At 51.1% G+C, this 57,671-nt stretch carries 56 protein-coding genes (1 of these 56 running past the window's edge); 46 read left to right on the top strand and 10 right to left on the bottom strand.

Going from position 1 to position 57,671, the window contains the following annotated elements; genetic code table 11:
* From CFI03_RS06665 to CFI03_RS06655, 3 genes are all read left to right on the top strand, one after another.
* On the top strand, positions 1-412 hold the 3' portion of the coding sequence (locus CFI03_RS06665) for a GAF domain-containing sensor histidine kinase (protein ID WP_248756884.1). Its footprint begins 1,379 nt before the window's first position; 412 of the gene's 1,791 nt are visible here — the last part of the coding sequence; its start codon lies off the left edge, out of view; it ends in the stop codon at positions 410-412.
* A gap of 26 nt (positions 413-438) precedes the next feature.
* Entirely contained in the window at positions 439-2,106 is a 1,668-nt protein-coding gene (locus CFI03_RS06660) for a thiamine pyrophosphate-binding protein (RefSeq protein ID WP_248756883.1), read from the top strand.
* 169 nt (positions 2,107-2,275) lie between these two features.
* The gene (locus CFI03_RS06655) at positions 2,276-3,211 is read left to right on the top strand and encodes a glycerophosphodiester phosphodiesterase (protein WP_248756882.1); all 936 of its coding nucleotides are present in this window, start codon (positions 2,276-2,278) and stop codon (positions 3,209-3,211) included.
* Positions 3,212-3,225: 14 nt separating this feature from the next.
* Here CFI03_RS06655 and CFI03_RS06650 read toward each other — a convergent pair whose 3' ends face one another.
* Positions 3,226-3,426, bottom strand: coding sequence for a hypothetical protein (locus CFI03_RS06650; protein ID WP_127496672.1), 201 nt, complete (start codon positions 3,424-3,426; stop codon positions 3,226-3,228).
* A 146-nt stretch (positions 3,427-3,572) separates the two neighbouring features.
* Here CFI03_RS06650 and CFI03_RS06645 point away from each other — a divergent pair, with 146 nt between their 5' ends.
* Positions 3,573-4,796 carry an MFS transporter gene (locus tag CFI03_RS06645; protein ID WP_248756881.1) on the top strand — a complete coding sequence of 408 codons (1,224 nt, stop codon included), beginning with the start codon at positions 3,573-3,575 and terminating at the stop codon, positions 4,794-4,796.
* 182 nt (positions 4,797-4,978) lie between these two features.
* On the opposite strand, the gene CFI03_RS06640 is transcribed toward CFI03_RS06645, so the two are convergent.
* On the bottom strand, positions 4,979-6,013 hold the full coding sequence (locus CFI03_RS06640; protein ID WP_248756880.1) for a ParB/RepB/Spo0J family partition protein: 1,035 nt from the start codon (positions 6,011-6,013) through the stop codon (positions 4,979-4,981).
* A 122-nt stretch (positions 6,014-6,135) separates the two neighbouring features.
* On the opposite strand from CFI03_RS06640, the gene CFI03_RS06635 reads away from it, so the two are divergent.
* A complete protein-coding gene (locus tag CFI03_RS06635) occupies positions 6,136-7,149 on the top strand; it encodes an SDR family oxidoreductase (protein ID WP_248756879.1) in 1,014 nt (337 codons plus the stop codon).
* Positions 7,150-7,205: 56 nt separating this feature from the next.
* On the opposite strand, the gene CFI03_RS06630 is transcribed toward CFI03_RS06635, so the two are convergent.
* Entirely contained in the window at positions 7,206-8,039 is an 834-nt protein-coding gene (locus tag CFI03_RS06630) for a sugar phosphate isomerase/epimerase family protein (RefSeq protein WP_248756878.1), read from the bottom strand.
* Between the two features lie 167 nt (positions 8,040-8,206).
* Between CFI03_RS06630 and CFI03_RS06625 the strand changes: the two genes are divergently transcribed.
* The 4 genes from CFI03_RS06625 (at position 8,207) to CFI03_RS06610 (ending at position 12,376) form a co-directional block, all read left to right on the top strand.
* Entirely contained in the window at positions 8,207-9,775 is a 1,569-nt protein-coding gene (locus CFI03_RS06625; RefSeq protein WP_248756877.1) for an MDR family MFS transporter, read from the top strand.
* Between the two features lie 5 nt (positions 9,776-9,780).
* Complete coding sequence (locus CFI03_RS06620) at positions 9,781-10,398, top strand: PadR family transcriptional regulator (protein WP_248756876.1); 618 nt, start codon at positions 9,781-9,783, stop codon at positions 10,396-10,398.
* A gap of 299 nt (positions 10,399-10,697) precedes the next feature.
* Positions 10,698-11,771: a glucosaminidase domain-containing protein gene (locus tag CFI03_RS06615; protein ID WP_248756875.1), complete on the top strand. Its 1,074-nt coding sequence runs from the start codon at positions 10,698-10,700 to the stop codon at positions 11,769-11,771.
* Between the two features lie 83 nt (positions 11,772-11,854).
* Positions 11,855-12,376 carry a LysM peptidoglycan-binding domain-containing protein gene (locus tag CFI03_RS06610; protein WP_248756874.1) on the top strand — a complete coding sequence of 174 codons (522 nt, stop codon included), beginning with the start codon at positions 11,855-11,857 and terminating at the stop codon, positions 12,374-12,376.
* A 58-nt stretch (positions 12,377-12,434) separates the two neighbouring features.
* On the opposite strand, the gene CFI03_RS06605 is transcribed toward CFI03_RS06610, so the two are convergent.
* Entirely contained in the window at positions 12,435-13,544 is a 1,110-nt protein-coding gene (locus CFI03_RS06605; RefSeq protein ID WP_248756873.1) for a hypothetical protein, read from the bottom strand.
* A 148-nt stretch (positions 13,545-13,692) separates the two neighbouring features.
* On the opposite strand from CFI03_RS06605, the gene CFI03_RS06600 reads away from it, so the two are divergent.
* Complete coding sequence (locus CFI03_RS06600) at positions 13,693-14,673, top strand: VanW family protein (protein WP_248756872.1); 981 nt, start codon at positions 13,693-13,695, stop codon at positions 14,671-14,673.
* Positions 14,670-15,920 carry a TolB family protein gene (locus CFI03_RS06595; RefSeq protein ID WP_248756871.1) on the top strand — a complete coding sequence of 417 codons (1,251 nt, stop codon included), beginning with the start codon at positions 14,670-14,672 and terminating at the stop codon, positions 15,918-15,920. Before CFI03_RS06600 ends, CFI03_RS06595 begins: the two co-directional genes overlap by 4 nt.
* Positions 15,921-15,980: 60 nt before the next feature.
* Here the strand turns inward: CFI03_RS06595 and CFI03_RS06590 are convergent, their stop codons facing one another.
* The gene (locus CFI03_RS06590) at positions 15,981-16,127 is read right to left on the bottom strand and encodes a hypothetical protein (RefSeq protein ID WP_165930719.1); all 147 of its coding nucleotides are present in this window, start codon (positions 16,125-16,127) and stop codon (positions 15,981-15,983) included.
* 213 nt (positions 16,128-16,340) lie between these two features.
* Here CFI03_RS06590 and CFI03_RS06585 point away from each other — a divergent pair, with 213 nt between their 5' ends.
* Positions 16,341-16,667: an L-rhamnose mutarotase gene (locus tag CFI03_RS06585; protein WP_248756870.1), complete on the top strand. Its 327-nt coding sequence runs from the start codon at positions 16,341-16,343 to the stop codon at positions 16,665-16,667.
* Between the two features lie 165 nt (positions 16,668-16,832).
* Positions 16,833-17,138, top strand: a complete 306-nt coding sequence (locus tag CFI03_RS06580) for a DivIVA domain-containing protein (RefSeq protein ID WP_127496688.1) — start codon at positions 16,833-16,835, stop codon at positions 17,136-17,138.
* 75 nt (positions 17,139-17,213) lie between these two features.
* On the opposite strand, the gene CFI03_RS06575 is transcribed toward CFI03_RS06580, so the two are convergent.
* On the bottom strand, positions 17,214-18,647 hold the full coding sequence (locus tag CFI03_RS06575) for a DEAD/DEAH box helicase (protein ID WP_248756869.1): 1,434 nt from the start codon (positions 18,645-18,647) through the stop codon (positions 17,214-17,216).
* Positions 18,648-18,771: 124 nt separating this feature from the next.
* Between CFI03_RS06575 and CFI03_RS06570 the strand changes: the two genes are divergently transcribed.
* The 6 genes from CFI03_RS06570 to CFI03_RS06545 all read left to right on the top strand — a co-directional run bounded on the left by CFI03_RS06570 (position 18,772) and on the right by CFI03_RS06545 (position 25,528).
* On the top strand, positions 18,772-20,343 hold the full coding sequence (locus CFI03_RS06570; RefSeq protein ID WP_248756868.1) for an ABC-F family ATP-binding cassette domain-containing protein: 1,572 nt from the start codon (positions 18,772-18,774) through the stop codon (positions 20,341-20,343).
* Positions 20,344-20,545: 202 nt separating this feature from the next.
* Positions 20,546-21,700, top strand: coding sequence for a serine hydrolase domain-containing protein (locus tag CFI03_RS06565; protein ID WP_248756867.1), 1,155 nt, complete (start codon positions 20,546-20,548; stop codon positions 21,698-21,700).
* A 30-nt stretch (positions 21,701-21,730) separates the two neighbouring features.
* Entirely contained in the window at positions 21,731-22,918 is a 1,188-nt protein-coding gene (locus tag CFI03_RS06560) for a serine hydrolase domain-containing protein (RefSeq protein ID WP_248756866.1), read from the top strand.
* The gene (locus tag CFI03_RS06555) at positions 22,915-23,724 is read left to right on the top strand and encodes an ABC transporter permease (protein ID WP_248756865.1); all 810 of its coding nucleotides are present in this window, start codon (positions 22,915-22,917) and stop codon (positions 23,722-23,724) included. The genes CFI03_RS06560 and CFI03_RS06555 overlap by 4 nt, the downstream gene beginning before the upstream one ends.
* Positions 23,721-24,497, top strand: coding sequence for an ABC transporter permease (locus CFI03_RS06550; protein ID WP_248756864.1), 777 nt, complete (start codon positions 23,721-23,723; stop codon positions 24,495-24,497). The genes CFI03_RS06555 and CFI03_RS06550 overlap by 4 nt, the downstream gene beginning before the upstream one ends.
* Before the next feature lie 29 nt (positions 24,498-24,526).
* Entirely contained in the window at positions 24,527-25,528 is a 1,002-nt protein-coding gene (locus tag CFI03_RS06545) for an ABC transporter ATP-binding protein (RefSeq protein ID WP_248756863.1), read from the top strand.
* 39 nt (positions 25,529-25,567) lie between these two features.
* On the opposite strand, the gene CFI03_RS06540 is transcribed toward CFI03_RS06545, so the two are convergent.
* Positions 25,568-25,705 (bottom strand): hypothetical protein, encoded by a 138-nt coding sequence (locus tag CFI03_RS06540; protein WP_015844360.1) that lies wholly within the window; start codon positions 25,703-25,705, stop codon positions 25,568-25,570.
* A gap of 154 nt (positions 25,706-25,859) precedes the next feature.
* On the opposite strand from CFI03_RS06540, the gene CFI03_RS06535 reads away from it, so the two are divergent.
* From CFI03_RS06535 to CFI03_RS06460, 16 genes are all read left to right on the top strand, one after another.
* Entirely contained in the window at positions 25,860-26,627 is a 768-nt protein-coding gene (locus CFI03_RS06535; RefSeq protein ID WP_248756862.1) for a MerR family transcriptional regulator, read from the top strand.
* Positions 26,628-26,826: 199 nt separating this feature from the next.
* Positions 26,827-27,924, top strand: coding sequence for an acyl-CoA dehydrogenase family protein (locus tag CFI03_RS06530; protein ID WP_248756861.1), 1,098 nt, complete (start codon positions 26,827-26,829; stop codon positions 27,922-27,924).
* Positions 27,925-27,937: 13 nt separating this feature from the next.
* Positions 27,938-29,116: an acetyl-CoA C-acetyltransferase gene (locus CFI03_RS06525; protein ID WP_248756860.1), complete on the top strand. Its 1,179-nt coding sequence runs from the start codon at positions 27,938-27,940 to the stop codon at positions 29,114-29,116.
* Positions 29,117-29,149: 33 nt separating this feature from the next.
* Complete coding sequence (locus CFI03_RS06520) at positions 29,150-30,013, top strand: 3-hydroxyacyl-CoA dehydrogenase family protein (RefSeq protein WP_248756859.1); 864 nt, start codon at positions 29,150-29,152, stop codon at positions 30,011-30,013.
* 27 nt (positions 30,014-30,040) lie between these two features.
* Entirely contained in the window at positions 30,041-31,165 is a 1,125-nt protein-coding gene (locus CFI03_RS06515; RefSeq protein WP_248756858.1) for an acyl-CoA dehydrogenase family protein, read from the top strand.
* A gap of 11 nt (positions 31,166-31,176) precedes the next feature.
* Positions 31,177-32,085 (top strand): methylisocitrate lyase, encoded by a 909-nt coding sequence (gene prpB / locus CFI03_RS06510; RefSeq protein WP_248756857.1) that lies wholly within the window; start codon positions 31,177-31,179, stop codon positions 32,083-32,085.
* A complete protein-coding gene (locus CFI03_RS06505) occupies positions 32,086-33,204 on the top strand; it encodes a citrate synthase/methylcitrate synthase (protein ID WP_248756856.1) in 1,119 nt (372 codons plus the stop codon).
* A gap of 35 nt (positions 33,205-33,239) precedes the next feature.
* On the top strand, positions 33,240-34,682 hold the full coding sequence (locus tag CFI03_RS06500) for a bifunctional 2-methylcitrate dehydratase/aconitate hydratase (RefSeq protein WP_248756855.1): 1,443 nt from the start codon (positions 33,240-33,242) through the stop codon (positions 34,680-34,682).
* A 120-nt stretch (positions 34,683-34,802) separates the two neighbouring features.
* Positions 34,803-36,359: an ABC-F family ATP-binding cassette domain-containing protein gene (locus CFI03_RS06495; RefSeq protein WP_127496704.1), complete on the top strand. Its 1,557-nt coding sequence runs from the start codon at positions 34,803-34,805 to the stop codon at positions 36,357-36,359.
* Between the two features lie 183 nt (positions 36,360-36,542).
* Positions 36,543-38,774 (top strand): heavy metal translocating P-type ATPase, encoded by a 2,232-nt coding sequence (locus tag CFI03_RS06490; protein WP_248756854.1) that lies wholly within the window; start codon positions 36,543-36,545, stop codon positions 38,772-38,774.
* Between the two features lie 99 nt (positions 38,775-38,873).
* Entirely contained in the window at positions 38,874-39,590 is a 717-nt protein-coding gene (locus CFI03_RS06485; protein ID WP_248756853.1) for a YebC/PmpR family DNA-binding transcriptional regulator, read from the top strand.
* Between the two features lie 254 nt (positions 39,591-39,844).
* Positions 39,845-40,783 (top strand): aldo/keto reductase family protein, encoded by a 939-nt coding sequence (locus tag CFI03_RS06480; RefSeq protein ID WP_127496707.1) that lies wholly within the window; start codon positions 39,845-39,847, stop codon positions 40,781-40,783.
* Between the two features lie 18 nt (positions 40,784-40,801).
* Complete coding sequence (locus tag CFI03_RS06475) at positions 40,802-41,650, top strand: NAD-dependent epimerase/dehydratase family protein (RefSeq protein ID WP_248756852.1); 849 nt, start codon at positions 40,802-40,804, stop codon at positions 41,648-41,650.
* A 166-nt stretch (positions 41,651-41,816) separates the two neighbouring features.
* The gene (locus CFI03_RS06470) at positions 41,817-42,731 is read left to right on the top strand and encodes a DMT family transporter (RefSeq protein ID WP_349292461.1); all 915 of its coding nucleotides are present in this window, start codon (positions 41,817-41,819) and stop codon (positions 42,729-42,731) included.
* An 18-nt stretch (positions 42,732-42,749) separates the two neighbouring features.
* Positions 42,750-42,947, top strand: a complete 198-nt coding sequence (locus CFI03_RS06465) for a helix-hairpin-helix domain-containing protein (RefSeq protein ID WP_248756850.1) — start codon at positions 42,750-42,752, stop codon at positions 42,945-42,947.
* Between the two features lie 59 nt (positions 42,948-43,006).
* Positions 43,007-43,459, top strand: coding sequence for a VanZ family protein (locus CFI03_RS06460; protein WP_248756849.1), 453 nt, complete (start codon positions 43,007-43,009; stop codon positions 43,457-43,459).
* A gap of 63 nt (positions 43,460-43,522) precedes the next feature.
* Here the strand turns inward: CFI03_RS06460 and CFI03_RS06455 are convergent, their stop codons facing one another.
* A complete protein-coding gene (locus CFI03_RS06455; RefSeq protein ID WP_248756848.1) occupies positions 43,523-44,104 on the bottom strand; it encodes a TetR/AcrR family transcriptional regulator in 582 nt (193 codons plus the stop codon).
* Between the two features lie 253 nt (positions 44,105-44,357).
* Here CFI03_RS06455 and CFI03_RS06450 point away from each other — a divergent pair, with 253 nt between their 5' ends.
* The 6 genes from CFI03_RS06450 to CFI03_RS06425 all read left to right on the top strand — a co-directional run bounded on the left by CFI03_RS06450 (position 44,358) and on the right by CFI03_RS06425 (position 50,362).
* Entirely contained in the window at positions 44,358-45,833 is a 1,476-nt protein-coding gene (locus tag CFI03_RS06450) for an MDR family MFS transporter (protein WP_248756847.1), read from the top strand.
* 151 nt (positions 45,834-45,984) lie between these two features.
* Positions 45,985-46,281, top strand: coding sequence for a chorismate mutase (locus CFI03_RS06445; RefSeq protein WP_201008082.1), 297 nt, complete (start codon positions 45,985-45,987; stop codon positions 46,279-46,281).
* 110 nt (positions 46,282-46,391) lie between these two features.
* Positions 46,392-46,658: a hypothetical protein gene (locus CFI03_RS06440; protein WP_248756846.1), complete on the top strand. Its 267-nt coding sequence runs from the start codon at positions 46,392-46,394 to the stop codon at positions 46,656-46,658.
* Positions 46,639-47,733, top strand: coding sequence for a GerAB/ArcD/ProY family transporter (locus tag CFI03_RS06435; protein WP_248756845.1), 1,095 nt, complete (start codon positions 46,639-46,641; stop codon positions 47,731-47,733). The genes CFI03_RS06440 and CFI03_RS06435 overlap by 20 nt, the downstream gene beginning before the upstream one ends.
* Complete coding sequence (locus tag CFI03_RS06430; protein ID WP_248756844.1) at positions 47,730-49,139, top strand: spore germination protein; 1,410 nt, start codon at positions 47,730-47,732, stop codon at positions 49,137-49,139. Before CFI03_RS06435 ends, CFI03_RS06430 begins: the two co-directional genes overlap by 4 nt.
* A complete protein-coding gene (locus CFI03_RS06425; RefSeq protein WP_248756843.1) occupies positions 49,136-50,362 on the top strand; it encodes a Ger(x)C family spore germination protein in 1,227 nt (408 codons plus the stop codon). The genes CFI03_RS06430 and CFI03_RS06425 overlap by 4 nt, the downstream gene beginning before the upstream one ends.
* Positions 50,363-50,401: 39 nt before the next feature.
* On the opposite strand, the gene CFI03_RS06420 is transcribed toward CFI03_RS06425, so the two are convergent.
* Positions 50,402-51,007 carry a LysE/ArgO family amino acid transporter gene (locus CFI03_RS06420; protein ID WP_248756842.1) on the bottom strand — a complete coding sequence of 202 codons (606 nt, stop codon included), beginning with the start codon at positions 51,005-51,007 and terminating at the stop codon, positions 50,402-50,404.
* A 124-nt stretch (positions 51,008-51,131) separates the two neighbouring features.
* Here CFI03_RS06420 and pdxR point away from each other — a divergent pair, with 124 nt between their 5' ends.
* The 5 genes from pdxR to CFI03_RS06395 all read left to right on the top strand — a co-directional run bounded on the left by pdxR (position 51,132) and on the right by CFI03_RS06395 (position 57,070).
* Complete coding sequence (gene pdxR, locus CFI03_RS06415; protein WP_248756841.1) at positions 51,132-52,571, top strand: MocR-like pyridoxine biosynthesis transcription factor PdxR; 1,440 nt, start codon at positions 51,132-51,134, stop codon at positions 52,569-52,571.
* 120 nt (positions 52,572-52,691) lie between these two features.
* Positions 52,692-54,737, top strand: a complete 2,046-nt coding sequence (locus CFI03_RS06410; RefSeq protein ID WP_248756840.1) for an acyltransferase family protein — start codon at positions 52,692-52,694, stop codon at positions 54,735-54,737.
* Between the two features lie 27 nt (positions 54,738-54,764).
* Positions 54,765-55,271 carry an RNA polymerase sigma factor gene (locus tag CFI03_RS06405; RefSeq protein ID WP_248756839.1) on the top strand — a complete coding sequence of 169 codons (507 nt, stop codon included), beginning with the start codon at positions 54,765-54,767 and terminating at the stop codon, positions 55,269-55,271.
* On the top strand, positions 55,268-56,161 hold the full coding sequence (gene rsiV, locus CFI03_RS06400; RefSeq protein WP_248756838.1) for an anti-sigma-V factor RsiV: 894 nt from the start codon (positions 55,268-55,270) through the stop codon (positions 56,159-56,161). The genes CFI03_RS06405 and rsiV overlap by 4 nt, the downstream gene beginning before the upstream one ends.
* 126 nt (positions 56,162-56,287) lie before the next feature.
* Entirely contained in the window at positions 56,288-57,070 is a 783-nt protein-coding gene (locus tag CFI03_RS06395; RefSeq protein ID WP_248756837.1) for an SDR family oxidoreductase, read from the top strand.
* A 95-nt stretch (positions 57,071-57,165) separates the two neighbouring features.
* Here the strand turns inward: CFI03_RS06395 and yjcZ are convergent, their stop codons facing one another.
* Positions 57,166-57,285: a sporulation protein YjcZ gene (gene yjcZ / locus CFI03_RS06390; RefSeq protein WP_127496725.1), complete on the bottom strand. Its 120-nt coding sequence runs from the start codon at positions 57,283-57,285 to the stop codon at positions 57,166-57,168.
* Between the last annotated feature and the right edge of the window lie 386 nt (positions 57,286-57,671).

Here is a 57,671-nt window from a genome sequence, read left to right as displayed (position 1 = left end):
AGCCACCCATATCGTAGATTCTCTGATCAATAAGAAGAAGCTGGAGCTTGACGTTGAAATTCACGCGGGCGCGAACAGAACGATGCGGGCGGACCGCGAGCGGATTTTGCAAATTTTGCTGAATCTCTTATCCAATTCGATCAAGTTTACCCCGCAGAGAGGCAAAATTACGATTAAGGCATACATGGAAGACAATGAGATGACGATCGAAGTAATTGATTCCGGCATTGGAATTCCTGTGGAAAAGCAAAAAAATATTTTCACGAAGTTTTATCAGGTGAACAATCAAATTAACGGTACCGGCCTTGGCCTTGCCATATCGAGACAGCTGATTGAAATGCACGGGGGCAAAATTTCGTTTGAATCGACCGAAGGGGAAGGCTCCGTATTCAAATTTACCGTTAAGAAATAAGAGAAAGAGAATAGAAGGAGAATAAGATGAGAGCAATCGAAGCTGGATTAAGATTTTTGGTTAGTCAAGGGGTCAAGTACATTTTCGGAGTCCCGGCGGGCTCTATCAATGCATTGTATGATTGCTTGCATGAACTTCCAGAATTAACATCCATAGTAGCCAAGCATGAGTCAAGTTCAGGTTATATGGCAGCAGCCTATACACGAATTACAGGTATTCCAAGCGTTTGCGTCGGTTCGAGCGGTCCCGGGGCAACCAATCTGGTCACGCCTGCAGCCAATGCATGGCGCGAGAAGCTTCCGGTTATTTTCCTGACTGGGGCAATCCCTACTACGAAATTCGGAAAAGGCGGCGGTCAGGAACTAAACGCTGATCCGATCTTCTCTTCCGTCACCAAGCTGAGCAAGACCGTTACCAATCCCGAGGATCTGCCGCGTGTTTTGGCCGAAGCTTACAATACCGCGATTAGCGGAATTCCCGGACCGGTACATATTACGATTCCGATCAACATGCAAATGACGGAGATTGGCGAGCCGGAAATGTTGACGGCGGTTCAGACACAACCCGTCCAGCCGAGCGCGGATGAGATCGAAGCCGCTGCAGCAGCCATCAAAAAAGCGGGGCGCCGCGGCGCGTTAATGCTCGGACACGGCTCCAAGGAATTTAAAGATACGATTCGTCGATTCGCCGAGCTGACCGGTTGGCATGTTGCGACAACGCCGCGCGGCAAAGGCGCCTTCCCGGAAAATCATCCTCTTGCCTTAGGCGTATACGGATTGGCGAGCAATGATTCGGCGGTGGACTATCTTCGCGGTGATAACCATGATCTGTTAATGATTGTTGGTTCCGCATTAGGCGAATCGGCAACAAGCAGCTGGGATGAGCGGCTGGTGAACGGCAAACAGATCATTCACATCGATCATGATAAACGGGAATTGGGCAAAAACTTCGATACCGATTACCCGGTACACGGAGATATCGAGCTAGCGGTATGGCAGTTGATTGACCGCTTGTCCGCAGGCGTGCAAGAAGAACAGCTTGAGGAAATCTCAAGCGCCTACAAGGAAGCGGCTGCCGCATTGGAAGCAGCTGGTCCGGGTACAGAGGAATGGAATACAAGATCCGCCATCCGGCAGCTTAATCTTCTTGCGCCTGACAATGCCCGGTATTATGTAGATATCGGCGAATTTATGACCTACTCGATTAAAAATATCGTGATCCGCGAGAAGCAAGAGTTCGATATTAACATTAACTTCGGCGGAATGGGATCGGGAATAAGCGGTGCTCTCGGCGCTCAGCTTGCGGAGCCGGCTCGCCCGGTCATCAGTATTACCGGTGACGGCTGCTTCTTTATGCATGGCATGGAAGTGCTGACGGCTAAGGAATACAATCTCCCGATCGTATTTGTCGTCATTAACAATGCCCGACTTGGCATGGTTTATCATGGACACATGATGCAGTACAGACGCTGCCTGGACGACTTCTCCCAACAGCGTACAAGCATCGCGGATGTTGCGAAAGCGCTTGGCGTCCGGTACGCGCAGGCTGAATCTTTGGACGAGCTACGCCCAGAGCTTGCGACAGACTGGTTCGATCAATCGAAGGGACCTATCGTCATCGAGATTAATGTCGAGGGGAACGAAATCCCGCCGATGGGTGAGCGCGTGAAGTTTTTGCAGGGCGCAACTTATTAATTAAAACCGAAAAGCTGCCTTCCGTTTACATGCGGAGGCGGCTTTTTTCAATTCAACGCGCCTCCCCACCCAAGGACGGCGAAGCCGTTTCACCTTGGTCTGGGCGAAAATCGCATAAAAAGGGAAAAGCCGTGACACGTTAAGGGCAACGGAAGGGAGGCGTTCAGCAATGCGAAGGAAAGAAATTCCGTCCTTTTATTTCTATATGCTGCATGGCTTGCTTGTTGCTGTAGTTCTTGTCCTTGTCTTGTCTTTAGCGGAGCATCCCGCTGTGTCGGCCGGTCAACGGTTCGCGAAGAACGCAGCTATTATTGCCCATCGCGGTGCATCCGGTTATGCTCCCGAGCATACCCTTGCGGCTTTTCGAAGCGCTATTGAAGCAGGGGCGGATTACATTGAAATTGATCTTCAGCTTACGAAGGACGGCCAGATCGTTGCGATGCATGACAATACGGTTAACCGTACCACGAACGCGAAAGGCAAGGTGGGAGCTATGACCTTGGATGCCATTAAGCAGCTGGATGCCGGCTCCTGGTTTAATCAGCATCATCCCATGTACGCCAGAGAAGAGTATGCAAGGCAGCAAGTACCTTCTCTATCCGATATATTCACCGCTTTTGGCCGGGAAACGCATTATATTCTGGAGATTAAAGACTCGCCTTACAATCCGGGAATTGAAGAAAGGCTGCTGGAGACCATCTACCAATACCGGCTTGAGGATTACGTGATCATCCAGTCCTTTGACGCAAAGAGCTTAAAGAAAATCCACATGATGAACGACAGAATCGAATTGCTGCAGTTGATGTGGTACAACACGCCAGCGCGGATCAGCAGCCTTTCATTAAATAAGATCAAAAAATACGCAACGGGAATCAGCCCTAATTTTCCGAAAATCAATGCGGCTTACGTTCATAAGGTTCAAAAATCAGGTCTTCGCATTTACCCGTATACCGTTAATTATCAATTAAACATGGACCGGGCATTAAGCTGGGGGGTTGACGGGATATACACGGATTATCCGGACCGGTTCCGCGAAGTGCTGCGGCAGAATAGCAGTTATGTTTACTTGCTTCGCCATACACTCGCACAGTGGCTGAATAACTGACCGAATCCCGCGAGCTATCTGCCGCTGCGGAGCTTTAACGTACGCCGGATCAGCATGGGCAAGGTCATGCTTCCGGCCGTTGCTGCTATAAACGAATGAAAGGGAATGATTAGGGCGTAGTATGCGGCCGTACTGATAACGATATCGATAAGAATGAATTTTCTCACCTCCGCTATTGGAATTACCACGATAACAATCGATTGTTTATTTCCCATTTCGGCTTCCTCCAGCTCCGATAGTCTCTATTTCCCATCCTATTGCAGAGCATATTTGTCCCATTCGGGTTACCTGTTACATAATGGCAATCGTTCCAGGGCACATTGTAAATAACAAGGAAGCTAAGAATGGAGGTTTTGTGCAGATGAGTGAAGCTGCAGCGTTACTGCGTACGTCCAAAAACCGCAAATTGCTGTTCAGCGCCGGATTCAGCTGGTTATTTGACGCCATGGATGTGGGGCTTGTCTCGTTTATCGCAGCGGCTTTAAGCGTCGATTGGAGCCTCAATGCCCAGCAGATTGGCCTGCTTGCCGCGATAAACTCTACCGGAATGGCGTTTGGAGCAGCGGTATCCGGATCGCTGGCCGATCGCTACGGCCGAAAAGCCGTTCTGCTATGGACTTTGCTGCTGTTTTCCGTAGCTAGCGGATTATCTGCCCTGGCGCCCAATTTAATGGTTCTGGCAATGCTGCGTTTTGTTGCGGGATTTGGTTTAGGCGGGGAACTTCCGGTTGCATCCACGTTAGTATCCGAATCGGTGCCCGTTGAAGTAAGAGGCAGAGCGATTGTCCTGCTTGAAAGCTTCTGGGCAGGCGGCTGGATTCTTGCTGCTCTCATCTCCTATTTCTTTATTCCGCATTTCGGATGGAGAATGGCACTCGTTATCGGCGCTATTCCCGCGGTGTATGCGTTGTTCCTTAGACGGGCAATCGAGGATTCCCCGCGTTATAAAGAGCAGGCCGACAGAAGAAGGCTTCGCTTTGGCGAGCGTGTGGCTTCCTTATGGTCAGGTCCCTATCAACGGGCTACCGTAACGTTGTGGATTCTTTGGTTCACGGTCGTCTTTTCTTATTACGGGATGTTCCTGTGGCTGCCAACCGTTATGGTATTGAAAGGCTTTACGCTCGTCAAGAGCTTTCAATACGTGCTTATTATTACATTAGCCCAATTACCGGGATATTTTACGGCTGCCTATTTAATTGAAAGGGTCGGCAGAAAAGCGGTGCTCGGTGTTTATCTGCTTATGACGGCCATATGTGCCATTTGGTTCGGTAACGCCAGTACAGCCGGTATGCTTCTCGCCGCGGGCATTTTCCTGTCCTTCTTCAATTTGGGGGCATGGGGTGCCATGTATGCTTATACGCCGGAGCTGTATCCTACAAGCGTTCGCTCAACAGGAGTAGGCTTTGCTGCAGCCTTCGGGAGGATTGGCGGAATTATCGGACCGTATCTGGTAGGCTTGCTGATTGACAACGGCACAACGATTAATGCTGTATTCGTTGTTTTCTTTGTTGCGATCGTTATTGGTGCGTTAACGGTGATGCTGTTTGGCCGGGAAACAAAAGGTATGGATCCTGACCGCGCGTAATACGGTCCGTAACAGGAGGCATGATCCTGTCAGGCAATAGGCAAGAAACGCAATAAAAGGGCTAAATACGGTTGTCTTATTTTTAAGACCTTCCGCATTTGGCCCTTTTATGCGATGATCTTTGGGATCATCTGTCCGATCCTGATCTGGATAGCGGTGCAAATCAAGCAGAGCGTATCGAATTAATTGGCTGCCGCGATTTTTTTCAGCTTGTCCCATTCCTCGGTATGGCTGCGCAATTGCTCTAACAAGGCTTCCATCCTTCTGATAAGCTGCGTTCTCTCCTCGGCATTCAGCTCCTGCAAAGTTAAAGCCGCTTCTTCGGGCAACGGGGTGAAGGAGGGCAGAGCAGCAAGCAGCTGATTGAGCTTCTTATCCATTGCCTCGTAAGGGCTGACCGTATAAGGCATAACCTCGGCTGCAGCTGTTGTTCCTGTCTCGGATACCTCGGCAGATTTAATCTTTTCCGCTTTTGGTGCTTTCGGTTCGGCCGGCTTCGCTTTCTCCGCTTTATTATGCTGCTGCACCGACCAGGTTTCCAGCAATCCGGGACCCGATTTGTACAGGAGCTTGTCCTTAGTAGCGGCAGAGATATCCTTGTCCTTGAACAGCTTGGCGATTTTCTTCACGTCCGAAGGCGGCATCTCGTCTCTTGCCATAATGAGGGCCAACGGATCCCGATGCTCCATCGGCAGGTCCTTCAGCGGCAGCAGCTGGTCCTCCGTGAGACGGTCCTTGCGAATTTCCGTGCCGCCAATGATAAGCTTCCGAACCGAATTGCCGAATTTAAGCAGCTCGCATTTGTTCTTTATGTACGATTCCGGTTTGCCGAACTTGCTGGCCAGGAATTTAACCGATCGGCTAAATTTCGGGTCGGTCATCAGCTTGTTGAAAGCCTCCGCTTCTTCAATCGGGGAGAAGCCTTGACGCGTCAGGTTCTCGGCGATTTGCTCCAAGTAGATTTCCTGCTCATCCGTCATGTTCGTCACGATACAAGGTATCGTGGCTAGTCCAAGCCGCTTGCAAGCCTTGTAACGGCGGTTGCCGTAAATAATCTTATATCTTCCTCCATCGATCGTTCTTACTTTAATGGGGGAGAGAAGCCCGATTTCCTCAATATTACGCATCAGCTCGACCAAAGCTTCTTCGTCGAACTGATAACGGGGCTGGTCCGTATCTTCGTCGATTTGGGTTAATGGGAGTTGTACAATATCCATCACTTATCTCCTATTCTATTGTTCTATCCTTCTATTATACCTTAAACATTGCTCCGGTTGCTTTTAAGCTTTACACTATTACTGAGGTAAGCCATTAATGTTGGTTGGAGGAGCGATAAGACATGAATGTATTGTTTATCGGCGGTACCGGCTTGATCAGCCAGGCTGTATCCAAGCTAGCTGTACAGAAAGGAATCAACCTCTATTTGTTCAACCGGGGGAACCGGGACGGATTTGTGCCCGAAGGCGCGAAGATCATTACCGGGGATATTCGAGATCCCAAGTCCGCCGCGGCAGCGCTGGAAGACTATCAATTCGATGTCGTGGTAGATTGGATCGCTTTTACGCCGGAGCATGTTCAGACCGACATTGATTTGTTCCGGGGACGTACGAAGCAATATATCTTTATCAGCTCGGCATCGGCTTATCAGAAGCCGCTGCAGCATTATATCATAACGGAGCATGCAACGCCGCTTGAAAATCCTTATTGGCAATATTCGAGAGATAAAATCGCCTGCGAACAGCTTCTTCTGAAGGAACATGCCGCAACCGGCTTCCCGGTTACGATTGTCCGTCCTTCCTTTACCTACGGGGATACGATGATCCCGGCATCGCTGAACAGCTGGCCTCACCCTTATTCGCTTGTTGCCCGTATGCGCAAGGGCAAGCCGATTATTGTTCACGGCGACGGAACATCCCTATGGACGATGACACATAATTCGGACTTTGCGAAAGGTTTTGTGGGGTTGCTTGGCGAGCAGAATGCGATTGGGGAAGCGTACCATATTACATCGGACGAAGTATTGTCCTGGAATCAGATTTACGAGGCGATTGGCGCAGCTGCCGGAGTTAAACCGAACCTGGTACATATATCCTCTGACTTCCTGATCACCTATGATCCGGATTTGGAAGGCGGCCTGCTAGGCGATAAGGCGGTAAGCGCGGTATTTGACAACAGCAAGATCAAAAAGCTTGTACCGGATTTTGCGGCCACTGTGCCATTTGCGGAAGGGATTAAACGGACCGTTAAATGGTTCGAAGCCCATCCGGAGAAATGTTCGGAGGACGAAGCCTGGAACGAGCAGATGGACCGCATTATTGCGGCGCATTCATCCGGAATCAACGTTGATAGGTAGTATTATTGCACAAAAAAAAAGCGATGCAGGGTTGAACTGCATCGCTTTTTTGCCGTCTAGGAAGCGAGATAAGAGGAGACGATCTTTTTCACGCGTTCCATGCCTTCCCACATATCGCCGGGACCGTCGTAGATCAATACGTAAGCGCCATTGAATCCGGCGGAAGCAACGGTGTCCAGACAGCGGCGAAGCTCGGCTTCATCCGGAATTCCGTCGGCATCGTATTGAGGTTTGACATGGACGGATACGCTAAGCGGAGTCGTAAGAGCAATCTCTTCATATTTCAATTGGCCTTTAAAGTTGCCGAAATCCGTAATCGTCGCAGCATGTTCTCCCCATTGATCGAGCAGCTTCATGGAGCTTGCGCCAGTGGAGGTGAGTGCTTTGAAGTTTTCCGTGATTACTTTTACGCCAAGCGTGCGGCCATATTCCGAGAGCTCGGCCAATCTGGCTGCGGACAGCGAAATAGCCTCGTTATCCGTAGGAGGAGCTTCGCCCGCCACAACCCGGATCTGCTTCGCGCCGCTTAAGGAAGCAGCTTCAATCCATTGGCGGATATAGGCCATATCCGCTTCTGCGCGGGCTGGGTCGGAGGAAGTGATATCGCCGTAATCAAGGAGCAAGGTATCAAAGGACATTCCTGCTGACGCAAAGGCTTGCTTCACCTGTGCGAGATAGTCTGGTTCGGTGGACGGGAAATGGAAATGGCAGACCTCTACGGCTTGATAACCGCGGTTAGCAGCTTCGGCAGGAAGCTCAAGAAGAGAATGCAGTAACGGCTGTTCCTGAACGGCCGTATCGTGATTGCCGGTTTCTTCATTCCATACGGTCCAGCGGAGCGGTCCGAGATTACGGTGCAGGCTCCAAGTACTTAACGACAAATATGACATATGTACAAATCCCACCTTATCGATTGTTTTCTCTCTGCCATTATACAACAGATCCCTTAACAATTAATTTATTCATTTAGGGATTGAATATCACTCAAATTTGAGTATAATAAGCTAGGGGTATTCAAATTTGAGTACGGATATATGACTACAGAAGGGAAGTTCTTATGGACGCGAAAAAAAGTAGTGTCAAATTAGTAATAGCAGGCCTCCTGCTTGGCCTGTTTATGTCGGCGCTCGATCAGACGATCGTATCGACGGCGATGGCAAAGATCATTGAGAAGCTGGGCGGCATGGATAAATTCGTATGGGTTTATTCCGCTTACATGATCGCAATGGTGGTCGCTACGCCGATCTTCGGCAAGCTGTCCGATATGTACGGCAGGAAGCGGTTCTTTATTTCAGGCCTGATCTTTTTCCTGATCGGTTCCATTCTGTGCGGTACGGCAACTGACATGAATCAGTTGATTATCTACCGTGCTATTCAAGGCGTCGGCGGCGGCGCGATCATGCCGATTGTCTTCACTATCATCTTCGACTTGTTCCCGCCGGAGAAGCGCGGCAAAATGATGGGTCTGTTTGGCGCCGTGTTCGGTATCTCCAGCGTATTTGGCCCGATTATGGGCGGTGCCATTACCGACAATATCAGCTGGCGCTGGATTTTCTACATTAACGTTCCGATTGGCATCTTGTCTTTGATCTTTATCATGAGAGGCTATCAGGAATCGAAGAACCACCGGAAGCAAGTAATCGACTGGGCCGGTGCGGTTATTTTGATGGCGGCTGTCCTGCTCCTGATGTTTGGACTCGAGCTTGGCGGTACCGACGGCTGGGCATGGGATTCGTTCAAAACCATCTCGCTACTAGCCGGTGCGGGCATTCTGGCTGTCGTCTTCCTGTTTGTTGAGAAAATGGCGAAAGATCCGATTATTCCGCTGACTTTGTTCAAGAAGCAGCTGTTCACCAGCAGCATGATGATCAGCCTTCTGTACGGCGGCATTATGATTGCTGTCGCTACTTATATTCCGTTGTTCATGCAAGGCGTATTCCATCTGTCGGCGACCAGCACAAGTACGGTTCTGACTCCGATGATGCTCGGGGTCGTCGTCAGCGCGCAGATCGGCGGCCGGATTGCGAACAAAGTCCGTTTCCGCGACGTCATGATCGTATCTTCGATCGTATTGATGGTCGGAACGTATTTGCTCGGCTATGTGATGGATACCTCCTCGAGCCGTGCTCTGATCACCGTATTTATGGTTATCATTGGCCTCGGTATTGGCGTATCCTTCTCCTTGCTGAATATCTCGACTCTGAACTCCGTTCCTCCGCAATACAAGGGTTCGGCGTCATCCTTGATCACGTTCTTCCGCACAATTGGTTCCGCGCTTGGCATTACCGTGTTCGGCGCAATGCAAAAAACGCATTTCCAAAACTCGCTGCAGGACGTGCAAGGCATCAAGCCGGAAATGGCGGCACAGATCAAAGGCGGACAGGCGCTGCTTGATCCGGCGGTTCAAGCTAAAATGGGGCTGCCTGCAGATTTCGTAACGCTTCTGCTTGGCAAGCTGTCCGATTCCATTCTGTTTATTTTCCAATGGAATGTCATCCTGCCGGTATTGGCGTTTGTCTTCGCAATTCTGATGGGCCGCGCTCGTCTTGAGCTTCCTCCAAAATCGAATCAAGCTCCAGCCAAAGATGATGCAGGCAAGCCGGAGCCATCGTTCTCGGGGAGATAAGGAATATGTCAATGAAGCTGTTAATATTGGGGCTTCTTATGGAAAGAGACAGACATCCTTACGATATAAGACAAACGATTAAGCAGCGGAACTGGAATGAGTCGTTTAGGCTTCGAGACGGTTCTTTGTATTACGCGGTAGACCAGCTTCGGGATCACGGGCTAATTGAAACGGCGGAGATTGTGGCGGTTCCGGGCGATAACCGGCCGGACAAGACGATTTACCGGATAACGGAAACAGGCAAGGAAGCATTCCACAAACTGCTGTACGAGCAGCTAAGCCAGGTTTCTTATCCGCAGCATCCCGCATTCCTTGCGCTGCCTTTCATTCGTCACGGAGATCAGAGCCGGATCGAGCAACTGCTGCAGAAGCAGCTGGCCGCATGCGAAGAGCGTATTAAACGCATGGAGGCTGTGTTGGAGATAAAAGGAACTTTTCTTCCGACCGGCTCCCAAATGATGATTAACGGAATCAAAAAATTCGGAGAGGCGGAGAAGGAGTGGCTGCTGGAGCTGCTGGAGCTGGCAAGGAGCGGCAGCCTTCTTCAAGGGCCAAGCTGGACGCTTGAGCAGATCGAGCAGTATCTGAGGTCCCATCCCGGACCTCAAATGCCGGAAGAATAGTACAAATAAAGCTAGAGAACCGCACATGGGTGCGGTTCTTTTGTTTTTATTTTACTAATTTTCGCGGATCAAGTCAGATGGAGGCAACTTTTTCGTGCGTTTTTTGGTCAAAGCGATTCGAAATTACGGCATCTGTTCAAAATCCGCTTTTTCAGCCAAAGTTTGGCATGAAGCTCCGACAAAGAAACAAGTGAGCCGCGCAGGATATTTGACACGTTTTTCAAATCCTCCTATGTACAATCTAACCTATACCACAGCAGGTATGTCTGATTTACAAAAACGAGGGAAGAGGTGTAACGATGCATACAAAAATCAATTCAAAAGTGCTCGTATATGTACTTTGTATAGCTTTGTTCATGACCTTGAGCACGCGTTTTTTACCTTCAAATAAAGTGTCTGCTGAAGTAACTCATGACTTATCGATCGCTCATTTATCCATCGCTGACGGCAGTATCGTGGTAAGCGACGCCTTACAGCTGTTTACGCCGCAATTGCCGGAAGCCGCTGAAATAAAGCCCGTAGAGAGGCAAGAAGCTGCGCTGCCGGAACCTGAGCTCAGTATAATCCCCGAAATACATAGCGCAGCCGCGCAACCCTCGGTGCAAGAACCGCCTATTCTTACATACGCTGTGACCGCGTTTTACCTCAACGTCCGCGAGAAGCCGGATGCAGACTCCGATATTATTAAAGTGCTAAAGCAAGGGGACATCATCCAGGTGGATCATGCGACAGATAACGGATGGTTGGCTCTAAAGGATCAAGGCTTCGTTCATGGACGTTATGCCAAGCAGATTGAAGAAAAAGCGGCTCCGGTTGCCGAAAAGGCACTTGAGGTCAAAATTCTGGCGAAAGCGAATACAAAAGCGGAGGCGGCAACGCCTTTTAACGATACGTTAGAGATTAAACCCGCAAAAGCAATACCGCTGCCCTCCGACCCTGAGAGGCCAACATCGGTAGTGGAATCGGACTCGGGATTGACGGAAGAACATATTGCGAAGCTGTTTGAGAAAACGGCTCTTGCGGATCACGGCTTAGAGCAAGCCATTCTGGAAGTCGAAGAGGAATACGGCATTAACGCATACTTTACGATTGCCGTCATGAAGCTGGAAAGCGGCAACGGCAAGAGTACGCTGGCCAAGAAGAAAAACAATTTGTTTGGCCTTAATGCATTAGACAGCGACAAATATAATAAAGCATTTGCCTTCGAGACGAAGGGAGACAGCGTCCGCAAGTTCGGCCAGCTGCTGGCAAAGAATTATATCGATAAAGGGTACACAACGATTGATAAAGTAGCTAGTAAGTATTGTCCGGCCAATCCGAAATGGTCAAGTCTGGTCATGAATATTATGAAACGCGACTATAAGAAGCTTTAAATTACTTAACGGGGAACTGGAACCTTTTTGCCCAGGATTCAATAAGTTATATAGTCAAATGACTATATGACGGAGGTATCAAGATGGATAATCGTGGTTTTGTTCCTTTTGGCGGCGGCGGCTTTGGAGGCGGATTCCGTCCACCATTCCGGCCTTTCCCGCACCCTTTCTTCCCAGGTCGTTTCCTGTTCCCGTTTTTCTTCTTCTCGCCTTTCTTCTTCCCGTTCTTCCGGGAGGATGACCGCAACTATTATTACGCTCATCACCAAGCGCAGGCGGGAGATACGATGGAGCAAATCGCCCATGCGTACAACATTCCAAACACGCTGCTGGAGGAAGCCAACCTGCATATCGCGAATCCAAAATCCCTCAAGCATGGCGAAACGGTTGTTATCCCGCGAATCTCCAATATGTATTGCCATAAAACATACATGGATCTTCCGGCAACGCAATCGCTTCAACAAAGTAATACCCAGCCAAACGTACAGCCAAACATGGTGAGCCCAAGCATGACTAGTCCAAACATGGCAAACCCAAACAATATGGTAGGCCCTAATATGGCAAATCCTCATATCCACGGGACATCCGTTAATGGCCCATATTAAGCTGGAAATAATAACGTCCGCTCCTTCCCCATAAGAAGGAAGCGGACGTTATTCGTTTTTAAGAAACGATTAATTCTTTCATCTCCCACGGACTGATCGGACTCATTCGCACGAACATGGAATGGAATCGCATCAGTCTTTTGCCCCGGGTTGCGTGCAAGGTCTCCGCTTCCATCCGTACCTCGGACAACCAGGATTCCTCTTGGGGGAGTTCACGTCCGTCCTTCCGCCGGATAGAACGCCAATCCTGCTGCTGCGAAAGCAGCGCCTCCGACTGCTCTTTTGGAATTCCCTCCGTTAGCAGGCGGATCATCTCGGGCTCTTCGTGGTGAATGGCTTCAATTAAGCCTTGACCAAGCAGGAAAGGAGAAGAGTCCGCAAAATAATTCCGCAGCTTTCCCGCAGCCTTGTGAACCATTAGCTGATGAGGCAAATCCGGGTTTTCGGATTTATGGGTAGAGCTGTTCAGGAAATGTACGCAAAAATGCCCCGAAAAGCCATTCTCCGGTATTCCGTCTCCGCCGTGAGGCATTCCGTTCATGGAAGCCGCAATTTGCCGGCCATCCTTTTCCGCGATAATCGCTTTTCTGTCCCAGGTCCAGCCCTTGTTGTAGATCTGTTTCATGATTTCGGTATCTGCCTTCGTTACGGGTTGAACATCCGCATGATCATGTCCGGCTCTTCGTTGTACGCGGAACGATAACCCGGTCTCCATATCCTTGATGACAAAGTAAGCTTTTCTGGAAAATAGCTTTTCCGCTTCCTGCCAATCCAGCAATTGTCCGTAATGCTTCGCCCGCAAAGCCTCGGCGGACTGCTGCAGCTTTGCCGCGGCTTTGCCCGGCAGAACAAGCATTTTCGACTGCGTCTCATCCCATATGCGTCCGCTGACATCTACGCGAAAGGACGGAGCAGAGACTCCTTCCCGGGAAATATAAAGATCGGAAAATCGCGGGACTTCATCGGATGCTTGCCAATTCAGTGAATGAACGGCGTTTACGATATCCGGATCTTTAATCATGTCATGGTCTTCGAAGATGGCGGTAGGGCTTGATTTGACCATTAACTGCAGACCGGAATGACCGTTCATTTCTTCATTCGTCACGGCAGACCTTGCATGGAGATTATTTTCCGGCAGCCAGGCAAGGGCGAGTGCAAGCACGATCATTATGCAAGCCTTCATACGCTTAAATCGATGAAAAAGCATATTTTCCTCCTGTTACTAAATAATTGAAGCTTCGGCGAACCATACTATCCCTTGTCCATTATTATTCTCGGCTGAATTAGTGCTTATGTGACGATAGGAGAAGTGAAGAATGGGATTTAACGGAATCTGGATAGCCGGACTTGCTATCCTGCTGCAGCAGCCTGTACAGCCCGTACAGCCCGAGCGGCCTTATATTGTACCTGAACACCTGACCATTGAGTTCCGCGGACAACCGATTGCCCAGATCAAGCGGGACGATTACGATCTTCCGGGAACGTCCTTTTTGGATATCGGGAAGTTCGATAAGCTGCAGTCCAAGCTGGAGAAAAAGATCAATGTGCCCCCCGTTAACGCTTATATCGGCGATAGGGGGACGATCGTTCCGGAACAGTCTGGTTATCAACTGGATCGCGATCAATTTGCCACGCGATTTTACAGCTATTTCTTTAATAACAAGCCCTGGGCCATTGAGGTGCCTTTAACTCATGTGCACGCGAGGGTGGACAGCGAATTGCTTGCCAGCATTAAGGAAAAAGCGATCGGCAACTATGTTACTTATTACAACAGCAACAATAAGAACCGCTCCCATAACATTTCCTTAGCTGCAAAAGCGATTTCCAATACGGTTGTTTTCCCCGGCGAGACGTTTTCGTTTAACCGTACCGTGGGGCCAAGAACGCCGGAGAAAGGATATTTGAGTGCTCCGATAATCGTCCGCGGGGAGCTCTCGGAGGGAGTGGGAGGCGGCATTTGCCAAGTATCCTCCACTTTGTTTAATGCCATTGACAGCGCGGGACTCACAATTATCCAGCGATACTCGCATAGCCGGCATGTGCCTTACGTGATGCCCGGACGGGATGCTACGGTAAGCTGGGACGGACCGGATTTCGTATTCAAAAATCAATACAATCAACCGGTTCTGATCCGTGCTTTCGCCGGAAGCGGGCGCGTATTTGTGTCCGTATACTCCTCAGAGCTGATTGAATACAAACACCGCCATATCCCAAGCATGTCGAAAAAGCTGCCAGAGGAAGTTGCTTTCAAAGCCCAACATCATGATCTTAATGAAGGGAAGGAGTTGCTTCCGTGATTAAAAAATTAACTGCTTTGATAATGGCCGTTGTTGTCGGCTCCTCATTGCTGGCTCTTACAAGCGCAGCTGCGGAAGGGGAACGGGAAGCGCTGCAGGCTGCTTTTATCCGGACCAATAACTTATGGCTGGCGGTTGACGAGGTACAGAAGCCGCTGACGAAGGAGGAATATATTCGAAGCCCTCAATGGTCAAAAGACGGGAAATGGATGACCTTCCTTCGGGGTGAGAACAGGCCGGAAGTGTGGACCTATGAAGCTGCAACCGGCGGCATGAGAAGGCTGGGGGAAGGCAGCAATGCCAAATGGGCTCCCAATGACAACCGGTTAGCCATCTTGTCCGGAAGAGAGCTTAGCGTCATGTCGGCTGACAGGTCAAGCGACCATTCGCATGACCGTATTATGGACAATGCAGGGGAGTTCTCGTGGCTTCCGGACGGAAGCGGACTGCTTGCATCTACTGCGGCTGAGCTGCTGCCGGAAGGCGGCTGGGCTCCGATTGAGCTGTATGTACTTAAGCCTGACGGTGCGGGTGGGGCCTGGTCAAAGCAGCTGTTTTACCGGCTGCCTGCCCAATCGGATGATTTTTTCGCGATTCAGACAAGCCCGTTTAAATGGTCCCCGGACGGAAAATGGATTGCGTTTATTGCCAAGCCAACCGCTTCCTTATCTTCCGATGCCAACACGTTAATCCTGTTGTCTTCGGATGGCCGGAGCTTTGTGAAAGCCGGTCAGATGCTAGGCTATGCCAATTGGTTTCAATGGGCGCCGTCGAGCGGCCAGCTTGCCTTTATTGAAGGTACGGGCAGAGAAGCCACATCAAACAAGAAGCTGACTGTTCTCGAGGACATTCTCTCGGTTAAGAAGCGCGTTCTGACGCCTCGAGGTTATGCCGACAACGACTTTACTTGGGACCGCGATGAAGCGATTATCGTGTCCCGGAGGAAAGAGGCGGCATGGTCGGGCGATGAAGAAGACAGAACATTGCCTTTGCTTGCCAAGGTTAATCTTCGAACAGGGCAGAGCAAAAATGTGACGAGAGGCATCGAAGGCTATGGCGATTATGCGCCAACAATGATGAAGAACGGGATGATTGCCTTTGTGCAGTCCGGTCAAGGCTCCGCGGAGGTCAAGCTGATCAAACCGGGTGCAAGACGGTCCTTATCCTGGATTACGAAGCTGACCATTGCCGAAGATTATTACGGCAGAGCGAATTGGAGCGACATGATTGGTTATTTGAACAAGTGAACGAAGGAGCTCCAATGACGGAGCTCCTTCATTCATTGCTTCATTGGTCTAACGGAACATCTAGCCTGTCGAAGGGCTGTTCGGAACATGGCCTTTTTGGTTGCGGTTCCGGTCCGTTGACCCCGCCACATTATTTTCAGCTTCTAGCGAGTTGAACTGCAGTGCATGCATTTTACCTTGGAAAGAGCGTCGTTTATTATGCGACATGTTTGTTATTCCTCCCTGCGATAGAATGGCGCCTACAACCTGTGGCGACATTAGATTGCCCGCAGGCCGCTTCGAATATCGCGCGAAAAATCTTCTCTTTACACCATGACATGGATAGCCTATATTGATCCTGACAGCATTTTTGTAAACGTCTTCATAAGGAAGGGCATGATTGACGTTCGGCAATGAAGGAAAGAGAAGGAGAGGTAGCAAATGGAGAACAGCAATAAATTCGCTTGGACCTGGAAAATCAAAAAAGAAATGCTTGAGGAATACGTAGCCATGCATCTGGCCCCTTGGCCTGAAATTATGGAAGAGCATTCGCGCGCAGGGATCCGGAATTATTCGATCTTTCAAAACGGCAACCAGTTTTTCTACTGCTTCGAATGCGATGATGTAGAGAAGGCGTTCGGCATAATCGCCGAGAGCGAGCCGTGCAACCGCTGGAACGCCATCACGTCGCAAATGGTGGAGGGTTCATTCGATTTCCGCGAAGCCGAGCCGATTCGTCCGTTAAGAGAAGTCTTTTACCTGAAATAAGCCGTAATAACAAGTTGAATTTATCCAGGGCTGCCTGACGCGAATTGGCGTTAAGCAGTCCTTTTTTGTTAACTGGAAGAGAGCGGCTTTGCAGAAAGTCGAAAATCGTCGTATTATAGAGACTAGGTGTCATTTTTATCGAGTTTTGAGAGGAGCATTTATACCATGAGCGAGTTAAGTCAATACGGTATTCAATTAACAGCACAAATCATACATGCTAAGCAATTCGAGAAAAAGATGAGAGGCTACAGCCAAGAGCAGGTGGATGAGTTCCTCGACGAGATTATCAAGGACTACAGCCGCATGCAGGAGCTGATCGTGAAGTTTGAAGCTGACCTGGCGAACATACATATGGAACTGATGAAGGACAAGGAAGCCTTCGATTACTTCATGATCAAACGCCGTCTGGAAGACCTGGAGCAGCGCGTATTCGGGGAAAAGAGAGAAACGCTTCGCCCGCGCGTATTCTAATCGTTGCATGTTAAAAAGCCGCTTGGCTCTATGTCGGATAGAGCGGAAGCGGCTTTTCGTTTTTAGCAGAAAAATTTATTTGTTTCCTCGGCGTACCTTTAATTGCTTGCCTTTTATCGTCGTATTTTTCATCAGCTCAAGAACGAGCGAACCTTTGCCGTTAAGAATCTCGACATCGGTCACATGGTCGAGAATCGTTATGATCCCGATATCGTCAGCCGTTACCCCTTCAAGCTTCGCAATGGTCCCGACGAAGTCTACCGCCCTGAATTTCTTTTTCTTCCCGCCATTGAAGTTAAGCTTCATGATTTGCTTGTTTAATTGCTCGCGGCGGTCCTTTTTCAGCTCAACCCCAACGTTAATTTTGCGCTGGAAATCTTCGAGGCGTCGGTTAACCTCTTCTTCAGAAGGAGCCGGCACTCTCGGAATCGCGAAGCCAATGTAATCTTCAATCTCCGCCAGCCGTCTGCCGTCGTTAGGGGCGAGGAAGGTAATCGCTTTTCCGTTTTTGCCGGCGCGTCCGGTACGTCCCGTACGGTGTACGTAGCTTTCTTTCTCTAACGGGATATCGTAGTTAATGACATGGGTGATGTTCGTAATGTCGATCCCCCTTGCCGCAACATCCGTAGCAATCAGATAGCGGAATTGGCCTCTTCTGAACGCATTCATCACTTCGAAGCGTTCTTCCTGCTCCAGACCGCCGTGGATGCGATCGCATGGATAGTCGAGCTCGGCCATCGACCGGAACAGCTTGTCGACATTCTCCTGGGTCCGGCAGAAAATAATGCAGCTGTCCGGATTCTCCGCAACTAGAACGTTCTGCAGCAAGGCCAGCTTGTCCGCTTCCTTCACTTCAATAAGGGAATGTTCAATGGTTGCGGTTGTTAGTCCGCTTGCCTGAATCTCAATTTGCGCGGGATTGTCCATATATCGTCGAGACAGCTTTGCAACATCCTCGGGGAAGGTGGCGGAAAACAGCATCGTTACCCGATCGCCGGGCAAGGCTTGAATAATCGATTGGACTTGTTCGATAAATCCCATATTCAGCATTTCGTCGGCTTCGTCAATGACCAGATAAGCGAGCTTGTCGAGCGCAAGCGTACCTCGGTCAATATGGTCGAGCACGCGTCCCGGCGTTCCGACTGCCATATGCGTCCTTTGCTTCAGCTCGGCCTTTTGAATATGAAAAGGAGATTTCCCGTATAGGGCCGTTGCTTTGATTCGTTTAAACCGGCCGATATTGGTAATGTCCTCCGTGACTTGAACCGCAAGCTCGCGGGTTGGCGTCAAGATTAAAGCTTGCGGCTTATTCTCGTTCCATTCCACAAGCTCGCAGAGGGGTATTCCGTAAGCGGCTGTTTTTCCGCTGCCGGTTTGCGATTTGACGACCAGATCCCTTTTCTCAAGCGCAATGGGGATCACTTTCGCTTGCACCTCCGTAGGGGTGTCAAAGCCCAAGCTGCTCAGAGCTGTCGTAATTTCCTTGCTTAATCCTTTAAATACCGTCATCTTAAACCTCTTCTGCATGATATTCGCCGTACTAGGCCGTACATATTAGCTTATACTTGTTCATTATACCCGGAATCGCGATTGATAGTGTTATAATCGTTAGAAGAATGAAAGGATGATAGCGATGAGCGTAATTAGACTTGAGAACGTAACGAAAAAATATGAAGACGCTATGATCTTTCGCGATATTTATTTTCGCCTGAGTCAAGGGGAACGCGTTGGACTGATTGGCCGTAATGGCGCGGGAAAGTCTACGGTATTCAGGCTCATTATGGGCAAGGAAGAGCCTACGTCCGGGAAGGTCGAGATCGATCCGCAAGCGAAGATCGGCTACTTCTCGCAGTTCTCGGAACTTAGCGGCAGCTTATCCGTGCAGCAGGAGCTGGAGATGTGCTTTGAGCAAGTGGCTCTCATCGAACGAGAGCTTCAGGAAGTTGCGGAGAAGCTGGGATCGGTGACGGATGACGGCGAGATGGACAAGCTGCTGTCGAGGCAAGCGGAATTGTTCGAGCAGATGGAGCATCTGGACGGCTGGAATGTGTCCGTCGAGATTAACACCGTGCTTACGAAGCTGGGATTCAACGATCATTCGCGTCATCAGCCGGTCGGCGAGTTGTCCGGAGGCTGGAGAAACCGCGCGGCACTAGCCAAGATGCTCATCCAAACGCCGGATGTTGTCCTGCTCGACGAGCCTACGAACTATTTGGATATGGAAGGGATTGCTTGGCTGGAGCAGTGGCTGTTCCGGTTCAAGGGGGCCATGATTCTGGTGTCCCATGACAGGGAATTCATCGATAAAGTCGTTACGAGAACGATCGAGATCGAGAACTATCATTTTCAGGAATACGACGGCAATTACACCGATTACGTCCGCAAGAAGAAGATGCGCAAGAAGGAGCTGGACCGCCAGTTCGAATGGGAAGAGGAGCTTCTCCTGATGGAAGCTGAAGCCATAGACAGCCGAAGCATCAAAAAGACGTCGAAAGACCGTCTTTCCCGTAAACTAGCGGATAACAAGAAACGGATTGAGCCTCATCCCGTTAATGTGCTGATTACCGATATTTACGAGAAGCTGCGTTTTCCGGACAAATTATGCGAAGTGAAGCAAATCAGCCAAACGTATGACGGCAGACGGATTTTCGAGAATATCAGCTTTGATATTCAAAAGGAAGACCGTCTTGTGATCGTTGGCCCTAACGGGAGCGGAAAATCCACTCTCATAAAAGTGTTGACGGGGCAGGAGAAGCCGGAGTCCGGCGAAGTCGTCTGGGAGAGAGGGGTAAGCTACGCTTATTTCAACCGGATGTGGGAGGAGCTTGATCCGAAGGACACGGTCAGCCACGCGGTGAATACGTATGGGCTTGGCCTGGATGCGCCGCGGAAAAAGGTCAATAAGTTCCTCTCCATGCTGCAATTCTCGGAAGCGGATTTAAGCAAATTTATCGGTAACCTGTCGGGCGGGCAGAAAGCCCGGGTTGCGCTTGCCAAATGCCTGCTATCCGGTGCCGCCGTTATTATTTTGGACGAACCGACGAATCATCTTGATTTAACGAGTATTCAAGTGATGGAGCAGGCGCTGATTCATTTCCCGGGAGCGGTTATCACTGTCAGTCATGATCGATTCTTTATCGATAAAGTCGGAACAAAAATGCTGACCTTCGATCCGGATACCGGGGTAAGCGAACAGAGCTTGTAGAGAAACGCAAAGGCAGGACAAAGCGCGTATGTGCTTATGTCCTGCTTTTTTTATTACGGAAAAAGTGCAAAGGTTTAAACAAATAGCAAAATATATTTTGTTTTTACTCGAAAAAGGCATAGACATGCGAACATTCGTACCCTTAGAATAGGGATGTATTGTGATTTCCATGATTCTCCAATTCAGGGAGGGGTCAACTCAAATGCAGGACATGATTCACATTCATGAGGGCTGGACCAATGCCAGTCCGGAGGAAGTCGGTTTCGATAGAGAGCATCTCCGGCGTCTCGACGATCATTATGCTTCCATTATCGGAAACGGTACGATTCAAGCCGCAAGCTACATCATCGCAAGGAAGGGAAAGGTATTCGCACAACGCTCGCTAGGGAGTTTGCGCCATGAAGACGGCAGCGCGGATCTTCTTCCCGATTCCATTCGGAAAATCTATTCGATCACGAAAGTGTTTACGGCAGTTGCTATCCATCAGCTGATAGATCGCGGGAAAATCTTTCTGACGGAATCCGTCTGCCGGATCCTGCCCGAATTCGACAACGATAAGCACCGCGACATTACGATTTTCCAGCTGCTCACCCATACCTCCGGTCTTCAGGGAGATCCCGGTTTTTACCTGGAGCCTTACGGACTTCCGTGGTACGAATGGATGGCGCACGAAGCGAAGAAAGCTTATCCGCATATCAATTGGTTGCAGGTTGTCATCTCTGGACCCATGCAGCGCATGCCGGGAAAGGAATGGATCTATTGCTCAAGCGGATATGCCATACTTGGCGAGATTATTGCCAAGGTATCCGGCAAGTCCTACGAACAGTACATACACGATGAGATTCTGAGTCCGCTCGGCTTAACGAACACCTTCTTCAAGGTACCCGAGGATCAACGGGACGCGGTCTGCTGCACGAATGATTGGGAGAAAAGAGAAATCTACGATCCGCGCGAGCGGACGGCGGACATGCCAAACGTGGCGGGCAACGGTCTTTATTCGACGCTTGAGGACTTGTGGAAATTCGGGCAGATGATGCTGGACGGCGGAACCGGCAACGGCAGCCGCGTATTGTCCAAACGTTCCGTCGAGCTGCAAACGGTGAATCATCTGCATGGCTTAACGAGCAGAGGCTGGGGCAATCTTCACGCGGATTTCAAATACGGGTTAGGCTGGTCGGTGGATCATTTTGACTTGGCCAGCAAAGGAACCTTCTCGCATGAAGGCTACGGCCATTGCGGCTTGTATGTGGATCCTGTCGAGGAATTGGTATTTGCGTTCCTGGTTCCTAGCCAAAAAGGCTTCACGAATGAATCGGTGCTTACCCCGCGGGCTATCGTCTGGTCGGGATTGGAATAATAAACAACCTTTTATAATGGAGGGATGCCCATGTCAACATCGGGTGTAAATACGGCAATACAACCGCAGGAGACCGGATTCGATCCGGATGCGCGGCTTCGGCTGGAGGAGCATTTCAAGTCGCTTATCGAACGGAAACAAATTCAAAGCGCGTCTTATCTTCTTTCCGCAAATGGCAAGGTTTTTGCAAAAGCCGCCTTTGGACAGCTCAAGTACACGGATCCCGATTCGGTCTATAAGGACGATACGATCCGCAAAATCGCGTCGGTAACCAAGCTGTTCACTGCGACGGCGATCTTCCAGCTGGTCGAGCAGGGCAAGCTGTTTCTCCGGCAGTCGGTCTCGGAATGGATCGGGGAATTCAAAAACGCCACGTACGAAAAGATTCAAATCTGGCATCTGCTGACCCATACTTCGGGCCTTCAGGCGGATCCCGGCTACTTCCAGGAGCCTTATCCGAGAGGATGGTGGGATATGCTCTTCGCCTTCGAGCCTGAGACGGAAGGACCGGATGCCGTCACGGATCCGGAAGAGCTGGAAAAGCAGCGCCGCAGCACATGGATTCGTTCTCTCTTGTCCGGTCAGCCTTTATCGGCGCCAGGGGTAGAATGGAGCTATTCGTCAGCCGGATTTAATGTCCTGGGCGAGATTGTATCCCGAGTAAGCGGAATTCCGTTTGAGCAGTACGTGATGGAGAAGATCGTAAAGCCGCTTGGCATGAACCGCACGTTCTTCGATATTCCGGAGGAACTGCATGACGAGGTGTGCTGGATTAACGAGCATGAGAAGAATCGGGATACGAAGAAGCATGACCGCAGATATAGTCCCCAAAGAGCCGGAGGCGGCATGAATTCCACCTTGGATGACTTGTACCGCTTTGGCCAGATGCTGCTTAACAACGGTACGCTTGACGGTGTCAAAATCTTATCACGCAAGTCGGTAGAGAAGATGACCACGAATGTGCTGAACAGCGGAATTGAAGGCTTTTGCTGGGGTGGGCGAATCAAGAACTTTACTTACGGGCTTGGAGCTAGCCTGACCGGGCATGACGACTGGCTGCCCGTGGGCTCTTTCGGCCATGAAGGGGCGGGACGCTGCAAGCTGCTTGTTGATCCGCAGCATCAATCGGTAGTCGTATTTTTTGTGCCTTCCAATCTGGACTGGTGTCCGGAGTCGATTAACGGTACGCAAAATATTATCGGCTCCGGCTGGCTGTGAAGCGGCTGACCGCCGTCATTTCCGCGATCGGCTTCGCTACCTACAAGGAGTGGGCAGCGTTCCGGTCTCATATGGCGGCTTCGCTGCTTGTTGGGCCCGTCATGTTCTTGGTTCAAGTGTTTATCTGGAAGGCCGTATACCAAGGGCATGACACGTTAAACGGTCTGACCTATCAACAGATGCTTACCTATTATGGCGTAGCCAGCCTTATCCATTACATCTCGTTTGATTTCGCGGACTGGAACCTGCAGATGCTGGTGCGTAGCGGGAAGTTTGTCACCTTTGCCCTAAGGCCGCTGCCGCATTGGCTGTTCGCGCTTGCCCAGAAGATCGGACACCGCTCGCTCGCGCTTTGGGTTGAAGTGCTGCCTGTTCTTCTTCTGTTTATCTTTGTCTTTGGCGTAAATCTGCAGCCCGCGGCTCCGGGCTGGGCTGTCTTGTCCATTACCTTCAGCTTCCTGATGAACTTTATGGTCAATTATTGCGTTGGATTAACCGCCTTCTGGCTGATCCGGGCAGAAGGAATCCGGCGGGTGTTCCTGCTCCTGAAGGATATTTGCGCAGGGGTGTTTATCCCCCTGTCCTTCTTCCCGGATGCAATGCAAAAAGTATTGTTTTTCCTTCCTTTTCAGTTCATTACCTATTTGCCGACTAGAGTGTACGGAGGAGAATATGAGCTTGCCGGCATTCATCTGTCGCTTGCACAGGCGGTAGGCCTGCAAGCCGTTGCCGTTACGGTTACTGCGCTCACCATGACCCTTCTATACAACGCTGCCATGCGCAGATTTACGGGGGTGGGTGTATGAGAGAGACCTTATTCGGTGCGGTTCTGCGAACCAAATTTGCGGAGCAAATGGCGTATCGCAGCCATTTCTTTATTAGCGTTGTTATGCTCGTTATCGGGGATCTGGTCGTTCCGCTCGTTACTTTGCTTGTGTACAAATCCGGCGCTTCTTTTCCCGGTTGGACGATGCACGAGGCGCTGCTTATTCAAGCGGTGTTTGCGTTGTCCAAGGGAATCGCTTTTCCGTTCTTCTTCGGCATGGTAGGGACGACGCTAGGCCATGTCCGCGAAGGAACGTTTGACCTGCTGCTGCTCCGGCCTAGACCCGTTATGCTGATGGCGATGATCACGGGCTTCGATCCGGATGATTTCGGCAGATTGTTCAGCGGTACCGTTCTGTTCGTTTACGCCTTAAAAGGGATGGAGCTGCCCGGCGGTTGGGCGTGGCTGCAGTTCGGGCTGCTGTTCCTGGCGTCAGTCACGATGTTATGCGCGGTATCCCTGCTCTTGTCCGGCATGTTGTTCCGCTGGGTCGGAAGCAGCCGGGTCTTTGATATTTTTGACGCGTTTACAAGCTTTGGCATGTATCCGGGAACCATCTTCTCGAAATCGCTGCAAAACGTATTAACGTATGTTCTTCCCGTAGGTCTGATCGCTTTTGTTCCTGCTGAAGCGCTGCTTGGCCGAACCAGCTGGGGAGGATTATGGGCGCTGCTGCCGGCTGCCGGTTTCCTGCTGCTCGGGATGTTGTATTGGAACCGGATGCTGAAAGGTTATACAAGTGCCGGCGGTTAGAGGCGTAGACGAAGGGGAGAAGGGTTAGCATGATCGAAGTGAGAAATCTGACGAAGACGTATACGACCCATGAACGCGGCCATACGCTACGCGAAGTGACGCGTAATTTGATCAAACGGCCGATGAAGGAAATCAAAGCCGTTCATGAGTTGTCTTTTACCGTCCCGCAAGGGGAAATGCTGGCGTTTCTTGGCCCTAACGGCGCGGGGAAGTCAACGACGCTAAAGATTCTGACGGGTGTCCTTCACCCCACAACGGGCGAAGTTAAGGCGCTGGGGCTTGTTCCGTGGAAGCAGAGAAGACAGTATGTCGGCCGCATTGGCGCCGTCTTTGGGCAGAAGTCGCAGTTGCTCTGGGATATTCCTCCCGTCGATGCCTTTTATATGAACAAAGCGATATACGGCGTTCCGGAGCGTCAGTATCAATCAACTTTGAATGAGCTAACAGAACTGCTTGGCGTTGGCGACATCATCCGAAAGCCTACCCGCCAGCTGTCGTTAGGCGAACGGATGAAATGCGAGTTTATCATGGCGATGCTGCACCGTCCGGAAATCGTGTTTCTCGACGAGCCCACGATTGGACTGGATATGATTGCGAAGGAGAATATCCGCCATTTCATCCGAAGCATGAACGGACAGGGAGTCACCTTTATACTAACGACGCATGACCTGGAGGATGTCGAGCTGCTTGCGGAGCGGGTGATCGTCATCAATCACGGCGAGATTGTGGTGGATGATTCGCTTGCCATGTTAAGAAGCAGGTTGGGAGACAAGAAGTCGGTTCGTCTGACGACGGAAACCGTTGTTCCGGATAACCGTATCCAGGGTATTACGGTTACGGAGCGGAAAGGGCCTCTAGAGCTTGCGCTGGAGATTGATACGAGCGTATTGCCTTTGAAACGTTTTATCCGGGAGTTTAACGAGGTTTATGGCATTGTGGATATGGCGATTGACGCCATTCCGATCGAATCGATTATGAAAGAGCTGTATATGGCGGAAGCGGCCGAAGAGTCGGCTGCGGCTAAGTCATAAGCAGGAAGGACTGCCTTTGCCGGCAGTCCTTTTTTTGAGTTATTTGCAGGTATTGTTGCTGCTGTTCTTCTTCGGAACCGATCCGGAATTGTCGGCAAGCTTATCGCCGAATTGGTCAAGGCGCGAAGGGCTTGCAGCCGGTCCGTCATTGTCGGGCTTGTTGTTGCGTCCTGTCATGTTTTTCACCTCCAACCTTTCTAGATTGAGCGGGCTTTGGTTAATTCATGCATTGTATAATGAAGGAAATAAAAAGCTAAGAAAAATGGAAATCTGCCGTTGACTTTGACGTTGCGTCAAAGTGTAGAGTAAGGTTGTCGGGAGGTGAGCAGATATGGAATATACCGTACAGAAGCTGGGACAGCTCGCGGGCGTAAGCACGAGAACCTTGCGGTATTACGATGAACTTGGACTGTTAAAGCCGGCAAGAGTCCGTTCATCCGGATACCGGATTTACGGGCAGGCGGAGGTGGATCTGCTGCAGCAGATTTTATTTTACCGCGAGCTTGGCTTGGGGCTTGAGCAAATCAGGCAAATCATTCAAGATCCCGCTTTTGATAAGAGGGCCGCGCTGAAGGAGCACCGCGAGCAGCTTCTCGACAGAAGGCGGCAGCTGGATGTCCTTATCCGGAATGTCGAGCAATCCATTGAGCATGCGGAAGGGAGAATAAACATGTCCGACAAACAAAAATTCGAAGGCTTCAAACAGAAGCTGATTGATGAGAACGAGAACAAATACGGCAAGGAAATCCGGGAGAAATACGGCGACGATGCCGTTAATGCGTCCAACGCGAAGCTGAGCCATATGACGCAGGAGCAGTACGATGAAGTAACGAAGCTTGGGGAAGAGATCAAATCAGCCTTGGCGGAAGCCATCAAAACCGGTGATCCCGCGGGCGAGCTGGCGCAGAAAACGGCAGAGCTGCACAAACGTTGGCTGATGTTTTATTGGAAGGAGTATTCGAAGGAGGCACATGCCGGATTGTCCCAAATGTATGTGGATGACGAAAGGTTCACTGTCTACTACGATGCCGGCCAGCCCGGAGCAGCCGCTTTCTTGAGGGATGCCATTCATATTTATACGGGCGTGAAGCAGCCGTAGCGTCGAACACTCGTACTCTGTCCCACCGCAGCCTTATAGGCAACGGTCAAAACGTCGAATACTCACTTTGTCCACCGCAGCCTTATAGGCTGCGGTTTTTTATTGCGTGCGGCATGTTAGCGTTAGGCTCCTTCATATATTGATATTGGCTCGGAATCCGTCGAATAGGTTGTCCTTTTGCGGAAAGGGGGAGGGGGAGATGCGGTTTCAGCTGGACGAGGAATACGAGCTGACGCGTGCGGCTGTAAGGGATTTTGCGGAAAGCGAGCTTGCCCCGGGGGCGGTTGAGAGAGATGAGCTTGAGCGATTTGACCGCAGCTTGTTCGACAATATGGCGACGATGGGCTTAACGGGGATTCCGATTGCCGAGAAGTGGGGCGGAGCGGGCAGCGATCTACTCGTCTACTCGATTGTCCTGGAGGAGCTTGCCCGCGTATGTGCTTCAACCTCGGTTATGCTGGGGGTGCATACGACAGCGGCATGGGTGCTCGCCAAGCATGGAAGCGATAGCTTGCTCGAGACAAATTTAATGGCATTAACTACAGGGAGAAAGCTTGGAACCATTGCTTATTCCCATCCGACGTTAAGAGGAAAAAGGATGGGTCAAGACATCTATAAGCTTGACGGATCTCTTCCGTCCGTCGAACTGGCTGGCGTAGCGGATCATTACGTAGGGTTAATCAAGCATCGGGCCGGAGGATTCTCGCTCGGCATGATCTCGGGTGACAGTCCCGGTCTCACCTGCGCGCCTTCGGAAAGCAAGCTTGGTTTGCGGGCGATGCCAAGAGCAGAACTGCGGTTTCAATCGGTAAATTTTTCTTTATTTAACGTGATTAAAGAAAATTCGGAATCAGGCACGGGACATATATTTAATGGCATTAACGTCATTCGGGATATTGGTGCGGCTGCTCAAGCTACGGGAATTGCCCAGGGAGCATTGGATGCCGCGTTAGCCTACGCGAAGGAACGGACGCAATTCGGCAAAGCGATCGGACGCCAGCAAGGCATAGCGTTTAAGCTGGCGGATATGGCGGCGAATGTAGAGGCGTCAAGGTGGCTTGTCTACGATGCGGCCTGGTCCACGGACAGAGGATTGTCAAGCAGCGCGAAAGCGGCTATGGCAAAGCTTTACGCGATCAAACACGCCGTAGCGACGGCTATTGAGGCCGTACAGATTTTTGGCGGATACGGCTATATGCGCGAATACCCCGTTGAACGTTATTTGCGGGATGCCAAAAGTCTGGAAGCATCTTCGGAGCATTCGAATTCGGCTATTTTAAGCCTGGAGGCGGAATAGGGGGAGCTGACGGATGTCTAATCGTCAGTCGGTCATCGTAGCAGGAGCAAGAACAGCGTTTGGCAAATATGGAGGCCAGTTTAAAACCGTGCCGGCCGTTCAGCTGGGAGCTGCCGCGATTACGGGAGCCATGCAAAGATCAGGCATTTCGCCCGGTCAGGTGGATGGCGTCATTATGGGCATGGTGCTTCAGGCGGGAGCCGGCCAGATTCCGTCCAGGCAAGCCGCGAGGCTGGCGGGTCTAAGCTGGGAAGTGCCGTCGGAGACGATAAACAAGGTTTGCGCATCAGGCATGAGGGCTATCACGATGGCCGATCAGATGGTCCGTTCCGGCGATGCCGAGATCGTTGTGGCAGGCGGAATGGAGAGCATGAGCCGCACTCCTTACGCCGTTCCGACGGCGAGATGGGGCGCTAGAATGGGCAATGCGGCGCTTGTGGATCTGATGAATCATGACGGCTTGTTTTGCGCGTTCCACCAGGTGCCGATGGGCTCGCTTGGCAACCGGGTGGCAGACGAGTTCAATGTCGGGCGTAAAGAGCAGGACGATTGGGCGCTCCGCAGTCACATCCGCGCGGTAGCTGCACAGCAGAGCGGGCGCTTTGCCGAGGAGATCGTTCCCGTAATCTTGGATGACGGTACGGAGCTTAGCGTCGACGAGTGTCCGCGTCCGGATACGGATGCGGCAAAGCTGGCCAAATTAAAGCCCGCCTTCGATCGGACCGGGACGATTACGGCCGGCAATGCTCCAGGAGTGAATGATGGCGCCGCCGCGGTGACGGTCATGTCTTCGGAGGAAGCCGCCCGTCTTGGCGCTAAGCCCCTTGCAACCATACTCGGGCATGCTTCGGCAGGCGCGGAAGCGGCGTATCTGGCAACCGTCCCGGCGCTTGCGATCCGCAAACTTCTGAAGATGACGGGAGTTCCGCTGGAGAAGATTGACCTATTCGAAGTGAACGAAGCTTTCGCTTCGGTTGTGCTGATCAGCGAACAGATGATAGGCTGGGATCCCGAAAAAGTAAACGTCAACGGCGGAGCCATCGCGCTTGGGCATCCGATTGGAGCAAGCGGCGCCCGCATTGTTTTGACGCTGATTCATGAGCTTAAGCGGCGGGGCGGCGGACTAGGCATCGCCGCGATTTGCAGCGGCGGAGCGCAAGGCGACGCGGTTCTGCTTCAGGTTGATGCGTGAACGGATGGTTGAACGAGAACCGAGGTGAAGGGGATGGACCAGGTACAGGAGATCCGCCAGGTAACCGTGCTGGGTGCCGGGCAGATGGGAAGCGGCATTGCCCAGACTTTGGCGCAGTACGGATACGAGACCGCGCTTTACGATATTACCGAAGCCGCGGTTGAGCACGGGATGTACGCGATTGGGAGCTCGCTTGACCGATTTGTCAAGAAGGGAAAGCTGGCGAAGGAGCAGCAGGAAGCCGCCATGCGGAAGCTGACACCGGTTATTACATTGGAAGCCTGCCGGGTATCCGACTTTGTTATTGAGGCTATCCCCGAACAGCTGGAGCTTAAGCGGAGGCTGTTCAAGGAATTGGACCGGATCTGTCCGCCGCATGCCATTCTGGCGACAAACACTTCTTCGCTTTCTATAACAGCTATCGCCGGAGTGACAAAGCGCCCCTCGCAGGTGATTGGCATGCATTTTATGAATCCGGTTCCGGTTATGACGCTTGTGGAAGTCATTCGGGGTCTGGCTACTTCGGCCGATACGCTGAGAACGACGGTTGCCCTTGCCGAATCGCTTGGGAAAACGGCCGTTCGCGTTGAGGATTATCCGGGCTTTGTCTCGAACCGGATTCTCATGCCCATGATTAACGAGGCGGTGTATGCCGTCTATGAAGGCGTGGCTTCGCCCGAAGCGGTGGACCAGATTATGAAGCTAGGCATGAATCATCCGATGGGCCCGCTTACTCTCGCGGATTTCATCGGGCTGGATACTTGCTTGTACATTATGGAGACGCTGCATGAAGGACTAGGCGATTCGAAATACCGGCCGTGCCCGCTGCTGCGCAACTATGTATCGGCCGGCTGGTTAGGGAAGAAAACCGGGAAGGGCTTTTACAGCTACGAATAGAATCGCACCCGAAAGGAGCGATTGTCCATGGAACTCCGGTTTACGAAGGAGCAGCAAGCCATTAGGGAGGCTATAAGACGGTTCGCCAATGAGGAAATAGCGTCAGCCGTGCCACGGATGGAATCCGAGGAGCGCTTTCCTGCGGAAATCATCCGAAAGATGGCGGAGCGGGAGTGGATGGGAATCCCGATACCCAAGCAGTGGGGCGGGGCGGGATTGGATTTTATTTCCTATATAATCGCGATTAACGAAGTGTCGAGGGTTAACGCGGCTGTTGGCGTTATTTTATCCGTGCACACCTCCGTATGCACGCTTCCCATTCTGAATTACGGAACGGAGGAGCAGCGCCGGCATTTCGTCGGAAAGCTGGCTTCCGGCGAATGGATCGGTGCCTTTGCGTTAACGGAACCGCATGCCGGTTCGGATGCTGCCGCTATACGGACAGCAGCCGAGCTGAAAGGCGATTATTATGAGCTAAACGGCTCCAAGCTGTTTATTACCAATGCAGGAGCGGCCGGGGTATATGTCGTGTTTGCCGTTACGGACGGGACGAAGCGTGCCGGCGGCATTTCCGCATTTATTGTGCCGGGAGGCACGAAGGGGCTTCATATCGGCAAGCCCGAGCGGAAAATGGGTCTTCACGGCTCGAATACCTGCGAGCTTCATCTCGAACAGCTGCGTATTCCCGAGGAATACCGGCTGGGACGGGAAGGCGAAGGCTTCGCGATTGCAAAAGGCTCGCTTGACGGCGGGCGGATCGGCATTGCCGCGCAAGCGCTAGGAATAGCCGAAGCCTCGATTGAGCTTCTGCGTGAGCGTTTTGGCTCGTCAAAGGGCGCTCCATATACGTCCCGTGACACCGAGCTGGCGGAGCTTCTGGCAAGAACGGCGGCCGCCAGGCTGCTTGTTTACCGTGCCGCTTCGTTTCGGCAGGAGGGAAGGCCATGCACGAAGGAAGCGTCAATGGCCAAGATGTTTGCTTCCGATACCGCGGTTGCGGTGTCCGGAGCTGCAGTCCGGCTGTTGGGCGAAGAGGGGGTATCCAAGGAGCATCCCGCCGAACGGCTGTTCAGAGACGCGAAAGTAACGCAAATCTACGAAGGTACCAATGAAATCCATCGCCTTGTAATCAGCGGAAGAATGATGAAATGAAGGTGACTTTTATGAGAAGTAGCCCCGGACTTAAGCTTCGGGACGCGATCCAGGAGGAGCAGCCCCTTCAGGTGGCGGGGGCGATTAACGCGTATGCCGCCATGATGGCGGAGCAGGTTGGCTTCCGCGCGCTCTATTTATCCGGTGCGGGAGTCGCCAATGCTTCCTTTGGCTTCCCTGACCTGGGAATTACCACGCTTCAGGATGTGCTGGAGGATATCCGCCGGATCACGAACGTAACCGAACTGCCGCTGCTAGTCGATATCGATACGGGCTTTGGCGGTGCCTTTCAGATCGCCAGAACGATTAAGGAAATGCAGAGAGCCGGCGTTGCGGCTGTCCATATCGAGGATCAGGTGGCGGAGAAAAGATGCGGGCACCGCCCGAATAAAGCAATGGTGCGAACCGATGAGATGGTCGACCGGATCAAAGCCGCGGTAGACGCAAAGACCGACAGCAGCTTTGTCATTATGGCCAGAACGGATGCCTTGGCTTCGGAAGGGCTTGAGGCCGCGGTTGAACGCGCCAGCCGGTATGTCGAAGCGGGGGCGGATATGCTTTTTCCCGAAGCGGTCGGCAGTCTGGACGAATATAAAAGGTTTGCCGATGCCGTGCAGGTACCTATTCTGGCGAATATAACGGAGTTCGGGAAAACGCCGCTGTTCACCGTAGAGCAACTCCGGGATGCGGGAGTCAGCCTTGCCCTGTACCCTTTATCGGCGTTTCGGGCCATGAACGCGGCGGCGCTGCGCGTGTACCGCACGATCCGCGAAGAGGGCTCGCAGCAGGAGGTGGTAGATCTGATGCAGACGCGGGCGGAGCTGTACGATTTTCTTCACTATTATGATTACGAACATAAACTTGATGCGTTGTTTGGAATGGAGCAGAAGGAGCTGAAGGAGGAGAAGGGAGAGGGGTAAATGCCGGAACCAAAGCAAGGCGGCCTTGCGGCTGTTATTGCCGGCCAGACTCGAATCTCGACGGTCGGCAAGGAAGGGAAGGGATTATCGTACCGCGGTTATTCCATCTACGATTTGGCCCGATTCGCAGCCTTTGAGGAGACTGCCTATTTACTCTTGTACGGATGGCTTCCGGATGCTTTGCAGCTTGACCAATTCCGCAAGCAGCTTGCTGCCAGCCGGGTGCTGCCGCCGGCCTTAACCGGCATACTCGAGCTGCTGCCGGGCAGCACCCATCCGATGGATGTGCTCCGGACCGGCTATTCCGCGCTTGCTTCGTTCGAGCCGGAGGAGGAAGGGCGTTCCGCCTTGGATATCGCAGTCCGGTTGATTGGCTGCACGTCATCGATTCTGCTGTATTGGTATCATTACCACAATAGCGGCAAGCGAATTGATACCGAAGGCAGCGGCGGCGACACGGCTTCCCATTTTCTGGGGCTGCTGCATCAGAGAGAGCCGGAGGAGCAGCATGCCAAAGCGCTGGATGTTTCCCTTACGCTTTATGCGGAGCATGAATTCAATGCCTCTACGTTTGCGGCAAGGGTTACGGCTTCCACGTTATCCGATTATTATTCGGCGATCACGACCGGAGTGGGCACGCTGCGCGGACCGCTGCACGGCGGCGCCAACGAAGCGGCGATGGCACTCATCGAACAATACGACAATCCGGATGACGCGGAGGCGGGTATTCTGGAGGCTCTCCGGCAAAAGCAGCTGATCATGGGATTTGGCCACCGCGTTTACTCGGTCTCTGACCCTCGTTCCGATGTGATTAAGGAATGGGCGCTTGCCCTGTCCGAACAGGCAGGAGACAGGAAGCTGTACGAGATTTCCGAGAGAATCGAACAGGTCATGCGCCGAGAAAAAAGGCTGTTTCCCAATCTGGATTTCTACAGCGCTTCGGCCTATTTCCACTTGGGAATTCCCACTCCGTTATTTACTCCCGTCTTTGTGTTGTCCCGCCTCACGGGTTGGTCGGCGCATGTCATGGAGCAGCGGGCAGGGAACCGGATAATCCGTCCAAGCGCCGATTATATCGGGCCTGAGCCGCAAGAGTGGCTGCCGCTCGATCAGCGCTAATGAAAGATTGACCGTCAGGGAGGTGCACAACTTAAATGTCCGTAACCTTTAGTGCGAATCGACCGGATCCCGATCCACTGCTGGTCGATATTGCGGATTATATTCTTCATAAAGAGCTGGCCAGCGAGGAAGCTTACAACACGGCTAGGTTATGCCTGATGGATACGCTTGGCTGCGGACTCTTGGCGCTCCGTTATCCGGAATGCGCCAAGCTTCTTAGTCCTCTTGTGCCGGGAACCGTTGTGCCAAACGGCGCGCGGGTCCCGGGCACTTCAACTGCGACGGACCCGGTTACGGCCGCTTTCCAGATCGGCTGCATGATCCGTTGGCTTGACTACAACGACACCTGGCTGGCCGCCGAATGGGGCCATCCCTCCGATAATCTTGGCGGGATTCTGGCTGCCGCCGATTATATCAGCCGCAAGAATAGAGCCGAGGGCAAAGCCCCGCTCGCCATGCGCGAGGTGCTGACGGCGATGATCAAAGCGCATGAAATTCAGGGAATCCTTGCGCTGGAGAACAGCTTTAACCGGGTAGGGCTCGACCATGTGCTGCTTGTCAAAATCGCCTCGACGGCCGTAGTGGCGCAGCTTCTTGGAGGCAGCAAGGACGAAATCGTCAATGCCGTCTCGCATGCCTGGCTTGACGGGCATGCTCTTCGGACGTACCGCCACGCGCCGAATACGGGCTCGAGAAAATCATGGGCTGCGGGAGACGCGACAAGCCGCGCCGTATGGCTTGCCATGATGGCGCTTCGCGGCGAGATGGGCTATCCATCCGTGCTGAGCGCCCCGGGCTGGGGATTCCAGGATGTCCTGTTTAAAGGGAAGCCTCTCGTTCAGGCGAGGCCGTTTGATTCGTACGTCATGGAGCATATCTTGTTCAAAATCTCGTTTCCGGCGGAATTTCACGGACAGACGGCCGTTGAAGCGGCCATTCGGCTGCATCCGCTCGTGAAAGACCGGATTGATGATATTGCCGCGATCGAGCTTACTACCCATGAGTCGGCGATCCGCATTATCGACAAGCGGGGACCGCTCCATAATCCGGCGGACCGCGATCACTGCCTGCAATATATGGTTGCGATTGGCCTGCTGCACGGCGGACTTACGGCGGATCATTATGAGGATGCGGCGGCTTCCGACCCCCGGATCGATAAGCTGCGGGATAAAATGCGGACGAATGAGGATCCGAGGTATTCAAAAGAGTACTTGGATGCCGACAAACGCTCGATCGCTAATGCCATTCAAGTGTTTTTCGGGGACGGTTCTTCAACCGGTAAAGTGGAGGTGGAGTATCCGATTGGCCACCGGAGAAGGAGAGAGGAAGGCATTCCTTTATTGGTGAGCAAGTTCGAGGAGAATCTGCGGACGCGTTTCCCGGCGAAGCAAGCAGGTCAAATCGCCGCTCTTTGCCTGGATCAGGAGGCATTGGAGCGCAAAGAAGTGGATCATTTTGTCGATTTATTCGTCATTTGACGGCGCGGCCTTTCAAAAGGCCGCTTTTTTCATCTTTTCTTGACATCCTTCATTGAGTTATGAGCCCTCTAACGCTTATAATATAACGAGGAAAAAAGATTAAAAAGAAAAGGTGCATTCATGAGTATATTAAACGTTGAAAGATTAAGCCATGGATTTGGCGACCGCGCGATTTTTAATGACGTATCGTTCCGTCTGCTCAAAGGGGAGCATATCGGTCTGATCGGCGCAAACGGCGAAGGCAAATCCACGTTCATGAACATTATTACCGGCAAGCTTCAGCCGGATGACGGCAAAGTTGAATGGTCGAAGAAGGTTCGCGTCGGTTACCTCGACCAGCATGCGGTACTGAGCAAAGGAATGACCATGCGCGACGTGCTTAAGAGCGCATTCCAATATTTGTTTGACATGGAACAAGAGATGAACGACATGTACGGCCGCATGGGCGAAGTATCGCCGGAAGAGCTCGAGAAGCTTCTGGAGGATGTCGGCACGATTCAGGATACGCTGACAAGCCAGGATTTCTACCTGATCGATGCGAAGATCGACGAAACGGCGCGCGGCCTTGGCCTCACCGACATCGGTCTCGATAAAGACGTGCATGATTTGAGCGGCGGTCAACGCACGAAGGTTCTGCTCGCGAAGCTTCTTCTCGAGAAGCCGGATATCCTGCTCCTCGACGAGCCTACCAACTATTTGGACGAGCAGCATATCGAGTGGCTGAAGCGTTACCTGCAGGAGTACGAGAACGCGTTTATTCTGATCTCCCATGATATTCCGTTCCTGAACAGCGTTATCAATCTGATCTATCATATGGAGAATCAGGAACTGAACCGTTACGTCGGCGACTACGATCATTTCCTGGAAGTTCACGAAATGAAAAAACAGCAGCTGGAGTCGGCGTTCAAGCGCCAGCAGCAGGAAATTGCCGAGCTGAAGGACTTCGTTGCCCGGAACAAAGCATCCGTCGCAACCCGGAACATGGCGATGTCGAGACAGAAGAAGCTGGACAAGATGGATGTTATCGAGCTGGCGAAGGAAAAGCCGAAGCCGCAGTTTAACTTTATCGATGCTCGGGCTTCAAGCAAGCTGATCTTCGAAACGAACAACCTGGTAATCGGTTATGATTCGCCGTTGTCGAGACCGCTGACCCTCCGTATGGAGCGCGGCCAGAAGATCGCTCTTGTCGGAGCGAACGGTATCGGCAAAACAACGCTGCTCCGCAGTATCCTGGGCGAAATCCCTGCGCTGGAAGGCTCCGTTCAGCTTGGCGATATCCTGAGCATCGGTTACTTCCAGCAGGAAATAAAAGAAGCAAACAACAATACTTGCATCGATGAGATTTGGAACGAATTCCCGTCGCTTAACCAGTTCGAGGTTCGCGCGGCGCTTGCGAAATGCGGCCTGACCACGAAGCATATCGAGAGCAAGATCGCGGTGCTCAGCGGCGGCGAGAAGGCGAAGGTACGCCTCTGCAAGCTGATCAATCGCGAGACGAACTTGCTTGTGCTTGACGAGCCTACGAACCACTTGGACGTAGACGCGAAGGAAGAGCTGGCCCGCGCACTCAAAGCGTACAAAGGCAGCATTATCCTGATCTCCCACGAACCTGAATTTTATCAGCAGGTCGTTACGGAAACGTGGAACTGCGAGTCCTGGACAACGAAAGTATTCTAAACGTTTGGTGCATAATAGATAAAACTGATCCTGCCTGATAGCTTGTTGTCGGGCAGGATTTTTTTGTGCGGAAGCGACTAACGCTCGACATACCCCCTATAGGTATTTTTAATAATTGACATATATACGGGTGGGGGGTATACTGAAGCCACTCAAACTTAATAAGAAATGGATGTGTTGCGTATGGCTCCCGTGGAATCAAACGATCATGACCAGACTACATTTGATATAACCGGAATGACTTGTGCCGCATGTGCGAACCGCATAGAGAAAGGGCTGAACAAACTTCCCGGCGTTGCTTCCGCAACGGTAAACTTCGCGATGGAAACAGCCCGCGTTCAGTATGCGCCGAGTGAAGTTTCCGCCCAGGATATAGAGCGCAAGGTCGAGCAGCTAGGTTATGCTGCCGCTCAGCGCGTGGAAAGTGCCGTTGTAAAGAAGAATTCCGAAAGACAAGGACAAATCGGAAAGCTCGTGATCTCTGCCTTATTATCGCTCCCGCTTATTTGGAGCATGGTCGGACATTTCTCGTTTACTTCCTGGTTGTATGTACCGGAGCTGTTTATGAACCCGTGGTTCCAGCTTATTCTGGCAACGCCCGTACAGTTCTACATTGGCCGTTCCTTCTATGTCAGCGCGTATAAAGCTCTCCGCAACGGCGGCGCTAATATGGATGTGCTTATCGCGCTTGGAACGTCGGCCGCTTATTTTTACAGCCTTTATGCAACATTCAAATGGGAAGCGGAAGGCTCCTCGATGCATCATGCGCCGGAGCTGTATTTCGAGACCAGCGCGATTCTGATCACCTTGGTATTGCTTGGTAAACTGTTCGAAACTTTAGCCAAAGGGCGCACCTCGGAAGCGATTAAATCGCTTATGGGCCTGAGAGCGAAGACGGCTACAGTCGTAAGAGACGGTCAAGAAATGATTATTCCCGTTGAACAAGTGATCAAAGGGGATGTCGTCATGGTTCGGCCGGGCGAGAAGATTCCGGTTGACGGTCTGGTGCTCGAAGGCGCTTCGGCTGTTGATGAAGCCATGCTGACGGGTGAGAGCCTGCCGGTAGAGAAAAGCGCAGGCGATACTGTTATCGGAGCAACCATTAACGGTAACGGCGTATTGAAAGTCCAAGCAACAAAGGTAGGAGCGGACACGGCTCTTGCCCAGATTATCCGGGTAGTGGAGGAAGCGCAGGGCTCCAAAGCGCAGATTCAACGGGTTGCAGACGTTATTTCCGGTATTTTCGTACCGATCGTAACGGGAATAGCGGTTGTTGCATTCCTGGTGTGGTTGATCTTTATCAAGCCGGGAGATTTAACCTCGGCACTTGAGACCGCAATTGCGATCCTGGTTATTGCCTGTCCTTGCGCGCTTGGTCTTGCGACTCCTACCTCGATTATGGCGGGTTCCGGCCGCGCGGCGGAGTTAGGCATTTTGTTCAAAGGCGGCGAGCATCTTGAACAGACCCACAAGGTGGATGCGATTATTCTCGATAAAACAGGAACGGTAACAAACGGCAAGCCGACGTTAACGGATATCCTTGTTGCGGATGACAAGGATGAAGCGGGATTTTTGCGACTGGTTGGAGGAGCGGAGCAGCTCTCCGAGCACCCGCTCGCCGTGGCGATAGCTGACGGTATACAGGAGAGGGGTATATCTTTTGCTTCCGCCGAGTCGTTTGAAGCTTTGCCAGGCTTTGGAATCCGGGCCGTCGTGGAAGGCAAATCGGTATTAATCGGAACCCGCAGGCTGCTCGAGGAAAACGGTGTTCATGCGGAGGACGTTTATCCGGTCATGAACAGACTCGAGGAAGCGGGCAAGACCGCAATGCTGGTTGCCATTAATGAGAAATACGCCGGAATAATCGCGGCTGCGGATACGATTAAGGAGAGCTCTGTATCCGCGGTCGGGCGGCTCAAAGAGCTTGGAATCAAGGTCATTATGGTTACCGGGGACAATGAACGCACCGCGTTAGCGATCGCCGCGCAAGCCGGAATCGATCATGTGCTGGCTGAAGTTCTGCCGGAAGGCAAAGCGGAGGAAGTGAAAAAGCTTCAGCGGCAAGGCCATATCGTTGCCATGGTTGGCGACGGCATTAACGACGCTCCTGCGCTGGCGACAGCCAATATCGGCATGGCGATCGGCACGGGGACCGATGTGGCGATGGAAGCCGCGGATGTCACGCTGATGCGCGGCGATCTCGAAAGCATTCCGGATGCGATCTACATCAGCCGGATGACGATGCGGAATATTGAACAGAATCTGTTCTGGGCGCTTGGCTACAACACGCTAGGCATTCCGATTGCGGCAATCGGCCTGCTTGCGCCTTGGGTAGCCGGAGCAGCAATGGCTTTAAGCTCGGTATCCGTCGTCCTGAATGCGCTAAGACTACAAAAGCTCCAAGTAAGACGTTAAGGAACTTGCCTTTCTGCACCGCAATCGGATTAGGAGTTGTCCAATACAAGGAAAAGCCGTTATAATAGGCATATAGAAAAATGAAGAAAGTGGTGCAGCATGGGTCGTAAGTGGAATAACATTAAAGAGAAAAAAGCTTCGAAAGACGCTAACACAAGCCGCATTTATGCGAAATTTGGTCTTGAAATTTATGTAGCGGCGAAGAAAGGCGAGCCTAACCCGGAATCCAACGGCGCATTGAAGTTCGTTCTTGAGCGCGCGAAAACGTATAACGTACCGAAGGCGATTATCGATCGCGCGATCGATAAAGCAAAAGGCGGCTCGGACGAACAATATTTCGAGCTCCGTTACGAAGGATTTGGTCCCGCGGGCTCCATGATCATTGTAGATGCCCTGACGAACAACGTAAACCGCACGGCTCCGGAAGTGCGTTCGGCTTTCAATAAAGCCGGCGGCAACATGGGCGTAAGCGGATCGGTATCTTATATGTTCGACCAAACCGCAGTAATCGGCGTGGAAGGCAAATCGCTGGATGACGTGATGGAAATTATGCTGGAAGCGGACGTTGACGTCAACGATATCGTGGAAGAAGACGAGACGATCATGGTCTATGCTGCTCCGGATCAATTTAATGCGGTGCAAGAAGCATTCAAGAATGCCGGCATTTCGGAGTTTGCGGTGGCAGAAGTAACGATGCTTGCGCAAAACTTCGTCACGCTTCCGCAAGACGCGGTTGCTTCCTTCGAGAAGCTGATTGACGCGCTTGAAGATTTGGAAGACGTTCAGCAAGTATATCACAACGTTGAATTTGAATAATCTTGATGGTAAACGGTCGCCTAAGGGCGGCCGTTTTTTTATATAAATCTAAGCGGAGATAGCCGTTTCACCTTGTTTTACGGGATGAATATCGAGGTATATCCAAGTATAGTAGGTAACCTCGAACCAATCTAATGAAAAACATTTCAGTTCTTTTCAGCCCGGAGGATGTCCTTTAGAATAAGGTTTGCTGGAGAACAGCCGTTTGTGTCTGCAATAAAAAATTTTCGGTAAACGAATGGAGGAGCATTACGATGAAATATCGGAAACTTGGCGGTACAGGTCTGAAGGTTAGCGAAATCAGCTTAGGCAGCTGGCTTACATATGGCGGTTACGTGGAACGCGAGAATGCGGTTAACGCGATTCGCACGGCTTACGATTTGGGAATTAACTTTTTCGATACGGCTAATGTGTACGAGCGCGGCGGCGCGGAGGAATTGGTTGGCGAAGCGCTGAAAGCGTATCCGCGCGAATCCTATGTTCTCGCGACAAAAGTATTCTGGCCGATGGGCGACGGTCCTAACGACCGCGGCTTGTCCCGCAAGCATGTGATCGAGCAGGCGAATGCGAGCTTGAAGCGTCTTGGCCATGATTACATCGATATTTACTACTGCCACCGTCATGATGCGGAAACTCCGCTCTATGAAACGCTTCGCGCGATCGATGATCTGGTTCGTTCCGGCAAAGTGCTGTATGTCGGCGTTAGCGAATGGCAGGCGTCGCAAATTGCAGAAGCGCTTGGCGTAGCGGATCGATATCTGCTGGACCGTATTGTGGTTAACCAACCGATCTATAATATGTTTGAGCGTTACATCGAGAAGGAGATCATTCCGCTTAGCGAACGCTCCGGCATCGGCCAAGTTGTCTTCTCTCCGCTGGCGCAAGGCTTGCTTACCGGCAAATACACGTCCGCAACCGATTTCCCTGCGGACAGCCGCGCGGCTAAAATCGATTGGATGGGCAAAGGCATTACGGAAGAGAAAATCAACAAGGTCCGCCAGCTGGAAGCTATTGCGTCGGAGCTCGGCATCAGCGTAGGCAATCTCGCGCTTGCCTGGATTCTCCGTCAACCGAACGTAGCCAGCGCGCTTGTTGGCGCAAGCCGTCCGGATCAAGTAACGGAAAATGCGAAAGCTTCGGGTATTGCTTTGAGCGAAGACGTATTGGAACAAATCGAGACTATTCTGAAGTAAAAGAAGGAGACATCCTAGATGGCTAAAGTTGTAGTTACCGGCGGGAGCGGGATGCTTGGACGTTGGATCGTCAAGCATTTCGTGGAACAAGGGTATGAAGTGCTTAACGTAGATACGCGCCAACCGGAAGAATCGATTTGCCCGACCCTGATCGTGAATCTGGAGGATCTGGGTCAGACTTACGGAGCGCTGGCAGGCGCAGATGCTGTCATTCATATGGCGGCCATTCCGAGAGCGGGCATGGTGCCTCCCGAGGTCACCTTCCGCAACAATGTGATGTCTACCTACAATGTGCTGGAAGCAGCAGCTGGCCTTGGCATTAAAAAAGTAGTTATTGCGTCCAGCGAATCCTCTTATGGCATCTGCTTCGCGGAGCATCCGTTTGGGCCGCAATATGTACCGATGGATGAAGCTCATCCGCAGCTTCCGCAGGACAGCTACGGATTGTCCAAAATCGTTAACGAAGCGACAGCCGATATGTTCCACCGCCGTACCGGCATGCAGGTCGTATCGCTGCGCCTCGGCAACGTCATTCCGCCCGAATGGTATGAACGTTTCCCTTCGTTTATCCATAAGCCGGAGGAGCGGGAACGCATCCTGTGGAGCTATATCGATACGCGTGACATAGCGGAAGCTTGCGAGCTCGCCATCAAGGCGGAAGGGCTTGGTTCCGTAGCGATCAACCTCGCGAACGATGAGTCTAGTATGGACATAACCAGCCGCGAGCTGATGGCGGCCCGTTATCCGGAGGTCACCGATTTCCGGGCGCCGCTTGAAGGCTTTGAATCGCTGCTGAACAGCGACAAAGCTAAGACGCTGCTTGGCTGGCAGCCGAAATATTTCTGGCGCGAGCAGTTGAAGAAGTAATGGAGAACGGTCCTTATCCGCGCGATATGGACCGTTTTTTGTTGCGGATATTTCGCATTGCCAAATTTGATTGGCCAAATGTGTCATTTTTTATAGACAGCTTTCCTACGCGCGGAGTATACTTTAAACGCTTACTTAGTTGAATTTACTTAATAGACATGAGAAGGTGCGGCAGCTTGTGAGTTATCTTTTTCTTTTCTTGGCAACTTTGGCATGGAGCTTTGTAGGCGTGCTTGTAAAAACAGCTTCTACGATGGTCGACAGCTCCATCATCTCCTTCTGCCGGTTCTTCTTTGGCGTTCTTGTGCTTGGGATTTATCTGTTGATGAAAGACGGGAAGATCGAGTTCCGTTACCGGATGAAATGGCTCTGGTTCGGGGCTGCGGGCAAATCAGCCAACTATATTTTCGAGAACGTCGCGCTTATGATCGGTTACTCTTACGGCAATATTCTCGTACAGCCCGTGCAGACCGTGGTTCTGCTCTTAGCGGGCAGCTTCGTCTTCAAGGAGAAGGTGACGAGGGCCGGTTGGATCTCCGCGGCATTATGCGTGGTCGGCGTTATCGTTGTCGGGTGGAACGGCGTTCCGCTGGACAAGCTGCTCGGAAGCAGCGGATTAACGACCGTCTTGTTTACTCTTGCGGGGATTGGCGCTGCGGTGCATGTCATGAGCCAGCGCATGCTTGTGAAGACCATGGGTAACGGCAATATGAATTTCTCCGTCTTCCTGATTGCAACGCTGATGGTGTCGATTCCGATTCCGTTCCAGAGCGAAGGATTTACCGGAGTATCAACGGCCGGAGCATGGCTGGCACTGGTCTGTCTTGGCGTTATTACGGGCTTAAGCTTCTTCTGGTTCGCGGAAGCGATGAAGCGGGTGCCGTTCGCCGTAGTAGCGATTGTCGGCAACAGCTCCGTGTTGTTCTCGATTCTGTGGGCATACATTTTCTTCCGGGATCCAATTACGAGCTATATCATTATTGGCACTCTAATCTTTGTGGCAGGCTTCCTGCTTCTTAACTTCTCCGGTCCAAGAAAGAAAACCGCGAAACAAGAAGACAGCGTGGAAGCAGCGGTATAAAGCAAAGGAGCGAATACGATGGATCAAATTAGCGACCTTCCGGCCAAGCTAAGCAAGCCGGCGAAGCGCGCCTTTACCCAAGAGGGTTATGTGAAGCTTGAGCAGTTTGCGGGGCTTACCGAAGCCGAGGTCCTTGCGCTCCATGGCGTTGGGCCAACCGCAATCGTCCTGCTTCGCCAGGCGCTTGCCGAGAAGGGATTAGCCTTCCGCGAATAACGTTAGGAGCAGCGGGCAACCGCTGCTCTTTTTACACGGCGAAAGGGGGGGCATGCCGTATGCGAAAGGTTGAAACGAACAGGCGTCTATCGAGGCCCGTGCATGTCATCCTGCTTATCTTGTTTATCCTGTATAGTCTTATAATGATCAAGCTGTTGTTTATCCGCGACAGCAGTTACAGGTGGCCAGTCTATAATTACAACCTTGTCCCGTTTCATACGATCAAATCGTTGATCTATCACCGGCACGCTTATAATACCGATGCTTGGGTGAAGAATCTGTTCGGAAATATCGTCTTGTTTATTCCTCTTGGCGTATGCCTCCCGCTGCTTAGCCGGAGGCTGTTTCAAGCAGCCAGAAGTCTTGCGGCCATAATCCTTATTCTGTTCCTTGTAGAGTTTATTCAACTCGTAACCAGAGTCGGCAGCTTTGACGTTGACGATATTATTCTGAACACGCTTGGAGCGGTCATTGGACTAGCCTTTATCAAGCTGTTGTTCGCATCCCGGTGAAGAAGTTAAACTGCATATAGGATAAAAACCGTGCCCATTGGCACGGTTTTTTTGGTTTGCCCGTTATTTCTTTAGAATCCCTTCGAAAAACACCTGGAAGGAGATCAGCAGCTGGTCTCCAAAGCCTTCCTTCGAAATGCCCATAACCCAGTTAAGCATCGTTCCCAAATAGATTTGCGTCGCGATGCACGCCATCGTCGTGGCGGGAATCGTTGTCGTGAACTCGCCTGTCTGTTGGCCTTTCTCAAATACGGGAATCAGATTGTCCATAATCAGACAGAAGCCTTCCTTGCTTTCCTCGATGTTCTGGTTGTTCGCGAGCATGCCTTGAATCGACAGCAGAAGCATGCCGTGATTCTCTGCCATGGCATCGCCAAGCGTCTTGACGAGCGCCAGGAAGCGGGGGGCGTAAGGCCCTGGCTTATCCTTGAGGTTTACGATTTCATCAATGGCAACCAGCTTGTTCAGCTTGCCGCGGACATCTTCTTTGGTTTTGAAATAGTTAAAGAAAGTGCCTTTGGCAACGCCGGCAGCTTCCGTTATTTGAGCGACGGTGGTGGATTCAAAGCCTTGCTCTGCAAACAGGCACATCGCCGCTTCAAGTATCCGGTTTTTGGTCTCGAGCTTTTTCTCTTCTCGGTTCACAGCCATCATCCTCCGTTTAATGCCTACAGTATAGCATATCCACGGCTAATATGGGTTCAAACTTTTAATGACCGATGGTACAAGGTTTAAAGGAATTTATAAATTTATTAGTCTATATTTAACTGATTAAGGAGCTATAATGCCAATTATAACAATAAAAATAAAAAATGACCACTGGTCTAAAATAATGTTGACCGACGGTCATTTTATCGCTATAATCCAAAATGTAAGAAATCACGAATGGAGGATACAAATGGCGAAATCAAATATTCAAGCCGTAACTGACGCGAGTACGTTTACGATCAGATCGATCATCGCGCCTCTCATTGCCGTCATTGTTGGTTTATTTATGGTTATTCTGGACGGAACGGCGATGAATGTCGCGTTAAGCGGCTTCATGAAGGAGTTCGGCAAGGACTTGTCCGTCGTTCAATGGACGACTACGGGATATGCGCTTGCGCAAGCTGCTGTCATTCCGCTGGCAGGCTGGCTGTCCGACCGGTTTGGGGCAAAGCGGATTTTCCTCATTTCCGTGGGGATGTTTACGTTTGGTTCCTTGCTATGCGCTTTTGCGGGCAATATCGAAATGCTGATTCTTTTCCGGATTATTCAAGGTCTTGGCGGCGGCATGGTTATGCCGATTGCCTTCGCGATCATTTATAAGCTTAGCCCGCCCGAGAAGGTTGGCTCCGTCATGGGGATGCTTGGAATTCCGGTTCTGATCGCTCCCGCATTAGGCCCCGTTGTAGCCGGCGCATTAATCGATTACGCAACCTGGCATTGGATCTTCCTTATCAATATCCCTCTTGGCATCATCGGGATTATCGCAGGCATGCGTACGTTGCCGAACATTGAGCGCCAGGAGGTTAAATCGCTGGACGTTCCGGGCATTATTTTTGGACCGCTCGCATTTGCCGCATTATCGTATGGGGTAAGCGAAGGAGGCACAAGCTGGACTTCGGTTCAGACTTTAACCGGTCTGATTGTCGGCGCTGCCTCGCTCATTATCTTCGTGTTTGTTGAGCTGCGCAGCAAGCAGCCGCTTCTGGAGCTTCGCGTATTCCGCTCCAGGGATTTCAGCAAGGGGATTATCGTCCAGTGGTTTACGCAGATTGCGCTGATGGGAACGTTCTTCCTCATTCCGATGCTTCTGATTCAAGTCCAGGGCCATACGGCCACGGAATCCGGCCTGATCATGCTGCCTCAAGCGATCGCTTCCGCCGTCTTTATGCCGATTGGAGGCAGGCTGTTCGACCGGATCGGAGCAAGACCGCTGCTGGTTACCGGCCTTAGTATCGTCGGAGTGGCTTCGTTCCTGTTATCGAACATTTCCGCGGATGACGGTTTATCGCTTATCCTGATTACTTCCGGTCTGTTTGGAGTGGGGATGGGCTTGTCCATGATGCCGATGAATACGTATCTGATTCAAGCCTCCCCGCCAAGCCTGGTTGGCCGCGTCACCTCGCTTACTTCCGCAGCGCAGCAGGTGATGACGTCTTTTGCGATCGCGGGACTAAGCACTTATCTGACTACAAAGATTAAAGATGCGACGGTACCTGGCAAGGCTCCGGAGATTGACGCCTTATATCATTCCTACGGTGAAACTTTCCTTGTTGTGGTCGGCATTGCCATTGCAGGCGTTTTGTTGGGCTTATTCCTTCGCAAACCGGTCAGAGCAGAAGGCGATGAAGGTTCTGTCGTTGAAGCTCCTATGATGATGGGTCACTAATCCGAACGAAAATACCATTTATTTCTGAATTGTTCAGGAATGGATGGTTTTTTTCGTTTACAGACTGTACAACTGTATGTTATCTTCAATATATATTGATTGCTTTACTGCTATAAAGCGTCTACGCGACATCAGACTACGGAGGGTGCACATGACAGTATTAGAAGGACTGCGATCGGCCATTGATAAGACGGACCAACAGATTGTTGCCTTATTGGCACAAAGATTCATCTTTACTGAGGCAGTAGGGGAATACAAAGCAGCGAATCAGCTTCATTCGCAAGATCCCAAGCGGGAAGAACAGCAGTTCAAGAAAATTGTCGAGCTCTCCGAGCAGTACGGCTTGAGGCCAGAATACGCCGTAGACATTTACCGGAAAATTATGGACATCGCGATATCAAGACATCAGGAGCTGCTTACGGATAATTTCACGGATCAAGCGGTCTAAGGCACGGCGGTTGTAACTTCGGTTACGCCGCGGTGCTTTTTTTTGTACATATTTCCATCCCTGTTGGAGCAAAATGACAATAACTACAAGGTTAGGGAGGGTGCCGCCTCGTGATCATCCTCGGACTTTTCGTCATTACGGTAATGTGCCTGCTCGTCATGTGTTTTCTGGATATGCTCGTTTTTAAACAATCTTTCCTGCATGTATTTGTGCATCTTCTTCCGATCTATCCGGATACTTCGACCATCTATATTATCGTGGCTGCGTTTCTGATGGGAGCATGGGTAGACTTCAATATGACCGAGCGTTTGAAGAAGCCCAGCAAGCAGCCGAATAAGCAGGGAAGAGGGAATAACGGTGACGCCAAGCAAAATTAACTTTGTTGATATGTTCGCGATGCAGCTGGTGTTTTTGCTCAGTACATCGATTATCTTCGGAACGCCCAGCGTGGTTCCAGACTCCTGGTTAGTCGGAATCATTGCGTTTTTCCCGGCTTGCTTGTTTATTGTCGTGTATGGTGCCATGTTGTCTTCGCAGAAGGATATGGGGCTGTACCAGCTGCTTGAAAAAGCTTGGGGAAAAATCATAGGCAAAGCTTTTGTCCTTGTCTATGCAACGTACTTCCTGTACATTGCCTCCCGGAATATCCGGGATATGGTTGAGCTCGTTATGAGCACGCTCCTTCGCATGACTCCCGTACCGCTCATCACAACGTTGTTCGTCCTGATCGTTGCCTATGCCACGCTGGGCGGGATTCAGGCCATAGCCCGGTTCGCATCGCTTGTATTATGCATTGTAATAATGATGCTGCTTACTATCGGGATTCTTCTGCTGTTCAGCAGCTCGCTTATTCTGGAACAGATGCTCCCGTTCTTATCGCAAGGAATCGGTCCGGTGGTTTTGTCTGCCTTCCAGCATTCGATCTGGTTCCCTTATGGAGAGATCGTTGTATTCCTGGTATTTCAGAAGGAGATTGGCGGCGCGAAAGGCTTTCGCCGGCTTACCTTATACGCATTCCTGAGCGCATGCATTATTTTATCGGTGTCCGATCTCATTCAAATCTGGACGCTTGGCATCGAAGAGAAGAAATATTCCTCATTCGCTTTGCTTGATGCGGCGCGTCTCATCAATATCGCCAATATCATCACGCGGATGGATGCCATCGTCGCGCTTATCATTATGTTCGGAACGCTGCTTAAATGCGCGGTCTTTTTATTCGCCTGCACGGAAGGTCTTATGCATATTTTCAAGGGTAAGACGGGGAAATATAATTTTCCGCTTGCACTTCTGGCAGGTGCATTCTCAATCCTTGTCACGCGCAACAGCGCCGAGCATTTGACGGAAGGCTTGACGTATGTCATCTATACGCTTCATATTCCGCTTCAATTAATCGTGCCGCTATTAACGCTGCTGCTGCTCCGAATCCGTTACCGAAAAGGAGAGGCCACATGAATACGGACAATATGAGCTTTGCCGGAGAGGAGTCCCACCGTTTAGAGAATGTAAAAAAACAATTTTCTTCCGTGTTCGGCAATACGGCGGATCTGGCGGTAGTCTCCGTGGATGTCGGGCATTACAAAGGGCTTCTATGCTATTTGACCACCATGACCAATACGGATTTCATCATTGAGCATGTTCTGAAGGAACTGACTCTGTCCGATCATAAAGAGCCTGTCAGCATGGACGAGACCTTTCATCTGCTTGAGATTGTCCATTATGCCGCATTGAAGCATGAGACGCTTGTAGACCTGGATAAGGTAATGGACAAGATTGTTCTTGGCAACGCCGCCATCTTTATAGACGGATTCCCGAAGGTGCTTGTTCTGGAGGTTCGAACGCTTAATTCCCGTTCCATTGACGAGCCGACCACGCAAAATGTCGTTCGCGGCCCGAAGGAAGGATTCACGGAATCGGCAGATACGAACATGAGCCTGATCCGCAGAAGGTTCAATAACGTAAAGCTCCGTTTCGAGAAGTTCGAACTTGGTTATATGACGCATACGGCTGTCTATATGACTTACCTGGACGGCGAGGTGGAGGATCATATTCTGAAGCAGGTCCGGGAGAAACTGAACGGCTCGCAAATCGACAGCTTGTTCGATTCCGGCCGGATTGAAGAGATGCTTCATTCGAAGGGAAAAGGAATTCAGCTGTTTCCTACCGTCTATAGCAGTGAACGACCGGACGCGATTTGCAGCTCTTTGATAGACAAACGAATCGCTATCATTGTTGACGGCAGCCCGTTTGCGCTTGTTGTTCCGTCACTATTCACCGACTTCTTCAAATCGCCGGAGGACGAGTACCAATGGGTCGTTATTGGAACCTTTTCCCGCGTGCTCCGATACTTTGCTTTTATTTTGTCTCTGGTTGTCCCGGCTCTCTACATTGCGGTGACGACCTATCATCAGGAGCTTGTTCCGACCATTCTGCTGACCAGCATCGCAGCCCAGCGGGAGGGCATTCCCTTTCCGGCAAGCATCGAAATTCTGCTCATGGAAATTACGTTTGAGATTTTGCGCGAAGCGGGTACACGGATGCCCCGGCTGGTTGGACCAACCATCTCCATTGTTGGCGCACTCGTGCTTGGCGAAGCTGCGGTACAGGCCGGAGTCGTCTCCAACATTAATGTCATTGTTGTCGCCTTGACCGCGATCTCCGGCTTTGTCGCGCCAATCTATACGTTTGGTTCCAAAGTGCGCTTTTTCCGGTTCGGGATGATTATTCTGGCCTCCGTTATCGGGTTATACGGTCTCGTACTGGGCTGTGCGATGCTTATGGTACAGTTGACTCGCATTGAATCGTTTGGCGTACCGTATTTGTCGTTATTCTCCCGCTGGGATAAGAGGAGAGTCACATGAGCGCCATACGATTCGGTGGGATGATCTTGCTGTGCCTTGCTCTGATTACCGCTTGTACGGGATGCTGGGATCAGTCCGAGCTGAACCAGTCTTCCCTTGTCACGGGTATGGCGCTTGAACCGGGCAATCATTCGAAATACAAGGTGACCTTTGAAGTCGTTAACGCTCTGGAGACGGACCCAAGCAAAGGGGGGAAGGGCGGCACTCCAACTGCGATTTATTCCAAAGAAGGTAATTCGATAGCCGAAGCAACGCAAAGGATCAACGAAAGCTTGGAGCGAATGATCCTTATCTCTCATATCCGGGTTATCATTATCGATGAACGGCTTGCAAGGGAAGGGATCGATCGGTTTATGGACGTACTTCAACGGAACCGGTATGTCCGTGAAGACGTTCTAGTGTTGGTTGGGAAGGGCTCCCCCGCATCGGATTTCCTAAGAACGGTCTACGCAAGGGGGCAATATGCCGGGTATAAGATTCAGATGCAGGTGGAGACTTACCGGAAGGTCCACGGAGGCATTCCTCGGAGTCACTTGTACGATGTTGCACAGGCGCTGTTAACGGAAGGACGCGTGCTGATGCTCGGAGCGATTACCATATCGGGCGACGTAGAAAAGAGCGCATCCCTCGATTCGATTAAGACCGTCTACCCGGCTGCTGTCGTCAAAATGGCCGGAGCTGCTGTCTTCCACGGAGATAAGCTTATCGGGTACCTATCCAACGAGCATACGCGTATGGTTATGCTGGCAAGCGACTACGTCTATAACACATTATTTTCCTTGCCGGGATCGGATGGCGGGCCCAAAAGCCCCGGCGCCGTAGCCGTTCAATTCTACCATATGCACTCCCATATGCATGTTCGGATGGATGGTAAAACGCCAAAAATTCGGCTAAATGTCGAGGGGGATGGCAAGATTACGAGTCTAGACCAGAATATTAAGCTGTCGACAATTGAGGGTTATGACAAGATTGAAGAAATGACCCGGGAATACGTTAATCAAGAAATGCAAAAGACGATTAGCTATGTGCAGAAAAATTTCGGCGTAGACGTGTTTGGCTTTGGCCAGCACTATTACCGCTATCACTTCCGCAAGTTCAAACCTATCGCGAGGGAATGGGACTCGCTATTCAGCAAAGCCGAAGTGGAAATCGACAGTAATTTCACTTTGCGCCGCCCGGATCTGAAGACGCAAAAGCTTGAAAAAGACGGGATTGGACCATAAACATGGAAGAAGACCAGCATCCGGCTGGTCTTCTTCCGTTTATGCATTGATTACAATCATCATAATGGCTGATGCCCAGATGAGCAGAGCGGAGATTTTGTTCATCGCCTTCATCAGTCGGCCGCTGGAATCCAGCTTGCCAAGTATTCTTCCGGCTGCGGCGAGAGAGAAAAACCACAGCCAGGAGACGAAGATACAGGCTGCGGCGAACATCCATTTTGCCGGGCCGCCGTAATGCAAGGAGCTGGTACCGATTACTCCTATCGTATCCATGATGGCATGGGGATTAAAGAGCGATACCGAGACGGCGAGCATAACCTGCTTGCGCGGGGAATACCGGCGAGCTTCGGCAGTGGAGTATGCTCCACCGTTTGAGCGCCAGGTTATCCAGCCGATATAGGCAAGAAACAGTACGCCGGCGATAATAAGAATGGTTTTGAGTACGGGTATGTTTATAATAAGTACAGAGACGCCGAGAATCGCCAGCAGAATCAGAATCGTATCGCATAAGGCCGCAGCGATAACGACCGGAAGAGCCATGCGGAATTTGGGTTGCAGAGCGCCTTGCGAGAAAATAAACACATTTTGCGCGCCAAGGGGCAGAATGAGCCCGATGGCCAGCAGTAAACCATGCAGGAATGGCAAAGGAAACACAGCCTTTCGTTGTATGAAAATATGGACTTATTGTAAGGGCTGCAGCAAACATTGTCGCCATCCAAACGGTTGGCTTGCATACCAACCAATATCAGATCAGGGAATGGGGATACCGATGAAGTTTGAAACGAACTGGAGGCCGGTCCGGAATAACGGAATGCCTCTTTACCGGCAAATCGCCGATTATGTCCGTGCAAAAATAGAAAGCGGCGAATGGCCGCCGGGCAGCCGTATCCCGACGGAAAGAGCTATCGCGCAAGTATTCGGCGTGAATCGGAGCACTATCGTACAAGCCTTCGCAGAACTGACGGCAGACGGGCTGATTGAAGGGAAGAGCGGGAGCGGGACAATCGTTTCCGCAGACGCAGCCTGGGATAACGAGGTTCCCAAGCTGCCGGACTGGGAAGCTTATGTTAAGACCGGTGTACATCGACCGAATCAACGAACCATTCAGGATATTAATCATGCGGAGTTTTTACCGGATATCATACGGCTTGGGACGGGGGAGCCTTCTCCGGATTTATATCCGAAGGCGATGAACCGGATCCTCCGGCAGCTGCCGCCCCAAACGGATATTTTCGGCTATCCGGAGCCCCGCGGCTTGTATCCGCTTCGGGAGGAGATCAGCAAGCATATGGCGGGTTACGGAGTGAACGTATCTCCCGATTCGGTACTCATTGTATCCGGAGCCCTGCAAGCGTTGCAGCTTATAGCCCTCGGTCTGCTGAAGAACGGATCTTCCGTATTAACCGAATCCCCGTCTTATCTGCAATCCCTTCAAGTCTTTCAGTCTGCCGGCATGAGTATGACCGGCTTGCCTTTAAACGAGGAGGGAATGGACGCGCGGGCACTCGAGCATTATGCGGGAAGCGGAAAGGGGACGTTACTGTATACGATTCCCAGCTTCCATAACCCTACGGGCACGGTCATGTCCTTGAACAGAAGGCAGGACGTTTACCAATTATGCGTAAAGTACAAGCTGCCGATCATGGAGGATGATGCGTACCGCGATCTCTGGCTGGACGAACCATCCCCTCCGCCGCTTAAATCGCTGGACCAGAACGGGCTGGTCCTGTATATCGGGAGCATGTCCAAGACGTTAAGTCCAGGACTGCGGATTGGCTGGGTTATTGGACCGGAGCAGGTGATCCATCGGCTTGCCGATGTGAAGATGCAATCCGATTACGGGGCCAGCACGTTATCCCAATGGACGGTCGCGCAATTTCTTCGGCAAGGGCTGTACGGGGAGCATCTCGACCATGTGAGGAAGGAGCTGAGAGCCCGCCGCGCCTATATGCTGCAGCTGCTGGACTATTATATGAAAGGAGTGGCGGAATGGGTGGAGCCAGCAGGCGGGTTCTATATCTGGCTAAGGTTCAAACGCGACCTGTCCATCCACGCATTATTCGATGCAACTCTTAGAGACGGAGTACTGCTCAATCCCGGATACCTCTACGACAAAACGGATCAAAATCATCTTCGCTTGTCCTACTCTTACGCCTCTTTCGAGCAAATGAAAATAGGAATCGAGCGGCTTGCCCACAGCATACCCTGAAGTGACGGGATGCTGTTTTTTTGTTCAAAATTTCCATGAAAAAAGTGCAAACTTTTTGGCGGCCTGATGCGTCTTGAATACATAACAAAATTATTTAATATGTAAGGGACGGAAACAGCAATGGAAGACAACATGAACAGCAAGAAACGTTACATGCCGGGATTGGACGGATTAAGGGCTTTATCGGTGCTCGCCGTCATCGCGTACCATCTGAACATGAAATGGGCGCAGGGAGGATTAATTGGAGTTGCCATCTTTTTTGTCATCTCCGGCTACCTCATTACCGATCAAATCCTTATTCAGAAGCAGCGCTACGGAAGGCTGGATTTGAAGGACTTCTGGATAAGAAGAGCACGCAGGCTTCTTCCTGCGATGTTCTGTATGCTGCTGTTCGTTGCCATATGGCTGTTGTTACTCGATCCCGACCGGTTAAACCACTTGCAGGGCGACTACTTATCATCGCTGTTCTACGTCAATAACTGGTGGCTGATTTTCCATCAGGTCTCGTATTTCGAAAGCTTTGGCCCGCCGTCCCCAATCGGACATCTATGGTCTCTGTCGATTGAAGAGCAGTTCTATCTGATTTGGCCGCTGCTATTGCTTCTGACCCACCGCCGCGGCAAGCTGTTCGTTATGATTCTTGTCGCAGCCGTCGCATCGGCACTCGCAATGGCGTTCCTGTACGTTCCCGGATCTGATCCAAGCCGCGTCTATTATGGAACGGATACCCGCATGTTTGGTCTTTTGATTGGAGCGGCACTGGCTGTCGTATGGCCGAGTCATAAGTTGAATGCTGCGGTGTCCAAAGCCTCCCGGTTTTCGATGGATATCATCGGAGGCATAAGCTTGATCGCCCTTATCGTCTTGATGTACCAAATGAACGAATACGATGCTTCATTATACCGCGGCGGCTTCCTGGGCCTGTCGGTTCTCACTGCAACTGTAATCGCTGTACTGGCGCATCCTGCCAGCTTGCTGGCCAAAGCCTTGGGGCTTCGCCCGTTAAAATGGATTGGCGTACGTTCTTATAGCTTATATATTTGGCATTACCCCGTTATTATTTTAACGAACCCTTCCAATCAAGCGGTTACCCCCAGTCCGTTATTGATTGCATGCCAGATTGCGGCAAGCTTTGCGCTCGCTGCCTTATCTTACAAATACGTGGAGGAACCGCTTCGGCGCGGCTCGCTTCGGGCAAAATTCCGGACGGTATTCTCCGTCAGATGGCTTGGCGTACAGCCTCTAGCTTTTTTAATTATTATTCCTTTATTACTTACGCCAAGCTTCGGGAACTCGCTTCTGAAGGCGAAACAGGCTCCGGTTACGGTTGTCTCGGATAATATCGAGCGTGATGACTTGCAGCCGACAACACCGCCATCTACGCCAACGCCGTCTCCAACAAAAGAGCCGGAAGACGATGCTGCCGCTGCAACTCCCGACAAGCATGCGGATAAACCGGATGAAAATACCGCATCTAGCAAACCGGCGAAAAATGAGGAGCCGGATCCTACAAAGGAGCCTGTTCAGACGACTAAGCCGGAGCATACGCCGGAGCCGTCCAAAGAACCGGAAACGGATGCCGGGAAGCCTTCCGGAGAGACAAAAGACAGCTCTACCACCGAGCCTCCGCAAAAGGGATCGGACGACCCGAATAAGCCGCCGGTTGAAACGGCAAAACCTCCCGTTCATCAAGCGGGAAGCGGCAAAGGTATTACCGTTATCGGCGACTCCGTTATTTTGGATGCCGCACCGTTCCTCGAAAAATTAATGCCCGGCATCGTAGTGGACGGCAAAGTCGGCCGTCAGATGAGGCAGGCACAGGACGTGATCGACCAGATGAAGGCTAACGATACGCTGGGCAGCACGGTCGTTCTAGAGCTGGGAACCAACGGAGCGTTTACCAACAAGCAGCTGAAGGCGTTAATCGAGTCGCTTGATAAGGTTGATCGTATTTATCTCGTCAATACGCGCGTTCCGCGGAATTGGCAGGATACCGTAAATCAGATGCTTCCAGAAGTTGCTAAGGCGTACAGCAATGTAACCATAGTAGACTGGTATTCTGCAAGCGAAGGGAAGGAAGATTATTTCGCGAAGGATGGCGTTCATTTGAAGCGCGACGGCGCAGAGTTTTATGCGTCCGTGCTTATAGATGCGATCTCCAAGTGACCATAAATAGAGAAGGGTATGCCGGCCATGAACAGAAAGTCCGAACAAATACTGACCAATTGCATTACAGAAAACAAGGAAAACATTTACCGGCTGGCATATAGCTATGTCAAAAATAAAGAGGACGCGCTCGATATTGTTCAGGATTCGATTTATAAAGCCATGACCAGTATCGAGCTGCTCAAGGATTCCACAGTGGTGAAAAGCTGGTTTTACCGTATCGTTGTGAACACCTCTTTGGATTTCTTGCGCAAGCACAAGAGAGTTCATCCGATGGACCGGGAAAAACTGGAATTTTACGCTTTAGGCGCAGAGGATTCCTATATGGACATCGATCTGGTCAGGACACTCGCGGATTTGCCCCCTAAATACCGGGAAGTTGTAGTCCTCCGCTACTTCGAGGATATGAAGATCGAAGAGGTGGCGGAGGTGCTTCAAGAGAATGTGAATACGGTCAAAACGAGATTGTACCAAGCGTTGAGACTGCTTCGCATGAAGCTGAAGGATTCTTCCTTAAAGGAGACTAATGGATGAGTGATATATTAGAGCATCTGCGGAAGGAGTATCAGTCGGTACCGATTCCGGAGGAGCTGGATCTTATCGTTAACCGTTCCATCAAACAAGCCCTGCATACCCGCAAGGCGAAACGTTTGAAGGTGAAAGGGATGACGGTAGCGGCAGCGATACTCGTATTTCTGATTGCGATTAACGCCAGTACAACGGTTGCGAACGCTCTTGCTTCCATCCCTGGCGTGGAACGGATTATCAAAGTGCTTACCTTGCAAGAGTTCAAAGTGAAGGATTCCAATTACGAAGCCGATATCAAAGTGCCGGCGATTACGAATATGGAGAACAAGGAGCTTCAAATGGGGCTTAATCAGAAATATTTGGCCGAAAGTAAAGCGTTATATGCCCAATTCCAGGCAGAGATTGAAGAACTAAAGAAACAAGGCTTGAACGACGCTCATGTCGGAATAGATGCCGGATATGAAGTGAAGACGGATAACGATACGATTTTGTCTATTGGCCGTTATTTTTTGCAGACGGCGGCATCTTCTTCCACGGTGATGCATTTTGATACGATTGATAAGAAGAATCAGAGATTGATTACATTGCCAATGTTGTTCAAAGATGATCAGTATATAAAGCTGGTAAGCAACAATATTTTAGCCCAAATGAAAGAGCAGATGAAAAACGATGACGGCAAGATCTATTGGATTGCCGGAGCAACGGACTATATCTCGAAAGAGGAGACGTTCTCGTCGATCAAGAAGGATCAGAGCTTCTATATTAACAAAGACGGCAAGCTGGTTATCGTATTTAATAAATATGAGGTTGCTCCGGGCTCGATGGGCCTTCCGGAATTCATTATTCCAACAGACGCCATCCAGGGCGATCTTGTCAGCAACCATTATATTAAGTAAGGGACAAGCAGAGGGGCGATGCTCCTCTGCTTTGTTTTGTCTCCGCAATTCCTTATTTTGGTGACAAGATAGGGATCGGGATGGTAAAATACAGCCGATAAACTCACAAGCGAAGGGACAAATCCAATGAAACTTCATTCCAATACCATTCTTATAACCGGCGGTGCTTCCGGCATCGGTCTCGAGCTGGCTAGCCGCTTATCGGCCCTTGGCAATACGGTTATCGTAGCTGGCCGGGATCAAGCCAAGCTCGAACTAGCGAAAGCGCAATACCCGAAGCTTCATACGTTCCCGTGCGACGTTACGAATCCCGATTCTATCGCCCAATTGCATAACAGCGTAATCGTTCAATTCCCGGAGCTTAATATGCTTATTAATAATGCAGGCCTGATGCGTAAAATCAATTTGCAGAAGAAGGAAGTCGATCTCCTCGACATCAGCCGCGAGATCGAGACGAATCTGAGCGGACCGGTCCGTATGGTTAACCAGTTCCTGCCCCATTTGCTGAAGCAGCCATACGCGGCCATCATGAATGTCTCATCCGCATTGGCGTTTGTTCCTTTCGCGATCTCGCCCGTCTACGGCGCTACAAAAGCCGGCATTCATTCCTTTACCCGCTCTTTGAGGGCCCAGCTCAAGAATACGCAGGTTCAGGTATTTGAGCTTGCTCCGCCATTAACGAAAACAACGCTGGTTGACGCGTTCGAAGCCGATGATATGAAAGGAAGCGCGGCGATGGAAGTGTCCGAGCTCGTTAGTCATGTCCTTAAAGCGATGGAAAAGGATCAGCTTGAAATTCGTCCGGGGCAAAGCAATCTGCTCAAGCTGATGAGCCGGATGGCGCCTAATTTTATTTTCAAGCTAATGAGTAAATCGGTGGATGCCATGCATGCGGAAGCCGGAAAATAAAAAGGGTGCCTCACTTGCCTTTTAAAAAAGAAAAATAGCGTTGCAGGGATAGCTCCCTGCAACGCTATTTTTATGAAAATCACTAACCAGTTGTATTAGCTTTTTTTATCCCGATATCCGCCGTAAGAAGAGCAGCCACCACCAAAGATACCACAGCTGCAAGCGATAATGACCAACAGGATGAACAGAACAAGAATGAAACCGGAAGATGCCATTAAGAATAAAACCTCCTAGTAATTTAGAATACACTATAGATTATGCTTCTATGTTAGCAATTGCTTGGACCTCTATCTCGTAGATAAGAGGCTATTTGCAATCGTCATGCTAGGATGAGTCTCCTGATAGGAAGATTGACAGGCCAGGCGCAAGCGGACAGAAGACCCCGTATAGGGGCCTTCTGTCCGCTCTATATTTTAAAGAATTACATTCATCAGCATTCATGGAGGCATGATGCTTTATTGATTAGTAGTAACCTTTACCTGTACCTACGCCTCCAACCCCTGGGTAACCGCCGCCGCAGCCGCCACCCCAACCGCCTACAAATCCGCAACCGCAGACGATGATCACCAGCAAGATGAACAGCACAAGAATTGAACCAACA

It is taken from the genome of Paenibacillus sp. ATY16 (genome assembly GCF_003399985.2).
GTDB classification, from domain to species: domain Bacteria; phylum Bacillota; class Bacilli; order Paenibacillales; family Paenibacillaceae; genus Pristimantibacillus; species Pristimantibacillus glycanilyticus.
This window is presented reverse-complemented; position numbering and strand designations above follow the sequence as displayed.

Bases quoted from the DNA above. Each gene is read 5' to 3' on its own strand.
- pdxR (WP_248756841.1), top strand. From the start codon at position 51,132: ATGAAGTTTGAAACGAACTGGAGGCCGGTCCGGAATAACGGAATGCCT.
- CFI03_RS06610 (WP_248756874.1), top strand. From the start codon at position 11,855: ATGGATAATCGTGGTTTTGTTCCTTTTGGCGGCGGCGGCTTTGGAGGC.
- CFI03_RS06445 (WP_201008082.1), top strand. From the start codon at position 45,985: ATGACAGTATTAGAAGGACTGCGATCGGCCATTGATAAGACGGACCAA.
- prpB (WP_248756857.1), top strand. From the start codon at position 31,177: ATGAGAAGTAGCCCCGGACTTAAGCTTCGGGACGCGATCCAGGAGGAG.
- CFI03_RS06545 (WP_248756863.1), top strand. From the start codon at position 24,527: ATGATCGAAGTGAGAAATCTGACGAAGACGTATACGACCCATGAACGC.
- CFI03_RS06405 (WP_248756839.1), top strand. From the start codon at position 54,765: ATGAACAGAAAGTCCGAACAAATACTGACCAATTGCATTACAGAAAAC.
- CFI03_RS06430 (WP_248756844.1), top strand. From the start codon at position 47,730: ATGAATACGGACAATATGAGCTTTGCCGGAGAGGAGTCCCACCGTTTA.
- CFI03_RS06660 (WP_248756883.1), top strand. From the start codon at position 439: ATGAGAGCAATCGAAGCTGGATTAAGATTTTTGGTTAGTCAAGGGGTC.
- CFI03_RS06525 (WP_248756860.1), top strand. From the start codon at position 27,938: ATGTCTAATCGTCAGTCGGTCATCGTAGCAGGAGCAAGAACAGCGTTT.
- CFI03_RS06650 (WP_127496672.1), bottom strand. From the start codon at position 3,426: ATGGGAAATAAACAATCGATTGTTATCGTGGTAATTCCAATAGCGGAG.
- CFI03_RS06590 (WP_165930719.1), bottom strand. From the start codon at position 16,127: ATGTCGCATAATAAACGACGCTCTTTCCAAGGTAAAATGCATGCACTG.
- CFI03_RS06425 (WP_248756843.1), top strand. From the start codon at position 49,136: ATGAGCGCCATACGATTCGGTGGGATGATCTTGCTGTGCCTTGCTCTG.
- CFI03_RS06645 (WP_248756881.1), top strand. From the start codon at position 3,573: ATGAGTGAAGCTGCAGCGTTACTGCGTACGTCCAAAAACCGCAAATTG.
- CFI03_RS06515 (WP_248756858.1), top strand. From the start codon at position 30,041: ATGGAACTCCGGTTTACGAAGGAGCAGCAAGCCATTAGGGAGGCTATA.
- CFI03_RS06480 (WP_127496707.1), top strand. From the start codon at position 39,845: ATGAAATATCGGAAACTTGGCGGTACAGGTCTGAAGGTTAGCGAAATC.
- CFI03_RS06475 (WP_248756852.1), top strand. From the start codon at position 40,802: ATGGCTAAAGTTGTAGTTACCGGCGGGAGCGGGATGCTTGGACGTTGG.
- CFI03_RS06540 (WP_015844360.1), bottom strand. From the start codon at position 25,705: ATGACAGGACGCAACAACAAGCCCGACAATGACGGACCGGCTGCAAGC.
- CFI03_RS06580 (WP_127496688.1), top strand. From the start codon at position 16,833: ATGAGCGAGTTAAGTCAATACGGTATTCAATTAACAGCACAAATCATA.
- CFI03_RS06600 (WP_248756872.1), top strand. From the start codon at position 13,693: ATGGGATTTAACGGAATCTGGATAGCCGGACTTGCTATCCTGCTGCAG.
- CFI03_RS06495 (WP_127496704.1), top strand. From the start codon at position 34,803: ATGAGTATATTAAACGTTGAAAGATTAAGCCATGGATTTGGCGACCGC.
- CFI03_RS06615 (WP_248756875.1), top strand. From the start codon at position 10,698: ATGCATACAAAAATCAATTCAAAAGTGCTCGTATATGTACTTTGTATA.
- CFI03_RS06560 (WP_248756866.1), top strand. From the start codon at position 21,731: ATGTCAACATCGGGTGTAAATACGGCAATACAACCGCAGGAGACCGGA.
- CFI03_RS06490 (WP_248756854.1), top strand. From the start codon at position 36,543: ATGGCTCCCGTGGAATCAAACGATCATGACCAGACTACATTTGATATA.
- CFI03_RS06655 (WP_248756882.1), top strand. From the start codon at position 2,276: ATGCGAAGGAAAGAAATTCCGTCCTTTTATTTCTATATGCTGCATGGC.
- CFI03_RS06505 (WP_248756856.1), top strand. From the start codon at position 32,086: ATGCCGGAACCAAAGCAAGGCGGCCTTGCGGCTGTTATTGCCGGCCAG.
- CFI03_RS06605 (WP_248756873.1), bottom strand. From the start codon at position 13,544: ATGATCGTGCTTGCACTCGCCCTTGCCTGGCTGCCGGAAAATAATCTC.
- CFI03_RS06550 (WP_248756864.1), top strand. From the start codon at position 23,721: ATGAGAGAGACCTTATTCGGTGCGGTTCTGCGAACCAAATTTGCGGAG.
- CFI03_RS06585 (WP_248756870.1), top strand. From the start codon at position 16,341: ATGGAGAACAGCAATAAATTCGCTTGGACCTGGAAAATCAAAAAAGAA.
- CFI03_RS06575 (WP_248756869.1), bottom strand. From the start codon at position 18,647: ATGACGGTATTTAAAGGATTAAGCAAGGAAATTACGACAGCTCTGAGC.
- CFI03_RS06520 (WP_248756859.1), top strand. From the start codon at position 29,150: ATGGACCAGGTACAGGAGATCCGCCAGGTAACCGTGCTGGGTGCCGGG.
- CFI03_RS06570 (WP_248756868.1), top strand. From the start codon at position 18,772: ATGAGCGTAATTAGACTTGAGAACGTAACGAAAAAATATGAAGACGCT.
- CFI03_RS06485 (WP_248756853.1), top strand. From the start codon at position 38,874: ATGGGTCGTAAGTGGAATAACATTAAAGAGAAAAAAGCTTCGAAAGAC.
- CFI03_RS06630 (WP_248756878.1), bottom strand. From the start codon at position 8,039: ATGTCATATTTGTCGTTAAGTACTTGGAGCCTGCACCGTAATCTCGGA.
- yjcZ (WP_127496725.1), bottom strand. From the start codon at position 57,285: ATGGCATCTTCCGGTTTCATTCTTGTTCTGTTCATCCTGTTGGTCATT.
- CFI03_RS06640 (WP_248756880.1), bottom strand. From the start codon at position 6,013: ATGGATATTGTACAACTCCCATTAACCCAAATCGACGAAGATACGGAC.
- CFI03_RS06450 (WP_248756847.1), top strand. From the start codon at position 44,358: ATGGCGAAATCAAATATTCAAGCCGTAACTGACGCGAGTACGTTTACG.
- rsiV (WP_248756838.1), top strand. From the start codon at position 55,268: ATGAGTGATATATTAGAGCATCTGCGGAAGGAGTATCAGTCGGTACCG.
- CFI03_RS06535 (WP_248756862.1), top strand. From the start codon at position 25,860: ATGGAATATACCGTACAGAAGCTGGGACAGCTCGCGGGCGTAAGCACG.
- CFI03_RS06620 (WP_248756876.1), top strand. From the start codon at position 9,781: ATGTCAATGAAGCTGTTAATATTGGGGCTTCTTATGGAAAGAGACAGA.
- CFI03_RS06500 (WP_248756855.1), top strand. From the start codon at position 33,240: ATGTCCGTAACCTTTAGTGCGAATCGACCGGATCCCGATCCACTGCTG.
- CFI03_RS06625 (WP_248756877.1), top strand. From the start codon at position 8,207: ATGGACGCGAAAAAAAGTAGTGTCAAATTAGTAATAGCAGGCCTCCTG.
- CFI03_RS06635 (WP_248756879.1), top strand. From the start codon at position 6,136: ATGAATGTATTGTTTATCGGCGGTACCGGCTTGATCAGCCAGGCTGTA.
- CFI03_RS06530 (WP_248756861.1), top strand. From the start codon at position 26,827: ATGCGGTTTCAGCTGGACGAGGAATACGAGCTGACGCGTGCGGCTGTA.
- CFI03_RS06460 (WP_248756849.1), top strand. From the start codon at position 43,007: ATGCGAAAGGTTGAAACGAACAGGCGTCTATCGAGGCCCGTGCATGTC.
- CFI03_RS06395 (WP_248756837.1), top strand. From the start codon at position 56,288: ATGAAACTTCATTCCAATACCATTCTTATAACCGGCGGTGCTTCCGGC.
- CFI03_RS06465 (WP_248756850.1), top strand. From the start codon at position 42,750: ATGGATCAAATTAGCGACCTTCCGGCCAAGCTAAGCAAGCCGGCGAAG.
- CFI03_RS06565 (WP_248756867.1), top strand. From the start codon at position 20,546: ATGCAGGACATGATTCACATTCATGAGGGCTGGACCAATGCCAGTCCG.
- CFI03_RS06410 (WP_248756840.1), top strand. From the start codon at position 52,692: ATGGAAGACAACATGAACAGCAAGAAACGTTACATGCCGGGATTGGAC.